This is a genomic window from Pseudomonas abietaniphila, from assembly GCF_039697315.1.
Classification (GTDB): Bacteria; Pseudomonadota; Gammaproteobacteria; order Pseudomonadales; family Pseudomonadaceae; genus Aquipseudomonas; species Aquipseudomonas abietaniphila_B.
Map to the genome: position 1 here is coordinate 2,525,589 of NZ_CP155619.1, position 57,040 is coordinate 2,582,628.

Here is a 57,040-nt window from a genome sequence, read left to right on the forward strand (position 1 = left end):
GCGTTCAGATCTACGATGATTGCTTTCAGTGCTGCACGCTTGGTGGCGTACTTGGCAACGGTGAGCTGACGCTTCAGCTCACGGTTTTTCATGCTCTTCTTGGCCATTTTCCTACTCCAATCAGTTGCGGAACGGGAATTTGAAAGCACGCAGCAGAGCGCGGCCTTCGTCATCGTTCTTGGCAGTGGTGGTCAGGGTAATGTCCAGACCGCGGAGAGCATCGATCTTGTCGTAGTCGATTTCCGGGAAAATGATCTGCTCTTTCACGCCCATGCTGTAGTTGCCACGACCATCGAAGGACTTGGCATTCAGGCCGCGGAAGTCGCGAACCCGAGGCAGGGAGATCGACAGCAGACGATCCAGGAACTCATACATACGATCGCGGCGCAGAGTCACTTTGACGCCGATCGGCCAACCTTCACGGACTTTAAAGCCAGCGATGGATTTCCGAGCGTAAGTCACAACGACTTTTTGACCGGTGATCTTTTCCAGGTCAGCAACAGCGTGCTCGATGACTTTTTTGTCGCCGATCGCTTCGCCCAGACCCATGTTCAGGGTGATCTTTGTTACGCGTGGAACTTCCATCACGTTCGCCAGCTTAAGTTCTTCCTTAAGCTTGGGTGCGATTTCCTTCCAGTAAATCTCTTTCAGTCGTGCCATGGTCTTCTACCTAGCAGTGTTCAAGCATCAACCGCTTTTTGGGTCGACTTGAAGACACGAATTTTTTTGCCGTCTTCAACTTTGAAACCAACGCGGTCAGCCTTGTTGGTTGCGCCGTTGAAAATGGCGACGTTGGAAGCGTGCAGTGGCGCTTCTTTCTCGACGATACCGCCCTGTACGCCCGACATCGGGTTAGGCTTGGTATGACGCTTCACCAGGTTGATCCCACCAACGACCAGACGGTCGTCAGCGAGAACCTTGAGCACCTTACCGCGCTTACCTTTGTCTTTGCCGGCGATCACGATGATCTCGTCGTCACGACGAATCTTTTGCATGTCGGATCTCCTTACAGCACTTCTGGGGCGAGCGAGACGATCTTCATGAACTTCTCAGTACGAAGCTCACGGGTCACTGGCCCAAAGATACGGGTGCCAATCGGCTCTTGCTTGTTGTTCAACAGAACAGCAGCGTTGCCATCGAAGCGGATGATGGAGCCGTCTGCACGACGAACACCGTGGCGGGTGCGGACTACAACAGCAGTCATCACTTGGCCTTTTTTCACCTTGCCGCGAGGAATTGCTTCCTTGACGGTTACTTTGATGATGTCACCGATACCAGCGTAACGACGATGAGAGCCACCAAGCACCTTGATGCACATAACGCGGCGAGCGCCGCTGTTATCGGCCACATCGAGCATGGATTGAGTCTGAATCATATAATTTCTCCGACCCCTAGCCCTTAGACTTCCACAGCGCGTTCGAGAACATCAACCAGGGCCCAAGATTTGGTCTTGGCCATCGGACGAGTTTCACGAATAGTGACCTTGTCGCCGATGTGGCATTGGTTGGTTTCGTCGTGCGCGTGCAGCTTAGTCGAACGCTTAACGTATTTACCGTAGATCGGGTGCTTTACGCGACGCTCGATCAGAACGGTGATGGTCTTGTCCATCTTGTCGCTGACAACACGGCCAGTCAGCGTACGGACGGTTTTTTCGGCTTCAGCCATGATTACTTACCTGCCTGCTGGTTGAGCACAGTCTTCACGCGAGCGATGTCACGCTTAACTTGCGAGAGCAGGTGAGACTGCCCCAACTGGCCAGTTGCTTTCTGCATACGCAGATTGAACTGGTCGCGCAGCAAGCCGAGCAGTTGCTCGTTCAGTTGCTGTGCTGATTTTTCACGAAGTTCATTCGCTTTCATCACATCACCGTCCGCTTAACAAAGGAGGTGGCGAGCGGCAGCTTTGCAGCAGCCAGGGCGAAAGCCTCACGCGCCAACTCTTCGGAAACACCCTCGATTTCATACAGGACTTTGCCTGGCTGAATCTGGGCAACCCAGTACTCCACGTTACCCTTACCTTTACCCATACGAACTTCGAGGGGCTTTTTGGAGATAGGCTTGTCCGGGAATACACGGATCCAGATCTTGCCGCCACGTTTTACGTGACGGGTCAGTGCACGACGCGCTGACTCGATCTGACGAGCGGTGAGACGACCACGAGCAACAGACTTCAGCGCATATTCGCCGAAGCTGACTTTGCTACCGCGCAGTGCCAGACCACGGTTGTGGCCGGTCATCTGCTTGCGGAACTTCGTACGCTTTGGTTGCAACATTTGGCGTACCCCTTACTTAGCAGCTTTTTTACGAGGCGCTGGTGCTTGTGGCTTCAGCTCTTCTTGGCGACCACCAATTACTTCGCCTTTGAAGATCCAAACCTTTACACCGATCACACCGTAAGTGGTGTGAGCTTCGTAGTTGGCATAGTCGATGTCGGCACGCAGGGTGTGCAGTGGCACACGACCTTCGCGATACCATTCAGTACGTGCGATTTCAGCACCGCCGAGACGACCGCTCACTTGGATTTTGATGCCTTTGGCACCAATGCGCATGGCGTTCTGTACTGCGCGCTTCATAGCGCGACGGAACATTACGCGACGCTCCAGCTGCTGAGCTACGCTCTGCGCAACCAGCATACCGTCGAGCTCCGGCTTGCGGATCTCTTCGATATTGATGTGCACAGGCACACCCATTTGCTTGGTCAGGTCCTGACGCAGTTTCTCAACATCTTCACCTTTCTTGCCGATCACGATGCCGGGACGAGCGGTGTGGATGGTGATACGTGCAGTTTGAGCCGGACGATGGATATCGATACGGCTTACGGACGCGCTTTTTAGTTTGTCTTGGAGATACTCACGCACCTTCAGATCAGCGAACAAGTAGTCCGCATAAGTCCGACCGTCTGCGTACCAGACGGAGGTGTGCTCCTTGACGATTCCCAGGCGAATGCCAATGGGATGTACTTTCTGACCCATCTCTTCGACTCCGTTACTTGTCAGCAACCTTGACAGTGATATGGCAAGACCGCTTGACGATGCGATCAGCACGGCCTTTGGCACGTGGCATGATGCGCTTCAGCGAACGCCCTTCGTTGACGAAAACGGTGGAGACCTTCAGGTCATCAACGTCTGCGCCTTCGTTATGCTCGGCGTTGGCTACGGCCGACTCCAGCACTTTTTTCATGATCTCGGCGGCTTTCTTACTGCTGAAAGCCAACAGGTTGAGCGCTTCGCCCACCTTCTTCCCGCGGATCTGGTCGGCGACCAAGCGGGCTTTCTGGGCGGAGATTCGAGCGCCCGACAACTTAGCGGCTACTTCCATCGTTCCTTACCCCTTAACGCTTGGCTTTCTTGTCTGCCACGTGCCCACGATAAGTGCGGGTACCGGCAAACTCGCCCAGTTTGTGGCCGACCATGTCTTCGTTCACGAGAACAGGAACATGCTGACGACCGTTATGCACAGCAATGGTCAAACCGACCATTTGTGGCAGGATCATCGAACGACGCGACCAGGTTTTAACTGGTTTGCGATCGTTCTTTTCCGCCGCCACTTCGATCTTCTTCAGTAGGTGAAGATCAATAAAAGGACCTTTTTTCAGAGAACGTGGCACTGTCGTATCCCTCTATTTACTTGCGACGACGGACGATCATTTTGTCGGTACGCTTATTACCACGAGTCTTCGCGCCCTTAGTCGGGAAGCCCCACGGCGATACCGGATGACGACCACCAGAGGTACGACCTTCACCACCACCATGTGGGTGGTCAACCGGGTTCATGGCAACACCACGAACGGTTGGGCGAACGCCACGCCAGCGCTTGGCACCAGCTTTACCCAGCGAACGCAGGCTGTGCTCGGAGTTCGAAACTTCACCCAGAGTTGCACGGCATTCGGACAGGACTTTACGCATTTCACCGGAGCGAAGACGCAGAGTCACGTAGACACCTTCACGAGCGATCAGCTGAGCCGAAGCACCAGCGGAACGAGCGATCTGAGCACCTTTACCAGGCTTGAGCTCGATACCGTGAACGGTAGAACCGACTGGGATGTTGCGCAGTTGCAGAGCGTTGCCTGGCTTGATTGGAGCCAGAGCGCCTGCGATCAGCTGGTCGCCAGCACTCACACCCTTAGGTGCGATGATGTAACGACGCTCGCCGTCTGCGTACAGCAGCAGTGCGATGTGAGCAGTACGGTTTGGATCGTATTCGATACGCTCGACAGTGGCAGCGATGCCATCTTTGTCGTTGCGACGGAAATCGACCAGACGATAATGCTGCTTATGACCACCACCAATGTGACGAGTGGTAATACGGCCATTGTTGTTACGACCACCAGACTTCGATTTTTTCTCGAGCAGCGGTGCGTGAGGAGCGCCTTTATGCAGCTCCTGGTTGACCACCTTGACCACAAAACGGCGGCCAGGGGAAGTCGGTTTGCATTTAACGATTGCCATGATGCACCCCTTCCTTACTCAGCACTGCTGCTGAAATCGAGATCTTGGCCTGGCTGAAGGGAGATTACTGCCTTCTTCCAGTCATTACGCTTGCCCAGGCCGCGAGCAGTACGCTTGGTCTTACCCAGAACATTCAGGGTAGTCACGCGCTCTACTTTCACGCTGAACAGGCTTTCGACGGCCTTCTTGATTTCCAGCTTGGTTGCATCAGTAGCAACCTTGAAAACGAACTGACCTTTTTTGTCTGCCAGAACCGTAGCCTTCTCGGAAACGTGCGGGCCAAGCAGAACTTTAAATACGCGTTCCTGGTTCATCCCAGCAGCTCCTCGAATTTCTTCACGGCCGACACAGTGATCAACACTTTGTCGTATGCGATCAGACTAACTGGATCGGAACCTTGAACGTCACGTACATCTACGTGCGGCAGGTTGCGAGCAGCCAGGTACAGATTCTGGTCAACAGCGTCAGACACGATCAGGACGTCAGTCAGGCCCATGCCGTTCAGCTTGTTCAGCAGATCTTTGGTTTTCGGTGCTTCAACAGCGAAGTCCTGAACCACGACCAGACGATCAGTACGAACCAGCTCAGCCAAGATGGAGCGCAGTGCTGCGCGATACATCTTCTTGTTGAGCTTCTGAGAGTGGTCCTGTGGACGTGCTGCGAAAGTGGTACCACCGCCACGCCAGATTGGGCTACGGATAGTACCGGCACGAGCACGGCCAGTACCCTTCTGACGCCATGGGCGCTTACCGCCACCGGAAACGTCGGAACGGGTCTTCTGCTGCTTGCTACCTTGACGGCCGCCAGCCATGTAGGCCACGACTGCTTGGTGAACCAGCGTCTCGTTGAATTCGCCGCCAAATGTCAGTTCGGAAACTTCGATCGCTTGAGCGTCATTTACATTTAATTGCATGTCAGCTTCCCCTTAACCGCGAGCCTTGGCTGCTGGACGTACAACCACGTTGCCGCCAGTAGCGCCAGGAACAGCACCCTTGACCAACAACAGATTGCGTTCAGCGTCCACGCGCACTACTTCCAGGGACTGCACGGTCACGCGCTCAGCGCCCATATGACCGGACATTTTTTTGCCCTTGAATACACGACCAGGAGTCTGGCACTGGCCGATAGAGCCTGGGACGCGGTGGGAGACGGAGTTACCGTGGGTGTTGTCCTGACCGCGGAAATTCCAACGCTTGATGGTACCGGCGAAGCCTTTACCTTTCGACTGACCGGTAACATCTACCAGTTGGCCAGCTGCGAAGATTTCTGCATTGATCAGATCGCCAGCCTTGTATTCGCCTTCTTCAAGGCGGAATTCCAAGACGGTACGACCAGCGGCAACGTTCGCTTTAGCGAAGTGGCCTGCCTGAGCGGCAGTCACACGCGAAGCACGACGCTCACCGACAGTGACTTGCACTGCACGATAGCCATCGCTTTCTTCGGTTTTGAACTGGGTGACGCGATTCGGTTCGATCTCAATGACCGTGACCGGAATGGAGACACCTTCTTCGGTGAAAATACGGGTCATACCGCATTTACGACCGACTACACCAATAGTCATGTTGTAAACCTCATGAGTGTACGGGGCTTTCACCCGCTATGGCCGCCCATTTCAGAGCGTTACACGACTAAGACCCAAGTCTTAGCCGAGGCTGATCTGCACTTCCACACCTGCCGCAAGATCAAGCTTCATAAGTGCATCAACGGTTTTATCCGTTGGCTGGACGATGTCCAGAACGCGCTTATGAGTACGGATCTCGTACTGGTCGCGCGCGTCTTTGTTGACGTGCGGAGAGACCAGAACGGTGAACCGCTCTTTACGGGTAGGCAGTGGAATTGGACCACGCACTTGAGCACCAGTACGTTTCGCGGTTTCCACGATTTCCTGGGTGGATTGGTCGATCAGGCGATGGTCAAAAGCCTTCAACCTGATACGGATTTGCTGATTTTGCATTGGATTTCAGACTCCAGGCTACTTCCCACCGAGCGCAATACGCCCGTTAAAAGGAGGCGCAATTCTATAGACGAGCTAACAGAGTGTCAACCCAATAAAAAAGCCCCCGCAAGCGGGGGCTTTTTCTCAAATCAACGCTTAAGCGATGATTTTGGCTACGACGCCAGCGCCGACGGTACGACCGCCTTCACGGATAGCGAAACGCAGACCGTCTTCCATTGCGATTGGCTTGATCAGAGTGACGGAAACTTTAACGTTGTCACCTGGCATAACCATTTCGGTGCCTTCCGGCAGTTCGCAGCTACCAGTTACGTCGGTAGTACGGAAGTAGAACTGTGGACGGTAGCCTTTGAAGAACGGAGTGTGACGGCCGCCTTCTTCTTTGCTCAGAACGTAGATTTCAGCTTCGAACTGAGTGTGTGGCTTAACGGTACCTGGCTTAACCAGAACCTGACCACGCTCAACGTCGTCACGCTTGGTGCCACGCAGCAGAACGCCGCAGTTCTCGCCAGCACGACCTTCGTCCAGCAGCTTGCGGAACATCTCAACGCCAGTGCAAGTAGTCTTGGTGGTGTCACGCAGACCCACGATCTCGACTTCTTCCTGGATCTTGATGATGCCACGCTCAACACGGCCAGTTACAACAGTACCGCGGCCCGAGATCGAGAACACGTCTTCGATTGGCATCAGGAACGGCTTGTCGATAGCACGAACTGGTTCTGGGATGTAGCTGTCCAGAGTCTCAACCAGTTTCTTAACGGCAGAGGTGCCCATCTCGTTGTCGTCTTGGCCGTTCAGAGCCATCAGAGCCGAACCGATGATGATCGGAGTGTCGTCGCCTGGGAACTCGTAAGTGCTCAGCAGGTCACGAACTTCCATCTCAACCAGTTCCAGCAGCTCAGCGTCGTCAACCATGTCAGCCTTGTTCAGGAAGACAACGATGTACGGAACGCCAACCTGACGGGACAGCAGGATGTGCTCACGGGTTTGTGGCATCGGACCATCAGCGGCCGAGCAAACCAGGATAGCGCCGTCCATCTGAGCAGCACCGGTGATCATGTTTTTTACGTAGTCGGCGTGACCTGGGCAGTCAACGTGCGCGTAGTGGCGAACGGCCGAATCGTATTCAACGTGAGCGGTGTTGATGGTGATACCACGAGCTTTTTCTTCTGGCGCGCTGTCGATTTTGTCGAAGTCGACTTTAGCCGAACCGAAAACTTCGGAGCAGACGCGAGTCAGAGCAGCGGTCAGAGTGGTTTTACCGTGGTCAACGTGACCGATAGTGCCAACGTTGACGTGCGGTTTGTTACGTTCAAATTTTTCTTTAGCCACGACAAATAACTCCTAGCCTAAAGGCGCTGAATCAGCCTTGTTTTTTGGTTACAGTTTCGACGATGTGCGACGGCGCTGTATTGTATTTTTTGAATTCCATAGAGTAGCTTGCGCGACCTTGGGACATGGAGCGGACATCGGTCGCATAACCGAACATCTCACCCAGCGGAACCTCGGCGCGAATTACCTTGCCGGAAACCGTGTCTTCCATACCCAGGATCATGCCGCGACGACGATTGAGGTCGCCCATCACGTCACCCATATAGTCTTCAGGCGTAACAACCTCTACCGCCATGATCGGCTCAAGCAACTCACCACCGCCCTTCTGGGCCAGTTGCTTGGTCGCCATGGAGGCAGCCACCTTAAACGCCATCTCGTTCGAGTCGACGTCGTGGTAAGAACCATCAAACACGGTAGCCTTCAGGCCGATCAGCGGATAGCCGGCAACTACGCCGTTCTTCATCTGCTCTTCGATACCTTTCTGGATAGCCGGGATGTATTCCTTAGGAACCACACCACCCACTACTTCGTTCAGGAATTGCAGACCTTCCTGACCTTCGTCAGCAGGTGCAAAACGAATCCAGCAGTGGCCGAACTGACCACGACCACCGGACTGACGAACGAACTTGCCTTCGATTTCACAGTTTTTCGTGATGCGCTCACGATACGAAACCTGAGGCTTACCGATGTTGGCTTCGACGTTGAACTCACGGCGCATCCGGTCAACCAGGATGTCCAGGTGCAATTCGCCCATGCCGGAGATGATCGTTTGACCAGTCTCTTCATCAGTCTTGACGCGGAAAGAAGGGTCTTCCTGAGCAAGTTTGCCCAGTGCGATACCCATTTTTTCCTGGTCATCCTTGGTTTTTGGCTCAACCGCAACCGAAATAACCGGCTCCGGGAAATCCATCCGCACGAGGATGATTGGCTTGTCGGCGTTGCACAGGGTTTCACCAGTGGTGACGTCCTTCATGCCGATCAGGGCCGCGATGTCGCCAGCGCGAACTTCCTTGATCTCTTCACGGGCGTTAGCGTGCATTTGCACCATACGACCCACGCGCTCTTTCTTGCCCTTGACCGAGTTGATCACGCCGTCGCCGGATGCCAACACGCCCGAGTAAACGCGGACGAAGGTCAAAGTACCCACGAATGGGTCGGTAGCGATCTTGAACGCCAGAGCCGAGAACGGCTCGTTGTCGTCTGCATGACGCTCCATCTCTTCTTCCTCGTTATCAGGGTTGGAACCCTTGATAGCAGGAATGTCGGTTGGAGCAGGCAGGTAGTCGATAACGGCGTCGAGAACCAGAGGCACGCCCTTGTTCTTGAACGAGGAACCGCAAACTGCCAGAACAATCTCACCGGCAATAGTACGCTGACGCAGAGCCGCCTTGATTTCCTCGATGGAGAGCTCTTCACCCTCGAGGTATTTGTTCATCAGTTCTTCGCTGGCTTCGGCCGCAGCCTCAACCATGTTGCTGCGCCACTCTTCGGCCAATTCTTGCAACTCGGCAGGAATTGGCTCACGGCGTGGAGCCATGCCTTTGTCAGCGTCGTTCCAGTAAACCGCTTCCATGGTCATCAGATCGATCTGACCCTGGAAGTTATCTTCGGAACCGATAGCCAGCTGAATCGGCACTGGGGTGTGACCCAGACGCTGCTTGATCTGAGCGATCACGCGCAGGAAGTTAGCGCCAGCACGGTCCATCTTGTTCACGTAAACGATACGCGGAACACCGTATTTGTTGGCTTGACGCCATACGGTTTCGGACTGCGGCTCTACACCGGAAGTACCACAGAACACCACGACCGCGCCGTCGAGCACACGCAGGGAACGCTCAACCTCAATGGTGAAGTCTACGTGACCCGGGGTATCGATGACGTTGAAACGGTACTGGTCCTTGTGCTGCTTCTGAGAACCCTGCCAGAAGGCGGTAATAGCAGCAGAAGTGATGGTAATACCACGCTCCTGCTCCTGAACCATCCAGTCTGTGGTCGCGGCGCCGTCATGCACCTCGCCCATCTTGTGACTTTTGCCAGTGTAAAAAAGGACGCGCTCGGTGGTGGTGGTTTTACCAGCATCCACGTGAGCAACGATACCGATGTTACGGTAGCGGTTAATCGGAGTAGTACGAGCCATAAAGCCCTCGCAAAAATAGTGACGCTGAGATTAGAAGCGGTAGTGCGAGAAAGCCTTGTTGGCCTCAGCCATACGGTGCACGTCTTCACGCTTCTTGACCGCAGCACCTTTGCCTTCAGCGGCATCCAGCAGTTCGCCAGCCAAACGCAGAGCCATAGACTTCTCACCGCGCTTGCGCGCGAAGTCTACCAGCCAACGCATTGCCAGAGCATTGCGACGGGACGGACGAACTTCGACCGGAACCTGGTAAGTAGCACCGCCTACACGGCGCGACTTTACTTCGACCAGCGGAGCGATGGCGTCGAGAGCTTTCTCGAAGATTTCCAGGGGGTCGCTGTTCTTGCGTTCTTTAACCTTTTCCAGCGCGCCATAAACGATACGCTCGGCAACGGCTTTCTTGCCGCTTTCCATCACGTGGTTCATGAACTTCGCCAGGATCTGGCTTCCGTATTTTGGATCGTCAAGCACTTCGCGCTTGGCTGCTACGCGTCTTCTTGGCATGGATAAGCCCTCAAACGGTCTTCAGGTTCGCTCGGAATCGGTGCCCTTACGGGACGCCTCCGACCTTACTCTTATCGACTCAGAAAAATAGATGATTCAGTTTTACAAAAAGCCGCTACTACTTAGGCTTCTTGGTACCGTACTTCGAACGACCCTGGTTACGGCCTTTAACGCCGGATGTATCCAAGGAGCCGCGAACGGTGTGGTAACGAACACCTGGCAAGTCTTTTACACGGCCGCCACGGATCAGGACGACGCTGTGCTCTTGCAGGTTGTGGCCTTCACCGCCGATGTACGAGGAAACCTCGAAACCGTTGGTCAGACGCACACGGCATACTTTACGCAGTGCCGAGTTAGGTTTTTTCGGCGTAGTGGTGTACACGCGAGTGCACACGCCACGACGTTGCGGGCAGTTCTGCAGCGCAGGCACGTCGGATTTCTCGACGATACGCTTACGCGGCTGACGTACCAGCTGGTTGATAGTTGCCATCTACTAGCTCCACTGTTGTCTTGCGACGCTATTGTCTTACAAGAAAAGCAAAATGGCAGGACACACGTCCCGCCAAATTTAGGGGTACAAGAGTCTAAAGAGGATCCTGTCCCCAGTCAAGGCAAAGCCCCGACCTTATGCCACCCTCTCACAGCAAATTGCCTGCGGTCTGGATGACATGAAAATCAGGGCCTTACTCTCAATTACTGCTTGAGTTCAACGCTTCGGTCAGTGCTGCTTCAACTTCGCTCGCACTCACACGGGTCGGTTTGTCCATTTCACGACGACGCTTACGCTCGCTGTGATAAGCCAGACCGGTACCGGCCGGGATCAAACGACCCACGACCACGTTTTCTTTCAGGCCGCGCAGGTAGTCGCGCTTGCCGGTTACAGCCGCTTCGGTCAGTACGCGAGTGGTCTCCTGGAAGGAGGCCGCCGAGATGAACGATTCGGTGGACAACGATGCCTTGGTGATACCGAGCAGCACGCGAGTGAACTTCGAGATGAATTTCTCATCCGCCGCCAGACGCTCGTTCTCAACCAGTACATGCGTCAACTCCATCTGGTCGCCCTTGATGAAGCTCGAATCACCCGACTCGGAGATCTCGACCTTACGCAGCATCTGACGAAGAATCGTTTCGATGTGCTTGTCGTTGATCTTCACGCCTTGCAGGCGGTAAACGTCTTGAATCTCGTTGACGATGTATTTCGCCAGAGCGCTGACACCCAGCAGACGCAGGATGTCATGCGGATCGCTAGGACCGTCGGAGATCACTTCACCGCGGTTCACTTGCTCACCTTCGAAGACGTTCAGGTGACGCCACTTAGGAATCAGCTCTTCATACGGATCGCTACCGTCGTTCGGTGTAATCACCAGACGACGCTTGCCTTTGGTCTCTTTACCGAACGCGATCGTACCGCTGACTTCTGCCAGGATCGACGCTTCTTTCGGACGACGCGCTTCGAACAAGTCAGCAACGCGCGGCAGACCACCAGTGATGTCACGGGTCTTGGAAGTCTCTTGTGGAATACGGGCGATAACATCACCCACACCCACTTGAGCGCCGTCCGCAACACCGACCAGGGCGTTCGCAGGCAGGAAGTACTGAGCCGGTACGTCAGTACCCGGAAGCAGCAGATCTTTGCCATCGATACCGACCATCTTCACCGCAGGACGGATGTCCTTGCCGGCTGCAGGGCGGTCTTTGGCGTCGAGTACTTCGATGTTGGTCAGACCGGTCAGTTCGTCGGTCTGGCGCTTGATCGTAATACCTTCTTCCATGCCCACGTAGGTCACGGTACCTTTCATTTCGGTAACGATCGGGTGAGTATGCGGATCCCACTTGGCTACGATAGAGCCAGCGTCGACCTTGTCGCCTTCCTTCACCGAGATCACTGCACCGTAGGGCAGCTTGTAACGCTCACGCTCACGACCGAACTCGTCGGCGATCGCCAGCTCACCGGAACGCGATACCGCGACCAGGTTGCCGTCAAGACGCTCGACGTGCTTCAGGTTGTGCAGACGGACGATACCGCCGTTTTTCACCTGAACGCTGTCGGCAGCGGAAGTACGGCTTGCCGCACCACCGATGTGGAACGTACGCATGGTCAGCTGGGTACCTGGCTCACCGATCGACTGGGCGGCGATAACACCGACAGCTTCACCGATGTTCACCTGGTGACCACGGGCCAGATCGCGACCGTAGCACTTGGCGCAGATGCCGTAGCGGGTTTCGCAGCTGATTGGCGAGCGTACGATCACTTCGTCGATGCTGTTCAGCTCGATGAATTCGACCCACTTCTCGTCCACCAGAGTACCGGCCGGAACGATGACGTCCTCGGTGCCAGGCTTGAACACGTCACGGGCAATAACACGACCCAGTACACGTTCGCCCAAAGGCTCTACCACGTCGCCGCCTTCAATGTGCGGCGTCATGACCAGGCCTTGCTCGGTGCCGCAGTCCACTTCGGTCACAACCAGGTCTTGTGCCACGTCAACCAGACGACGGGTCAGGTAACCGGAGTTCGCGGTTTTCAACGCGGTATCCGCCAGACCTTTACGAGCACCGTGAGTCGAGATGAAGTACTGAAGTACGCTCAAACCTTCACGGAAGTTCGCGGTGATCGGCGTCTCGATGATCGAGCCGTCCGGCTTGGCCATCAGGCCACGCATACCGGCCAGCTGACGAATCTGTGCTGCGGAACCCCGCGCACCCGAGTCAGCCATCATGTACATCGAGTTGAACGACTCTTGGTCCACGGTTTCGCCGTGACGGTCGACAACCTTCTCTTTCGAGAGGTTGGACATCATCGCCTTGGAAACTTCGTCGTTCGCCTTGGACCAGAGGTCGATTACCTTGTTGTACTTCTCGCCCTGAGTTACCAGGCCAGAGGCGTACTGACTTTCGATCTCTTTAACTTCTTCGGTCGCCGCGTCGATGATGCGTGCTTTCTCATCCGGGATAACGAAGTCGTTAACACCAATGGAAACGCCCGAGATCGTCGAGTAGGCAAAACCGGTGTACATCAGCTGGTCAGCGAAGATGACAGTCTCTTTCAAACCAACCACGCGGTAGCACTGGTTGATCAGCTTGGAGATCGCCTTTTTCTTCATTGGCTGGTTGACCACGTCGTACGACAGGCCAGCCGGAACCACCTGGAACAGCAACGCACGGCCGACAGTCGTGTCGACGATGCGGGTATTGGTCACGCTGCCGCCATCACGATCGTTAACGGTTTCGTTGATACGAACCTTGATCTTGGCGTGCAGAGCAGCTTCGCCGGCGCGGAATACGCGGTCGACTTCCTGCAGATCCGCGAACACGCGACCTTCGCCTTTGGCGTTGATCGCTTCACGGGTCATGTAGTACAGACCCAGTACAACGTCCTGCGAAGGAACGATGATTGGCTCACCGTTAGCTGGCGACAGAATGTTGTTGGTCGACATCATCAGCGCGCGCGCTTCCAGCTGGGCTTCCAGCGTCAGCGGCACGTGAACGGCCATTTGGTCACCGTCGAAGTCGGCGTTGTAGGCCGCGCAGACCAGAGGGTGCAGCTGGATAGCCTTACCTTCGATCAGAACCGGTTCAAACGCCTGGATGCCCAGACGGTGAAGGGTTGGTGCACGGTTAAGCAACACTGGGTGTTCGCGGATAACTTCGGCGAGAACGTCCCAAACTTCCGGCAGCTCGCGCTCGACCATCTTTTTCGCAGCCTTGATGGTGGTCGCCAGACCACGCATTTCCAGCTTGCCGAAAATGAACGGCTTGAACAGCTCAAGCGCCATCTTCTTGGGAAGACCGCACTGATGCAGACGCAGGGTCGGGCCTACGGTAATTACCGAACGACCGGAGTAGTCAACACGCTTACCGAGCAAGTTCTGACGGAAACGACCTTGCTTACCCTTGATCATGTCAGCCAGGGATTTCAGAGGACGCTTGTTGGAACCGGTGATGGCACGACCGCGGCGACCGTTATCGAGCAGCGCATCCACAGCTTCCTGCAGCATACGCTTTTCGTTGCGCACGATGATGTCAGGAGCGGACAGATCCAGCAGGCGCTTCAAACGGTTGTTACGGTTGATCACTCGACGATACAGATCGTTGAGGTCAGACGTCGCGAAGCGGCCGCCATCCAGTGGAACCAGTGGACGCAGATCTGGCGGCAGAACCGGCAGAACGGTCAACACCATCCACTCAGGCAGGTTGCCGGAACCCTGGAAGGCCTCCATCAACTTCAGGCGCTTGGACAGCTTCTTGATCTTGGTTTCGGAGTTGGTTTGCGGAATCTCTTCGCGCAGACGGCCAATCTCGTGCTCCAGATCGATTGCGTGCAGCAGCTCGCGGACAGCCTCGGCACCCATGCGGGCGTCGAAGTCATCACCGAACTCTTCGAGGGCTTCGAAGTACTGCTCGTCGTTCAGCAGCTGACCCTTTTCAAGGGTGGTCATGCCTGGATCGATAACGACATAGCTCTCGAAATAGAGAACGCGCTCGATATCACGCAGGGTCATGTCCATCAGCAGGCCGATACGGGACGGCAGCGATTTCAGGAACCAGATATGGGCAACCGGGGACGCCAGTTCGATGTGAGCCATACGCTCACGACGGACCTTGGCCAGTGCAACTTCAACGCCGCACTTTTCGCAGATCACGCCACGATGCTTCAAGCGCTTGTACTTACCGCACAGGCACTCGTAATCCTTTACCGGGCCAAAGATCTTGGCGCAGAACAGGCCGTCACGCTCAGGTTTGAACGTACGGTAGTTGATGGTTTCCGGCTTTTTAACTTCACCGAACGACCACGAACGGATCATCTCAGGCGATGCCAATCCAATACGGATGGCGTCGAACTCTTCGACTTGACCCTGGTTTTTCAGCAAATTCAGTAGGTCTTTCAAGGCCTTTCCTCCTGGCGGAGCAGAGAGTGGTCATACCGACCCACTCTCGATTCGCGTCACGTGTTATTCGGTTTCCAGATCGATATCGATACCGAGCGAACGGATTTCTTTGATCAACACGTTGAAGGACTCGGGCATGCCCGGCTCCATACGGTGATCGCCGTCCACGATGTTTTTGTACATCTTGGTACGACCGTTCACATCGTCCGACTTCACTGTGAGCATTTCTTGCAGAGTGTATGCCGCGCCGTACGCTTCCAGCGCCCAGACCTCCATCTCCCCGAAACGCTGACCACCGAACTGCGCCTTACCACCCAGCGGCTGCTGGGTAACCAGGCTGTAAGAACCAGTGGAACGCGCGTGCATCTTGTCGTCCACCAAGTGGTTCAGCTTCAGCATGTACATGTAGCCAACAGTTACCGGACGCTCGAATTTGTTACCGGTACGACCGTCGAACAGTTGCATCTGGCCACTGTCCGGCATGTCCGCCAGGCGCAGCATCGCCTTGATTTCGCTTTCCTTGGCACCGTCGAAAACCGGAGTTGCCATTGGAACGCCGCCACGCAGGTTCTTCGCCAGATCCAGAACTTCCTGATCAGACAGGTCGTCGAGGTTTTCCTGACGGCCGCCAATCTCGTTGTAGATCTCGTTCAGGAACTTGCGCAACTCAACGACTTTACGCTGCTCTTCGAGCATACGGTTGATCTTCTCGCCCAGACCTTTGGCCGCGAGGCCCAGGTGGGTTTCGAGAATCTGACCAACGTTCATACGCGAAGGTACACCCAACGGGTTGAGGACGATATCCACCGGCGTGCCATTGGCATCGTGCGGCATGTCTTCAACCGGCATGATCACGGAGACCACACCCTTGTTACCGTGGCGACCGGCCATTTTGTCGCCCGGCTGAATGCGGCGACGGATGGCAAGGTAGACCTTGACGATTTTCAGCACGCCTGGAGCCAGGTCATCGCCTTGCTGCAGTTTGCGCTTCTTGTCTTCGAACTTGTCGTCCAGCAGGCGGCGACGATCAACGATATAAGCCTGGGCTTTTTCGAGTTGTTCGTTCAGCGCGTCTTCAACCATGCGCAGCTTGAACCACTGGCCATGCTCGAGACCGTCGAGTACTTCGTCGGTGATTTCCTGACCTTTCTTCAGGCCAGCACCACCTTCAACCGTACGACCTACCAAAGCGGAACGCAGACGTTCGAAGGTTGCACCTTCAACGATACGGAACTCTTCGTTCAGATCCTTGCGGATCTCGTCCAGCTGGCTCTTCTCGATCGAGAGGGCACGAGCGTCACGCTCTACGCCGTCACGGGTAAAGACCTGTACGTCGATGACCGTACCCTTGGTGCCGGTTGGCACGCGCAGGGAGGTGTCTTTAACGTCACTGGCTTTCTCACCGAAGATCGCACGCAACAGCTTCTCTTCTGGTGTCAGCTGAGTCTCACCCTTAGGCGTGACCTTACCAACCAGAATGTCGCCAGCGCCTACTTCAGCACCTACATAAACGATACCGGCTTCGTCCAGCTTGTTCAGCGCTGCTTCACCCACGTTAGGGATGTCAGCGGTGATTTCTTCTGGGCCAAGCTTGGTATCACGAGCCACACAGGTCAGTTCCTGGATGTGGATCGTGGTGAAACGGTCTTCTTGAACAACACGCTCGGACAGGCAGATGGAGTCTTCGAAGTTGAAGCCGTTCCATGCCATGAACGCGATGCGCATGTTCTGACCAAGAGCCAGCTCACCCATGTCGGTGGACGGGCCATCAGCCATGATGTCGCTGCGCTGAACGCGATCACCCTTGCTCACCAGCGGACGCTGGTTGATGCAGGTGTTCTGGTTCGAGCGGGTGTACTTGGTCAGGTTGTAGATGTCGACACCGGCTTCGCCTGGCTCAACTTCGTCATCTGCAACGCGAACAACAATACGGCTGGCGTCGACGGAATCGATGACACCGCCGCGACGGGCAACGACGCAAACACCGGAGTCACGCGCAACGTTGCGCTCCATGCCGGTACCTACCAGCGGCTTGTCAGCACGCAGAGTCGGTACAGCCTGACGCTGCATGTTCGAACCCATCAACGCACGGTTGGCGTCGTCGTGCTCGAGGAACGGAATCAACGAAGCTGCAACCGAAACAACCTGCTTCGGAGAAACGTCCATCAGGGTGACGTCTTCCGGCGCCTTGACGGTGAATTCGTTCAGGTGACGAACAGCTACCAGCTCATCGATCAGATGACCTTTGTCGTTCATGGTCGCCGAAGCCTGGGCGATCACGTGATCGGCCTCCTCGATAGCGGACAGGAAGACGATTTCGTCGGTAACCAGACCTTCTTTCACCACGCGGTACGGGCTCTCAAGGAAGCCATACTGATTGGTGCGGGCATAGGCTGCCAACGAGTTGATCAGACCGATGTTCGGACCTTCCGGCGTCTCGATCGGGCAAACACGACCGTAGTGCGTCGGGTGTACGTCACGAACTTCGAAGCCCGCGCGCTCACGAGTCAGACCGCCAGGGCCCAGAGCGGAAACACGACGCTTGTGGGTGATCTCGGAAAGCGGGTTGTTCTGGTCCATGAACTGCGACAGTTGGCTGGAGCCGAAGAACTCTTTGACCGCAGCAGCGACTGGCTTGGCGTTGATCAGGTCCTGAGGCATCAGACCTTCGCTTTCTGCCATCGACAGACGCTCTTTGACCGCACGCTCAACACGCACCAGACCCACACGGAACTGGTTCTCGGCCATTTCACCTACGCAACGAACACGACGGTTACCGAGGTGGTCGATGTCGTCGACGATGCCTTTGCCGTTACGGATATCCACCAGGGTCTTGAGGACCGCAACAATATCTTCCTTGCAGAGAACACCCGAACCTTCGATCTCGGTGCGACCGATACGGCGGTTGAACTTCATCCGGCCAACAGCCGACAGATCATAACGCTCTGGGCTGAAGAACAGGTTATTGAACAGGGTCTCGGCAGCATCCTTGGTTGGCGGCTCGCCAGGACGCATCATGCGATAGATTTCGACCAGGGCTTCCAGCTGGTTGCCGGTCGAATCGATCTTCAGAGTGTCGGAGATGAACGGGCCGCAATCAATGTCGTTAGTGTACAGCGTTTCGATACGGACAACCTGAGCCTTGGCGATTTTCGCCAGGATCTCGGTGTTCAGCTCGGTGTTGCACTCGGCAATGATCTCACCGGTAGCCGGGTGTACGATCGCCTTGGCGGTCGTGCGGCCCAGTACGTAGTCCAGAGGAACTTCGAGCGCCTTGATGCCGGCTTTTTCGAGCTGGTTAATGTGGCGCGCAGTGATACGACGGCCTTGCTCGACGATGACCTTGCCTTTGTCATCCAGAATGTCCAGAACGGCAATTTCACCGCGCAGGCGCTGAGGCACCAACTCCAGGCTCAGGGATTCGCCATGAACGTGGAAAACGTTAGTGGTGTAGAACGCGTCCAGCACTTCTTCAGTGGTGTAGCCCAGTGCACGGAGCAGAACCGATGCAGGGAGCTTGCGGCGACGGTCGATACGGACGAATACACAGTCCTTGGGATCGAACTCGAAATCCAGCCACGAACCACGGTAAGGAATGATGCGAGCGGAGTACAGCAGCTTGCCCGAGCTGTGCGTCTTGCCGCGGTCGTGATCGAAGAACACGCCCGGGGAACGGTGCAGTTGGGAAACGATGACACGCTCGGTACCGTTGATAACGAAGGTACCGTTTTCAGTCATCAGGGGGATTTCACCCATGTAGACTTCTTGCTCTTTGATGTCCTTGATCGCTTTGTTCGACGATTCTTTGTCGAAAATGATCAGGCGCACTTTTACCCGCAAAGGTACGGCGTACGTCACACCGCGCAGCACGCATTCCTTGACATCAAACGCCGGTTCGCCCAGGCGATAACCAACGTACTCCAGAGCAGCATTGCCGGAGTAGCTGATGATCGGGAAAACGGATTTGAAGGCCGCATGCAGGCCCACGTCGCGGAACTGATCTTTAGTCGCTCCCGCTTGCAAGAATTCACGATACGAATCCAGCTGGATGGCCAGGAGGTAAGGCACATCCATGACGTCCGGCAACTTGCTAAAGTCCTTGCGGATACGTTTTTTCTCAGTATATGAGTAAGCCATCAGCGTTCCCCAGCTTGGTCACCTGCTTGTTTGGCCTCTCCCGACGGGAGTGACCAGAAAATCTTGCAAACCCCATGGTTTGCGCCACCGTTCGAGGTGGTTGAAGCACGTTAGTGACGCCGACCTGATCGGTCGCCAATAACGGAAAAAGGCCGGTGGCAGAAGCCACCAGCCATCAGCCTTTCGCTTAACGCTTGGGCTGGAGACGCAAGGTCGATGCTTACTTCAGCTCGACTTTAGCGCCTGCTTCTTCCAGAGCAGCTTTGGCTTTGTCAGCAGCGTCTTTTGCGACTGCTTCCAGAACCATTGCTGGAGCGCCGTCAACGACTGCCTTGGCTTCTTTCAGGCCCAGACCGGTCAGTTCACGAACTGCTTTAATGACGTTAACTTTCTTCTCGCCAGCTTCGGTCAGCATGACGTTGAATTCGGTTTGCTCTTCAACAACAGCGGCAGCAGCAGCTGGACCAGCCGAAGCAGCAGCAGCGCTAACGCCGAATTTTTCTTCGAAAGCTTTGATCAGCTCAACAACCTGCAGAACGGACATTTCAGCTACGGCGTTGAGGATATCGTCTTGAGAGATAGACATGACTCTAATTCCTGAATTGTGTGAGGGCCTATGCGGCCTTCGAAATAAACAAAAATACGCGAGAAGAGGTGTGCGGCCTTAGGCTGCAGCAGCTTCTTTCTGTTCGCGAACTGCCGCCAGAGTACGAGCCAATTTGCTGGTAGCGCCTTGAATCACGCTCATCAGCTGAGAAATTGCTTCGTCACGGGTCGGCAAGGTTGCCAGTACGTCGATCTGATTAGCTGCGAGGAACTTGCCCTCGAACGCAGCTGCCTTGATCTCGAACTTGTCCTGACCCTTAGCGAACTCTTTGAACAAACGGGCAGCAGCGCCTGGGTGTTCGTTGGAGAACGCGATCAAGGTCGGGCCGGTGAACGCATCGTTGAGGACACTGTATTCAGTGTCAGCAACAGCGCGCTTGAGCAGGGTGTTACGTACAACGCGTACGTAAACGCCAGCTTCACGAGCCTCTTTACGGAGTCCGGTCATCGCGCCTACTGTTACGCCACGGGCATCAGCCACGACAGCGGACAGAGCGACTTTGGCAGCCTCGTTGACTTCAGCGACGATGGCCTTCTTGTCTTCGAGTTTAATTGCCACGGGTTTAACTCCTGCTTGTTACCGTTTCATCTGGCCGAAGCCTGATGTCGTTTTGGTGTCTGATTCGGTAAGGAACCGGGAGCACCATCTGCGTAGGCTTGTGTTTTAAGACTTGCGCCGCCTACGGTCTTGGATAGCCCCCGCCAGGCAGGGACCCCAATATTTGCAAAGGTGCGGTTACCCACACCCTGCCGGTCTTACGCGTTCAACGAACCTTGGTCGATGACCAGGCCTGGACCCATGGTGGTGCTCAGGGTTACGCGCTTGACATAGATACCTTTCGAGGAAGCTGGCTTGATACGCTTCAGATCAGCGATCAAGGCTTCAACGTTCTCACGCAGCTTGTCAGCATCGAAGCCAACTTTGCCTACGGAAGTGTGGATGATGCCGTTTTTGTCGGTGCGATAACGAACCTGACCTGCTTTCGCGTTCTTGACCGCGTTAGCTACGTCTGGAGTAACGGTACCGACTTTCGGGTTTGGCATCAGACCACGTGGACCGAGGATCTGACCCAACTGACCTACAACACGCATTGCGTCCGGGGAGGCAATAACGACGTCATAGTTCAGGTCGCCGCCTTTCATTTCGGCAGCCAGGTCGTCCATACCAACGCGATCAGCGCCGGCAGCCAGAGCAGCTTCAGCAGCTGGACCCTGGGTGAAGACAGCAACGCGAACGGTCTTGCCAGTGCCGTGTGGCAGCACAGTAGCGCTACGAACAACCTGGTCAGATTTACGCGGGTCAACACCGAGGTTCACAGCAACGTCTACGGACTCGCTGAATTTAACGGTCGACAGCTCGGTCAGCAGAGCTGCCGCATCGTTGAAGCTATAAGACTTGCCAGCTTCAACTTTGGAAGCGATTGCCTTTTGGCGTTTGGTCAGCTTAGCCATTACACACCCTCCACGTTAAGGCCCATGCTACGAGCAGAACCGGCGATGGTACGCACGGCAGCTTCCATGTCAGCAGCAGTCAGATCAGCGTTTTTAATCTTCGCGATATCTTCCAGCTGAGCACGGGTAACGGTGCCAACTTTGACGGTGTTCGGACGAGCCGAGCCGCTGGTCAGGCCAGCTGCTTTCTTCAACAGAACCGAAGCAGGGGTACTTTTGGTTTCAAAAGTGAAGCTACGGTCGCTGTAGACAGTGATGATCACTGGAGTCGGCAGACCTGGCTCAAGACCCTGAGTACGGGCGTTGAAGGCCTTGCAGAATTCCATGATGTTCACGCCGTGCTGACCCAGAGCAGGACCAACAGGTGGGCTTGGGTTAGCCTGAGCGGCTTTCACTTGAAGCTTGATGTAAGCGGTAATCTTCTTGGCCATGAGGCACTCCAATTACGGGTTCAAACGCCTCGAAAGGCTCCCCGGTTACTTGCGCGTTTATCCCAGTGACGACAAAACCCCACAGCCCAAGGCTGCGGGGTATGGGATTTCTAGCTCAGTTATGCCTTTACGACCTGACTGAACTCGAGCTCCACCGGAGTAGAGCGTCCGAAAATAAGCACAGCCACTTGGATCCGGCTTTTTTCGTAGTTAACTTCTTCAACCGTACCGTTGAAGTCCGCGAAAGGACCATCGGTAACGCGAACCACTTCGCCCGGCTCGAACAGCGTCTTCGGCTTTGGCTTGTCGCTGCCATCAGCAACGCGACGGAGAATTGCCTCAGCTTCCTTATCAGTGATCGGAGCAGGTTTGTCTGCCGTCCCACCAATGAAGCCCATGACACGAGGAGTGTCCTTGACCAAGTGCCAAGTACCTTCATTCATGTCCATCTGGACAAGCACATAACCAGGGAAGAATTTACGCTCGCTTTTGCGTTTCTGGCCGTTACGCATCTCTACCACTTCTTCGGTAGGGACCAGAATTTCGCCGAAACCATCTTCCATGCCTGCCAGCTTTACACGCTCGATCAGAGAGCGCATAACATGCTTCTCGTAACCCGAGTAGGCATGCACTACGTACCAACGCTTAGCCACGGGACACCCTTAGCCGACGATCAAGGAAACAAGCCAGCCGAGCAGGGAATCTAGACCCCACAGCAGCAGCGCCATAACCAGAACCACAGCTACCACGATGAGGGTAGTCTGGGTGGTTTCTTGACGAGTAGGCCATACGACTTTACGAATCTCGGCGCGAGCTTCCTTGGCCAACACGAAGAAAGCCTTGCCCTTGCCAGTCTGCAACCCTACATAGGCTGCGACAGCGGCGATCACGAGCAAAGCAAGTACGCGATACAGGATTGGCTGCGCCGAGTAGTATTGATTTCCAACAACACCCACAACGACCAAGAGGACTACGACGAGCCACTTAACCAGATCAAAACGAGAGTCTTGGGCTTCAGCCTTTGGATTCATCTACTAAAATCCTGTGAAAAGAAAGCCAGACACGTTACGCGAATCTGGCAGGTCAGGAGGGAATCGAACCCCCAACCTACGGTTTTGGAGACCGTCGCTCTGCCAATTGAGCTACTGACCTAAAAGCAAAATCAGGCCGACCATTATGCTGACCTGACAGGAAGATTTCAACAGCTATTCGACAAGCCTGACCTTCCGACACCATCGAACACTGCTAGCGACCAACCAGATCCAGGCTTCAAGCCGAAACACCGAACCTGACGAACCACCTAAAACAAAGGCAGATACTTTCATATCTGCCTTAGTAATGGAGCTCTTGAGCGGATTTGAACCGCTGACCTCACCCTTACCAAGGGTGTGCTCTACCAACTGAGCTACAAGAGCAAAACACATTGCACAACCAACAAAACTTGGAGCGGGTAGCGGGAATCGAACCCGCATCATCAGCTTGGAAGGCTGAGGTTCTACCACTAAACTATACCCGCCGAGCATGTTGCTTACGCTCGAAATTTGGTGGAGGGGGAAGGATTCGAACCTTCGAAGTCGTAGACGTCAGATTTACAGTCTGATCCCTTTGGCCGCTCGGGAACCCCTCCTAAGCGAGGCGACATTCTATATCATGCCACCCTTCTGTCAACCTTTTTCTCAATAAAAACTTGAGGTTACAAACGTTGACTCTTGCTTCACGTGCATTTCAATTTGTCCTGCACTGCGAAGCGGGCGCCATTCTATGCAAACTAATCCGCGGTTGCAATGCCTTCACATGACATTATTTTACTTTTTAACTGAGGGAAGTCCTGCTTCAATCCGCTTAATAGACCATCATCCATAAGACGACGACTATCAGGCTCGACTTTTAACCAATAAATTGCCCCCAGGTCATCCAGCCGTCTGCCAAATTGAGTTCGAATATCCAGGCTCGTGAGGCGCTGCTCGATTGTCTTCGCTTCGCCTTGCGCAATCCCACCGCCGAGATAAAGGCATTGATTGTCAGCTTGGCGCGAAGGGAAATCGGAGGATGGCGCACCGCCAGACTCGCTCAAGAGGCGGATATCCTGCTGAGCGCCCTTGAACAGTGACAAGGGTGCTACCTCCTTAGGCCTCAAAGGAGCTTCTTGCTGGTGCCATACGTAGTAAAAGCCATTCAACATCACCAGCAGCAAAAAAAACCAGCGCATAACGACCTCATCACGACCCAAACAACAGCGCTACGGCGTTCAAGGCTGCCACAACGCCTCTCCACTCTTTTATGAAACCAGCTTACGCCTCAGGGGCAGCACGCAACCTCAGACTCAGTTCTCCGCCACTGAAGCTTTGCACCTGATCACCAACTCTCAGTCGCAACGCGCCGACCGCATCAATCCCGACGACTACACCCTCCACCGCGCTAGAACCTGCAAGCAGTGTCACAGGCCGGCCCTGCCAAAGATGATTGGCTTCCCACTCCGCTTGAAAGGCACCAAACCCCGTCTCGCGATGCGCGGACAAATAAGCACCTAGCTCTTTATTCAAGCGCGCCACGACCTGGTTGCGATCTATAACGCCACCAGACTCAAGCAGCATGGACGTCCAAGATTGATCAACCTCGTCAGAGGCGCGCATATTGACGTTGATGCCAATGCCTATCACGACATGACAGACATCGGCCGGATCCCCGGTCAGCTCGAGCAAGACCCCAGCCAGCTTTCGCCCCCCCACAAGTATGTCATTAGGCCACTTCAATCCCGCTCCATTTATTCCCATTTCTCGCAGCATTTTGACTACGGCGAGACCTACAAGGAGGCTCAAACCCTCCAACCGACGCATCCCCCCGTCAACACGCATTGCCAGGCTGTAATAGAGATTCTCGGCAAACGGACTCACCCACTTGCGACCTCGCCGGCCTCTGCCCGCCGTCTGCCGCTCAGCAAGAACAAGAAGAGGCAACGACTCCCCATCATCAATCAAGCGCATGGCCTGGGCGTTGGTAGAGTCGATACTGTCGTAAACACGAACGGCCCAATCCGAGCCAGCCTGCTCGATCCATTGCGCATCCAACAGGAAAAGAGGGTCAGCGAGCCGATAGCCGCGACCGCGCACTTTGTGGATTTCCAGTCCCGTCTCAGCCTCAAGCTGCTGTAACTTTTTCCAGACAGCACTGCGACTCACCCCCATGACAGCTCCTAGGTCTTCGCCGGAGTGAAACGCCCCATCTTTCAGAAGCTTCAGTAACGTCTGCATTCTTATTTCGCCTGTTGAGAGGCATGCATGATAGCTACCCATGCAGTAGGCGCCTAGGACTCAGAGAAAGCCGCTTTAAAGGGTGCTTGCAACAGCAAGAGAGGTTCGATGAGTCGCGGTGTGAAATGCCGGCAAACCTGATTCTCGACTATGAAGTGGAGCCAGAACGAGGGGTTGCGGCCGGCTCAAGCGCAGCTTGAGAGAGAAATAACTGGAGAAATGTTTTTCACGCGCAAAAACAAAACCCCATCTGCTTTCGCAGATGGGGTTTCGGAATTTAATCTTGACGATGACCTACTCTCACATGGGGAAACCCCACACTACCATCGGCGATGCATCGTTTCACTGCTGAGTTCGGGATGGGATCAGGTGGTTCCAACGCTCTATGGTCGTCAAGAAATTCGGGTACTGACTCGTGACCGTATGGCCTCGCTTCAGTAAATCGGGTATGTGATCAGGTTTTGCCTGTGTGCTGCAAACTTTCGGTGCGTGTCGTCTTCACAGTCACCGCAATCTGTGCTCATCGAGTCGCAGATTGCTTGGGTGTTATATGGTCAAGCCTCACGGGCAATTAGTATTGGTTAGCTCAACGCCTCACAGCGCTTACACACCCAACCTATCAACGTCGTAGTCTTCGACGGCCCTTCAGGGAACTCAAGGTTCCAGTGAGATCTCATCTTGAGGCAAGTTTCCCGCTTAGATGCTTTCAGCGGTTATCTTTTCCGAACATAGCTACCCGGCAATGCCACTGGCGTGACAACCGGAACACCAGAGGTTCGTCCACTCCGGTCCTCTCGTACTAGGAGCAGCCCCTCTCAAATCTCAAACGTCCACGGCAGATAGGGACCGAACTGTCTCACGACGTTCTAAACCCAGCTCGCGTACCACTTTAAATGGCGAACAGCCATACCCTTGGGACCGGCTTCAGCCCCAGGATGTGATGAGCCGACATCGAGGTGCCAAACACCGCCGTCGATATGAACTCTTGGGCGGTATCAGCCTGTTATCCCCGGAGTACCTTTTATCCGTTGAGCGATGGCCCTTCCATACAGAACCACCGGATCACTAAGACCTACTTTCGTACCTGCTCGACGTGTCTGTCTCGCAGTCAAGCGCGCTTTTGCCTTTATACTCTACGACCGATTTCCGACCGGTCTGAGCGCACCTTCGTACTCCTCCGTTACTCTTTAGGAGGAGACCGCCCCAGTCAAACTACCCACCATACACTGTCCTCGATCCGGATAACGGACCTGAGTTAGAACCTCAAAGTTGCCAGGGTGGTATTTCAAGGATGGCTCCACGCGAACTGGCGTCCACGCTTCAAAGCCTCCCACCTATCCTACACAAGCAAATTCAAAGTCCAGTGCAAAGCTATAGTAAAGGTTCACGGGGTCTTTCCGTCTAGCCGCGGATACACTGCATCTTCACAGCGATTTCAATTTCACTGAGTCTCGGGTGGAGACAGCGCCGCCATCGTTACGCCATTCGTGCAGGTCGGAACTTACCCGACAAGGAATTTCGCTACCTTAGGACCGTTATAGTTACGGCCGCCGTTTACCGGGGCTTCGATCAAGAGCTTCGCGTTAGCTAACCCCATCAATTAACCTTCCGGCACCGGGCAGGCGTCACACCCTATACGTCCACTTTCGTGTTTGCAGAGTGCTGTGTTTTTAATAAACAGTCGCAGCGGCCTGGTATCTTCGACCGGCATGAGCTTACGGAGCAAGTCCTTCACCCTCACCGGCGCACCTTCTCCCGAAGTTACGGTGCCATTTTGCCTAGTTCCTTCACCCGAGTTCTCTCAAGCGCCTTGGTATTCTCTACCCAACCACCTGTGTCGGTTTGGGGTACGGTTCCTGGTTACCTGAAGCTTAGAAGCTTTTCTTGGAAGCATGGCATCAACCACTTCGTGTTCCAAAGAACACTCGTCATCAGCTCTCGGCCTTAAGATCCCGGATTTACCTAAGATCTCAGCCTACCACCTTAAACCTGGACAACCAACGCCAGGCTGGCCTAGCCTTCTCCGTCCCTCCATCGCAATAACCAGAAGTACAGGAATATTAACCTGTTTTCCATCGACTACGCTTTTCAGCCTCGCCTTAGGGACCGACTAACCCTGCGTCGATTAACGTTGCGCAGGAAACCTTGGTCTTTCGGCGTGGGTGTTTTTCACACCCATTGTCGTTACTCATGTCAGCATTCGCACTTCTGATACCTCCAGCAAGCTTCTCAACTCACCTTCACAGGCTTACAGAACGCTCCTCTACCGCATCATCAAAAGATGATACCCGTAGCTTCGGTGCATGGTTTGAGCCCCGTTACATCTTCCGCGCAGGCCGACTCGACTAGTGAGCTATTACGCTTTCTTTAAAGGGTGGCTGCTTCTAAGCCAACCTCCTAGCTGTCTAAGCCTTCCCACATCGTTTCCCACTTAACCATGACTTTGGGACCTTAGCTGACGGTCTGGGTTGTTTCCCTTTTCACGACGGACGTTAGCACCCGCCGTGTGTCTCCCATGCTCGGCACTTGTAGGTATTCGGAGTTTGCATCGGTTTGGTAAGTCGGGATGACCCCCTAGCCGAAACAGTGCTCTACCCCCTACAGTGATACATGAGGCGCTACCTAAATAGCTTTCGAGGAGAACCAGCTATCTCCGAGCTTGATTAGCCTTTCACTCCGATCCACAGGTCATCCGCTAACTTTTCAACGGTAGTCGGTTCGGTCCTCCAGTCAGTGTTACCTAACCTTCAACCTGCCCATGGATAGATCGCCCGGTTTCGGGTCTATTCCCAGCGACTAGACGCCCTATTAAGACTCGCTTTCGCTACGCCTCCCCTATTCGGTTAAGCTCGCCACTGAAAATAAGTCGCTGACCCATTATACAAAAGGTACGCAGTCACCCAACAAAGTGGGCTCCCACTGCTTGTACGCATACGGTTTCAGGATCTATTTCACTCCGCTCTCCGCGGTTCTTTTCGCCTTTCCCTCACGGTACTGGTTCACTATCGGTCAGTCAGTAGTATTTAGCCTTGGAGGATGGTCCCCCCATGTTCAGACAAGGTTTCTCGTGCCCCGTCCTACTCGATTTCATTGACAAGAGATTTTCGCGTACAGGGCTATCACCCACTATGGCCGCACTTTCCAGAGCGTTCCGCTAATCTCAAATCAACTTAAGGGCTGGTCCCCGTTCGCTCGCCACTACTAAGGGAATCTCGGTTGATTTCTTTTCCTCAGGGTACTTAGATGTTTCAGTTCCCCTGGTTCGCCTCTTACGCCTATGTATTCAGCGTAAGATAACTGTCTTATGACAGCTGGGTTCCCCCATTCAGACATCTCCGGATCACAGTCTGTTTGCCGACTCCCCGAAGCTTTTCGCAGGCTACCACGTCTTTCATCGCCTCTGACTGCCAAGGCATCCACCGTATGCGCTTCTTCACTTGACCATATAACCCCAAGCAATCTGGTTATACTGTGAAGACGACATTCGCCGAAAGTTTGCATTTCACAAACTTTACCTTAGCCTGAATGAACACCAGTGAAAGTGCCATCCAGTCTATCTTTCTATCACATACCCAAATTTTTAAAGAACGATTCTGACAAAGATCAGAAATCAACATTCAGCCTTCATGCGAAGGAAATGCTCATTTCTAAGCTTTAGCGGACAACTGTCTGTACCCAACTACCTCGGTAATGGTGGAGCCAAGCGGGATCGAACCGCTGACCTCCTGCGTGCAAGGCAGGCGCTCTCCCAGCTGAGCTATGGCCCCGTATCGCTACAGGGTGCACCGGTAATTGGTGGGTCTGGGCAGATTCGAACTGCCGACCTCACCCTTATCAGGGGTGCGCTCTAACCAACTGAGCTACAGACCCAATCGTCTTCTTCAATGAATCAAGCAATTCGTGTGGGAACTTGCGAAGAAGCTGAGTCTTCGATTAAGGAGGTGATCCAGCCGCAGGTTCCCCTACGGCTACCTTGTTACGACTTCACCCCAGTCATGAATCACACCGTGGTAACCGTCCCCCCGAAGGTTAGACTAGCTACTTCTGGTGCAACCCACTCCCATGGTGTGACGGGCGGTGTGTACAAGGCCCGGGAACGTATTCACCGCGACATTCTGATTCGCGATTACTAGCGATTCCGACTTCACGCAGTCGAGTTGCAGACTGCGATCCGGACTACGATCGGTTTTGTGGGATTAGCTCCACCTCGCGGCTTGGCAACCCTCTGTACCGACCATTGTAGCACGTGTGTAGCCCAGGCCGTAAGGGCCATGATGACTTGACGTCATCCCCACCTTCCTCCGGTTTGTCACCGGCAGTCTCCTTAGAGTGCCCACCATAACGTGCTGGTAACTAAGGACAAGGGTTGCGCTCGTTACGGGACTTAACCCAACATCTCACGACACGAGCTGACGACAGCCATGCAGCACCTGTCTCAATGTTCCCGAAGGCACCAATCCATCTCTGGAAAGTTCATTGGATGTCAAGGCCTGGTAAGGTTCTTCGCGTTGCTTCGAATTAAACCACATGCTCCACCGCTTGTGCGGGCCCCCGTCAATTCATTTGAGTTTTAACCTTGCGGCCGTACTCCCCAGGCGGTCAACTTAATGCGTTAGCTGCGCCACTAAGAGTTCAAGACTCCCAACGGCTAGTTGACATCGTTTACGGCGTGGACTACCAGGGTATCTAATCCTGTTTGCTCCCCACGCTTTCGCACCTCAGTGTCAGTATGAGCCCAGGTGGTCGCCTTCGCCACTGGTGTTCCTTCCTATATCTACGCATTTCACCGCTACACAGGAAATTCCACCACCCTCTGCCCTACTCTAGCTTGCCAGTTTTGGATGCAGTTCCCAGGTTGAGCCCGGGGATTTCACATCCAACTTAACAAACCACCTACGCGCGCTTTACGCCCAGTAATTCCGATTAACGCTTGCACCCTCTGTATTACCGCGGCTGCTGGCACAGAGTTAGCCGGTGCTTATTCTGTCGGTAACGTCAAAACACTAACGTATTAGGTTAATGCCCTTCCTCCCAACTTAAAGTGCTTTACAATCCGAAGACCTTCTTCACACACGCGGCATGGCTGGATCAGGCTTTCGCCCATTGTCCAATATTCCCCACTGCTGCCTCCCGTAGGAGTCTGGACCGTGTCTCAGTTCCAGTGTGACTGATCATCCTCTCAGACCAGTTACGGATCGTCGCCTTGGTGAGCCATTACCTCACCAACTAGCTAATCCGACCTAGGCTCATCTGATAGCGTGAGGTCCGAAGATCCCCCACTTTCTCCCGTAGGACGTATGCGGTATTAGCGTCCCTTTCGAGACGTTGTCCCCCACTACCAGGCAGATTCCTAGGCATTACTCACCCGTCCGCCGCTGAATCAGGGAGCAAGCTCCCTTCATCCGCTCGACTTGCATGTGTTAGGCCTGCCGCCAGCGTTCAATCTGAGCCATGATCAAACTCTTCAGTTCAATACTGCAATCGGGTTTTGAGAAAACCCTATAAACTTGGCTCAGCAATCGTTGGTTAAACCATGATTTCTCGTGGAGCAACTTGCGATGCTGATAATCAGTTGACTTCAGTCTTACAGCGCAAGCACCCACACGAATTGCTTGATTCAGTTGTTAAAGAGCGGTTGGTTAAGAGCTTTTCGTCTCAACCGAGGCGCGAATTCTACAGCGTCCTCTGTATCTGTCAAGCGGTTATTTTAAGAAGTTTTCAAAGTTTCCTTTGCAACTTCAACCACTTGCGCTTCGTTCGACTTGGCGTCTCACGTCAGCGGGAGGCGAATTCTACAGCGTTACAATCTGCTGTCAACTCCCTTTTTCACCGCTGTCGATTCAAGCATCTGAACCGAAGCCCGTCCTCGCTGCTTACTTCGTCCAACTCGTTGATTCTCAAGGAGTTTTCCGTTTCGTCTGCGCCGGAAGTGGGGCGAATTATAGAGAGATTCAGAGGGGCGTCAAGCACTTATTTAAACTTTATTCCAAATTCAGCGTAACGCGCCCAAAAGCCTTCTTGCCCGCCTGACAGACATGCGTAGCACCCAGCTTGAAGATAAAGCTGCGATCAACAACCTCTCCATCGATACGCACGCCACCGGAGGCCAACAGATCGCGAGCCACTGCCGAGTTCTTCACAAGGCCTGCCTTATTAAGGATGGCAGCGATCGGCATGTCCTCACCACCCGACACAGCGATCTCCGGCAGATCCTCCGGCAGCTCGCCATCCTTCATACGGTTGCCCGCAGAACGGTGGGCCGACGCAGCAGCTTCTTCACAATGGAAACGGGCAACGATCTCTTCTGCCAGCTTGATCTTGATGTCGCGAGGATTCGCACCCGCCTCACAGTCAGCCTTGAAGCCATCGATCTCTTCCATGCTGCGGAAGCTCAACAACTCAAAATAGCGCCACATCAGCGCATCAGGGATCGATACCAGCTTGCTGTACATAATGCCCGGCGCTTCCTGGATGCCCACGTAGTTACCCAGTGACTTGGACATCTTCTTCACGCCGTCCAGACCTTCAAGCAAAGGCATGGTCAGCACGCACTGCGCTTCCTGACCATACGCACGCTGAAGCTCACGACCCATCAGAAGGTTGAACTTCTGATCGGTGCCGCCCAGTTCGACATCGGCACGCAATGCAACCGAGTCGTAACCTTGCACCAGCGGATACAGGAACTCATGGATGGCGATCGACTGGTTCGACTTGTAACGCTTGTCGAAGTCATCACGCTCAAGCATGCGAGCCACGGTGTATTGGGAGGACAAACGAATGAAGTCGGCAGGGCTCAGCTGATCCATCCAGGTGGAGTTGAACGCCACCTCGGTCTTGGCGGGATCAAGAATCTTGAAGACCTGGGCCTTATAGGTTTCCGCATAGTCGAGCACTTGCTCGCGCGTCAGTGGAGGGCGCGTTGCACTCTTGCCGCTCGGGTCGCCGATCATGCCGGTGAAGTCGCCAATCAGGAAGATGACCTGATGGCCCAACTCCTGGAACTGACGCAGCTTATTAATAAGCACCGTGTGACCCAGGTGCAGATCGGGCGCCGTAGGGTCAAAACCGGCCTTGATGCGCAGTGACTGACCACGCTTAAGCTTCGCGACCAGTTCGGACTCGACCAGGAGTTCATCCGCGCCACGCTTGATCAGCGCTAGCTGCTCTTCAACCGACTTCATAACAGCCCCGTAATGCCTTATTTCAAAGGGAAACAACCATACAAGATCACCGCCCAAATACAAGTTCTCACCGAAGAAGGTCGACGAATCGAGAAGCGATCCGTACACGCGCTTGCCTCAGGGAGGATTTGGTTATATTTTATACAGTTATTTCATCTTCATCATGTCATTCATCTTTTCCATTTCATCTTTTTTCAAAGTCAAAATTACCTATGAACGACACTCCGCCTAAAGCGCCCCCGCTTTATCCGAAGAGCCACCTGCTAGCTGCCAGCGGTATCGCCGCGTTGCTGAGCCTGGCTCTTCTGGTTTTTCCATCCAGCGATGTCGAAGCCAAGAAAACCAATCTCACCCTCGAACTGGACACGCCGGTCGAGCAGTTCAAGCAAGAACAAGACGCTCAAGATCAGAACAAAGCCACAGAAGACACGTCAGCTTCTCCTTTTGCTCAGATCGACAATGCTGCCGACGAACCTGAAGACACGGCCGCAACCAAACCGGAAACCAAGCCCGCCGCGCCGGAAGTCGCTGCAGCGGCCGCTCCGAAGAGCCCAAGCCATAAGGAAGTTGTCGTCTCTAAGGGCGATACGCTTTCTACGCTGTTCGAAAAGGTAGGCCTTCCTGCCGCCGCCGTTCATGAAGTGATTGCCAGCGACAAGCAAGCCAAGCAGTTCAGCCAGCTTAAAAACGGTCAGGTATTGCAGTTCGAGCTGACGCCGGACGGCAAACTCAAACAGCTGCACAGCAAACTCAGCGATCTGGAAAGCATCAGCCTCTCGAGAACCGACAAGGGCTATACCTTTACCCGCGACGTCAGCAAACCCAACGTGCGCACCGCTTATGTCCACGGCGTGATCAGCAACTCGCTGTCGCAGTCGGCACAACGTGCAGGCCTGAGTCACAGCATGACCATGGACATGGCCAACATCTTTGGATACGACGTCGACTTCGCTCAAGACATCCGCAAAGGCGACGAATTTGACGTGATCTACGAGCAGAAGGTCGCCAACGGCAAGACGGTCGGCACGGGCAACATCCTGTCTGCACGCTTCACCAACCGCGGCAAGACCTACACCGCTGTGCGTTACACCAACAAGCAAGGCAACACCAATTACTACACCGCCGACGGCAACAGCATGCGCAAGGCATTCATCCGCACGCCGGTCGAGTTCGCCCGCATCAGCTCCATGTTCTCCATGGGTCGCAAACACCCAATTCTGAACAAGATCCGCGCCCACAAAGGCATCGACTATGCTGCACCACGCGGTACGCCGATCAAGGCGACGGGCGATGGCAAGGTTATTCTGGCCGGTCGTCGCGGCGGTTACGGCAATACCGTGATCATCCAGCATGGCGAAACCTACCGCACGCTCTACGGCCATATGCAGGGTTTCGCAAAAGGCATCCAGAATGGCAGCAGCGTCAAGCAGGGCCAGGTCATCGGCTATATTGGAACAACAGGCCTTTCGACAGGTCCGCATGTACATTACGAATTCCAGGTAAACGGCGTTCACGTTGACCCGCTGGGTCAGAAGCTGCCTATGGCAGACCCGATCGCCAAGTCCGAAAAACAGCGGTTCATGCAGGAAAGCCAACCTCTGATGGCGCGCATGGACCAGGAAAAGGCCACCATGCTGGCCTCGAGTAAGCGCTGACCCATGACTTTATATGTAGGTGTAATGTCCGGAAGCAGTCTTGATGGACTGGACTTCGCGCTCGTAGAACAGGATGACCGACCACGCTTGCTCGGCACCTACTACATCCCGATGCCTGACGACTTGCGCGCCGAGCTGCTTGGGCTTTGCTCAAGCGGTCCGGACGAGCTCGCGCGCGCGGGGATTGCCGAGCAGAAGTGGGTCCGTTTGGCCGCGCAAGGCGTGCTCGCGCTGCTGGACCAGCAGAAGGTCCTGGCGGGTGAGATTCGCGCTATCGGCAGCCATGGCCAGACGATTCGTCATGAGCCCGCACGAGGCTTTACAGTCCAGATCGGTAACCCTGCGCTGCTCGCAGAGCTGACCGGTATCACCGTTGTCAGTGATTTTCGCAAGCGCGACATCGCAGCAGGTGGCCAAGGCGCCCCGCTGGTTCCTGCATTCCATGAGGCACTCTTTGACGACAACAAGGACTATCGCGCTGTCCTGAACGTCGGCGGTTTTAGCAACCTCAGCCTGATCGAGATCGATAAGCCCGTGTCCGGCTTCGATTCCGGCCCGGGTAACGTGTTGCTGGACGCCTGGATTCAGGCCCAACGTGGATTGAGTTACGACAAAGACGGCGCGTGGAGCGAGAGCGGGACGGTTAACGCCGATTTGCTGAAATCCATGCTGAGCGACCAGTTCTTCCAGACCAAAGGCCCAAAGAGTACCGGGCGTGAGGTATTCAACCTGGGCTGGGTTCACCATCACATGTTTCAGCTGCCAACGCTGAAGCCTGAAGACGTGCAGGCCACGTTGCTCGAAGTCACCGCGCTGAGCATCACCGAGTCGTTGCAATCGGCTCAGGCACAGACCAAAGAACTGCTGGTCTGTGGCGGTGGCGCTCACAATAAGGCGCTGATGAAACGATTGGCTGCGCTGCTGCCCAACACCAAGGTTTCGAGCACGGCCGAGTTTGGTGTCGACCCTGACTGGGTTGAGGCGATGGCGTTCGCATGGCTGGCCCACTGTGCGCTGGAAAGCGTCCCGGCCAACCGCCCAAGCGTCACAGGCGCTAAAGGCCTTCGCGTTCTGGGTGCTATCTACCCGGCGTAATGTGCTCAGCCCCAACGCAAAACGCCGCGCATATGCGCGGCGTTTTCGTTTACAGCCCGTGAATCAGATCGAGAAAGACGAACCGCAACCACAGGTCGTGGCAGCGTTCGGGTTCTTGATCACGAAACGAGAACCCTCGAGACCTTCCTGATAGTCCACCTCTGCGCCAGCCAGATACTGGAAGCTCATCGGATCGACAACCAGGCTTACGCCCTCGCGCTCAACGATGGTGTCATCGTCTGCCACGTCTTCGTCGAATGTAAAACCATACTGGAAACCGGAACAGCCACCGCCCGTGACGAACACCCGCAACTTCAGGCGATCATTGCCCTCTTCGTCGACCAGGGTTTTCACTTTGTGCGCTGCACCTTGCGTGAATTCCAGAGCCGTAGGAGTGAAGGATTCAACGCTCATGCTCGATATCTCCCGGCGCTAAGCCGTCATAATGCGTAATGCGCGCATTATCCGCTTGTCCTAGAAAATTGGTCAACTATTCTGACGGCGGCGACACGCTTCAAGCGATAAGCTGCAAGCTAAAAGCATCATGCGCGCTTCCAACTTGCAGCTTGAAGCTCGCCGCTCGAAGCTGCTTTCAGGGCAACAATGCGGCGTGAGACAGCCCCATGCGCTCGTCCAGCTCGAACATGATGTTCATGTTCTGCACCGCCTGGCCCGATGCGCCTTTGACGAGGTTGTCGATGACCGACAACACCACCACCAGGTCGCCATCCTGAGGACGGTGCACCGCGATGCGGCAGACATTGGCGCCGCGTACGCTGCGTGTTTCAGGATGGCTGCCCGCCGGCATCACATCGACGAACGGTTCATCGGCGTAGCGCTTTTCAAACAAAGCCTGAAGGTCAACCGACCTGTCGACGACGGTCGAGTACAGCGTCGCGTGAATACCGCGGATCATCGGCGTCAGGTGCGGCACGAAGGTCAATCCGATGTCACCGCCCGCCGCACGGCGCAGGCCTTGGCTGATTTCCGGCAAATGGCGATGCCCTTTTACGGCGTACGCCTTGAAGCTCTCGCTGGTTTCGGCATACAGCGAGCCGACGCTAGCCCCGCGACCTGCACCGCTGATGCCGGATTTGCAGTCGGCAATCAGGCGAGTCGGATCGGCCAGACCCGCTTCCAGCAATGGCAGAAAGCCCAACTGAGTGGCGGTCGGGTAGCACCCCGGCACAGCGATCAGGCGAGCGCCTTTGATTTTCTCGCGGTTGACCTCAGGCAGGCCGTAAACCGCCTCGTCGAGCAGCTCCGGCGCACCATGCGGCTGGTTGTACCACTTGGACCACTCAACCGGATCCTGCAGGCGGAAGTCAGCCGACAGGTCGATGACCTTGGTGCCTGCTGCCAGCAATTCACCGGCCAGCGCGTGGGCGACACCATGCGGGGTGGCGAAGAACACGACATCGCAAGCGCCGAGAACCTTCACGTCCGGCACGCTGAACGCCAGACCGTCATAGTGGCCTCGCAGGTTCGGGTACATGTCGGCAACGGGCAAACCTGCCTCGGAGCGCGAGGTGATCGCCACCACTTCAGCCTGTGGATGCTGTGCAAGAAGACGCAGCAACTCGACGCCGGTGTAACCCGTGCCACCGACGATACCGACCTTGACCATAACCTGCCCCTCAACGAAACCACTGGAAAGCCGCTGATAATAGGAGTCCAGCGCGTTCGGGACAACCGTGAACGTGACGTACGGGCACGCAAGCCACTACTATTTGCGCCACCGTGCCCCTGGAAAAACCAAAATGCTCTATCTATGGATCAAAGCGCTGCACATTGTTTCGATGGTCTGCTGGTTCGCCGGCTTGTTTTATCTCCCCCGCCTGTTTGTCTACCACGCCATGAGCGAAGACACCGTTAGCCGCGAGCGTTTCTGCACCATGGAGCGCAAGCTCTATCGCGGCATCATGGGACCGGCGATGATCGCCACACTGGTGTTTGGTATCTGGCTAATTACACTCAGCCCAGGGTTCCTTCAACAAGGCTGGCTGCACGCCAAGCTGACGCTGGTCGTGCTGTTGATCGGTTATCACCACATGTGTGGCGCGCAGGTCAAACGCTTCGCCCGAGGCGAAAAGGGCCGCAGCCATGTTTTTTATCGCTGGTTTAACGAAGTCCCGGTACTGATCCTGCTCGCTGTTGTCATCCTGGTGGTGGTGAAGCCGTTTTGATCACCCCGTGGTGACGCATCCAACCCAAGACAAGGAAGCCAAGCATGGCGGAACACTTCAAGATTGTTTTCGAAGGGCAACTGCGAACGGGTGTCGATCTGGAAACGGCACGCCTGAACCTGGCTCAGTTGTTCAAAAGCGACGTATCCAGCATGGATCGGCTGTTCACCGGCAAGCCTGTGACCGTGAAACGCGGCCTGACGCAAGATGACGCGCAGCGCTATATGAAAGCCTTGAACGATGCAGGCGTTGAAGCCCGGATCGAACCCGAGCAGCCTGTCACCTGGACGCTTGAAGAAATTTCCGCCCCCGAACCGCAGAAACCCGCTTTCGAACCTGCCGCCTCCCCTTATGCGCCTCCGCGCGCATCGATGGCCCAGGACTGGCCTGCTGTCGGAGAACTCAAGGTCTTTACGATCCAGGGTCGAATTGGTCGTCTGCGCTACCTGGCCTGGAGCATGGTGATGGTTTTCGCGCTGATGGCCGCCTTTATGCTGTGCCTTCAGGTGATGGCGATCTCGTTGACGGCTGGCGGTTTGCTCGCGGCGGTGCTTTTTGTCGCCTTCCTCGTGGTCAGCATTCAGATTGGAGCCCAGCGACTGCATGACGCTGGATGGTCCGCCTGGCTGCTTCTGTTGAATCTGGTGCCCGTAGTCGGAGGCTTCTTCCCTTTCTTGATGATGGCGGTTCCAGGCAACAGCGGGCCGAATCGATATGGCCCACCACAACCGCCGAACACTCGATCGGTCAAAGTGCTCGCCACCTTGTGGGTTGTCTTCCTCGCGCTGGTGTTCGCTGGCGGGATGATGGGTGGTTTGCAGAAGATTCAAGACCAGGTCGAGGCCACTACCGGAGACTATGAGCAGACGTTACCCAACGACGACGATTCGGACGACGCCACGCAACCTGTTGTCCCTGTCGACCCTGCCGACCCTGCCGACCCTGCCGATGCTGGTGACTCTTCCGACAGCGAAGACGACCAATAACTGTCTGGCAGCAAGGAGGCTGTCTCAACATCTGCTACACGTTCACGGGAGAACCGCATGACCCGTTACGCCCTGGTCACTGGCGCATCCAGCGGCATCGGCCTGGCCATGGCTGAAGCCTTGGCCCGCCGTGGCCGCAATCTGATTCTGGTCTCGCGCCATCGGGACATGCTTGAAAGCATCGCGCTCGAATTCACTCAGCGCTTTGGCGTCGAGGTGCTGTTTCGCGCCTGCGACTTAGGCGAACCCTTACGTCTCTCGGGTTTTCTGCTCGAGCTGGAAGAAGGCGAACGGCAGATTGATCTATTGGTCAACTGCGCGGGCATCGGCAACAGCGGGCCGTTCCTCGCCCAGGAATGGGCGCAGGAACAAGACTTGCTGGACCTCAACGTACTGGCCCTGACTCGCCTTTGCCATACGGTGGGCAACCTGATGGCAGTGCAAGGCGGCGGACAGATCCTCAACGTCGCCTCGATCATGGGCTTTCAGCCAGGACCGTGGATGAGCACGTACGCCGCCAGCAAGGCCTACGTACTGCACTTTTCCGAAGGCCTGCGCGAGGAACTGAAAAAAACCGGTGTGAAGATTTCGGTGCTGTGTCCGGGCCCGACGCGGACATCGTTTTTCCGCACGGCACAACTCAACGCAGACAAGTTCACCGACGACAAGACGATGACAGCCGAGGAGATTGCGCTGTACACCGTTCGCGCCCTCGACAAGAACCGCGCGATCATCATTCCAGGAAGGCGTAACCGCTTCCTGGCCAAGCTACCGCGCCTGACAGGTCGCTGGATGGCGCGGAAAATCTGGGGATCGATGCTGAAGTCGCGCACTTCGGTCTGAATCGCTCGACAGCGAGAAACGGCTGGGCGTGCGCGGATACGCTCAGTACACTCGGTCCACTCCCCACAAGAAACGGAGAGACAAGGCTGTGGAAACTCTGTTCACCAAGATCATCAATCGGGAAATACCGGCGAAGATCATCTATGAAGATGACCTAGTGCTGGCTTTTCATGACATTGCCCCACAGGCACCAGTGCATTTTCTGGTTATCCCGAAAAAGCCGATTCGTACGCTCAATGACGTGACCGAAGAAGACAAAGGCTTGCTAGGCCACATTCTCTTCACCGCGCAACGCCTGGCGAAGGAGCAAGGTTGCGAGGACGGTTTCCGGGTGGTCATGAACACCAATGAGAAAGGCGGGCAAACCGTCTATCACATTCATATGCATGTACTGGGCAAGCGCCAGATGACCTGGCCTCCGGGCTGAGTCGGGAATTCAACGACTTACACCTGCCGAGCGTCTAACACGCGTCTCGGCGGGCTGACGCAGAACAAGCCTCGTCACATCGATTGAGGTAGACTGGCCGCCGTGGATTTATCCGGAGGTGCCCATGGCTACCGAACGTCACTACTCCCCTATCGACCGTTTCCTTCTGCAAGCCGATGCTGCGATGAAAACGCTGCTGCCTGCCAGCGCGCACGCTCACCGCCCCTCGCCTGCGATCGTTCAACCCGACATCAAGATGAGCGAAGTCGACACGAAACATGTCGCTGGCCTCATGCGCATCAACCATACAGGCGAAGTCTGTGCCCAGGCGCTGTATCAGGGACAAGCCCTGACCGCCAAGCTGCCGCACGTGCGCAAGGCGATGGAGCACGCCGCCGAAGAGGAAATCGACCATCTGGTGTGGTGTGAACAACGCATCCGCCAATTGGGCAGCCACACCAGCGTGCTCAACCCTTTGTTCTACGGCATGTCGTTCGGTATTGGCGCGGTTGCCGGTTTGATCAGCGACAAAGTCAGCCTGGGGTTCGTTGCCGCCACGGAAGATCAGGTCTGCAAACATCTGAACGAGCACCTGGAGCAATTGCCGATCGAGGACGAAAAGTCCCGCGCCATTCTGGAACAGATGCGCACTGACGAAGAACAACACGCCGAAGGTGCTATCGATGCCGGCGGATTTCGTTTCCCGCGGCCGGTAAAGTTCGGCATGAGCCTGCTGGCCAAGGTGATGACCAAGAGTACGTACCGGATCTGATGCCCCTGCGTTGACAACAACGGCCTCTCGCGGATGAAGTCGCGCCCACAGTCGACGCGGTGCATCCTGTGGGATGCGAATTCATTCGCGAAGAGGCTATCCCAGACGCAGATGTCTTGTGGGTAAACAAAAAAGGCGCCTCGATAGGCGCCTTTCTTGTTCATGCGGGAAACATCATCAGTTCGGCATATTGCGGCCGTAGAAGATTTCCAGCATTTCGTGCTTCACACGGCCTGTGACCTGCTCGCGCTGTTCTGGCGAGAGGTTGCTGGTCGCGTCGCCGAACAGGTAGTTGTCCAGTTCGAACTGCTTGAGCAGCATTTTGGTGTGGAACAGGTTTTCCTGATACACGTTCACGTCAGTCATCTGGTAGCTGTCGCGAGTGTCTTCAGAGAGGTAGTTCTGGATCGAATTGATCTCGTGATCGATGAAGTGCTTCTTGCCTTCGACGTCACGGGTGAAACCGCGCACGCGATAGTCGACGGTCACGATGTCGGATTCAAACTTGTGAATCAGATAATTCAGAGCCTTCAGCGGGGAAATCACGCCGCAGGTCGACACGTCGATGTCCACGCGGAAGGTCGCGATACCGTCGACCGGGTGAATTTCCGGGTAGGTGTGGACCGTGATGTGGCTCTTGTCCAGATGAGCAAGAATGGTTTCCGGCAACGGGCCGGGCGATTCTTCGATCTGGCTGTCGGTTGGCGTCACCGGCTGCTCGGATATCAGGATCGTGACACTGGCACCTTGGGGATCGTAGTCCTGACGCGCTATGTTCAGGATGTTGGCACCAATGATATCGACAACATCGGTAAGAATCCGCGTCAGGCGTTCTGCGTCGTACACGCTGTTGATGTACTCGACGTAGGCCTGCTGGTCCTGCGGGGTTTCCGCATAGCAGATGTCATAGATGTTGAAGCTCAAGGTCTTTGTCAGGTTATTGAACCCGTGGAGCTTGAGTTTGCTTTTCACCGTTAAAAACTCTCTATATGGGTGCGGCCCAGGCCGCGTGATCAAGCATGCCCGTCAACTGAGCCCGGCTCAGTCGCGTAGGACGGTTAACACCTCTTCGCGTTGGCGATTTTGGTTGTCTGGTCGGAGGCGAGCCGGCAAGGTTCCGGCGGTCGCGCCCTGAAAAAGGGGCGCATTATGCAGACCTCGGAAGTCGCATGCCATAGCCTGCGCCTCATTTATGAAAATTGGGCGTTGAATCAACCCAATTCGATGATTTCGTAATCGTGGGTGATTTCAACGCCAGCGTTACCCAACATGATAGACGCCGAGCAATACTTCTCGGCGGAAAGCTCGATGGCACGTTTGACTTGAGTCTCTTTCAGACCACGGCCTTTCACCACGAAATGCAGGTGAATCTTGGTGAATACCTTGGGGTCTTCGGTGGCGCGTTCGGCCTCCAGAAACGCCTCGCAGCTTTCGACCGGCTGGCGGGCTTTTTTCAGAATGCTGACCACGTCGAAGTTGCTGCAGCCACCCAGGCCAATCAGCACCATTTCCATCGGGCGCACACCCAGGTTGCGACCGCCGCTCTCGGGCGGGCCATCCATCACGACCACGTGACCGCTGCCCGACTCGCCGAGGAACATGGCCTCACCCGCCCATTGAATACGCGCTTTCATCCCCAGGTCTCCAATGCTAGAAAAAAGGCGGCCAGCTTAGCACAGGGCCACGATGTCGCTGAGTGGACCGGAAATGTCGATAAGCGACAGAAATGTAGGAAATTTCCGAAAAAATGGCGAAATGCCGCTGCTGAACTGTGACAAATCGGAAATACTGCCGATACCTATAAGAATGCCTCAGGGCGCAGTTTTTTACGGGATACAGCCATGGTCGCCATGACCCCTCCGAACAAAGTGAAGCTGGTCGACAAACTTCTTCCTCACGCGCAACGAAGGCGCTGCGCCGCCAAGAGCAACATCATCTGCGCGGGCGAACAGTCAGAATCGCTGTACCTGATCATCAAAGGGTCGGTCACGATTCTGATCGAGGACAACGAAGGCCGGGAGATGATTGTCGCCTACCTGAATAGCGGTGATTTCTTCGGCGAGCTCGGCCTGTTCCAGCAAGCGGCGACCGGCCCCCAGCGCAGCGCCTGGGTCCGAGCCAAGAGTGAGTGTGAAGTCGCCGAAATCAGCTATACGAAATTCCGCGAGTTGAGCCAGCACGACCCCGAGCTGATGTACGCGATCGGCGGACAAATGGCGGAGCGTCTGCGCAACACCACACGCAAAGTCGGCGACCTGGCATTTCTCGATGTCACCGGACGCGTCGCACGCAGTCTGCTCGATCTGTGCAAACAGCCAGATGCCATGACGCACCCCGACGGCATGCAGATCAAGATCACGCGTCAGGAAATCGGTCGTATCGTGGGCTGTTCACGCGAGATGGTGGGCCGTGTTCTCAAGTCTCTGGAAGAACAGAAACTGGTACATGTGCGTGGCAAAACGATGGTGGTCTTCGGCACTCGCTGAAAGCGCGACCGTGACTACAAGCGGGCGAACATGTCCGCGTAGCGCTCGCCCAACCGGTCCAGAAAGTCCGGCGCAGCGAATAGCTCGTGCAGGGCAATGTGGCTCTGCGCACGACAGCGCTGCTCCAGCTCGCACATCTGATTGAAGCGGTTGACGGCATTGACCATGTCGACGCGCTCGTTATCCAGCAGCATCGCGCCATGGGCCAGCACCACCGGCCGTCGTCCACCCTGACTCTGACGCCATCGCTGGGCTGTCCCGACCATCTTGCGATCATCCAGATTGACGTTGAAACGACCGTCGCAAAACGCGCCGTCAACCTCACCCAAAGACGCGACGCCACCGAGATCGGTCAACACATCGAGCATGGGCTGGCACAGGCGCATGTAGGCGTTTTCGATACGATCCCTGTCCAGATCGGATTTGGGCTGAACGTATACCAGCGCGACGTTCACGGTCGCAGGTGACTGCGGGACCGGTTCGCCGCCGCTTTCACGCAGCAGAACCGGCCAACCGATATCGGCCAGGGTCTCGCTGGCTTCGGTGAAACCACCCAGACGGCTCAAGCGTCGCGGCATCACCAGGGCGTGATCATTGGGTCGCCAGAACAACAGACCATAATCGGCATCGCCCGCGCAGACCGAGGCCAACAGGTCCTGTTCAGCCTTGAGGCCAGCTTCAACGCAGATGTCGATTACCTGGGTGGTCATGATCACGCCTCGTGCCGACGAACCTGTGGCCGTCTCAATCCAGGTTACTGGACTTGATCGCCGTACCTTTTTCCGGGAAGAACAGACGCTGCAGCTCCACACCCGGCTTCTCGGCGCGCATGAATGCTTCGCCGACCAGGAAGGAGTACACGTCGTTGATTTCCATCAACTCGACGTCGGCACGATTGAGAATGCCGCTTTCGGTGATCACCAGTCGGTCGCGCGGGATGCGCGGCAACAGGTCCAGTGTGGTTTCCAGGCTGACATCGAACGTGTGCAGGTTACGGTTGTTGATGCCGACCAGCGGTGTATCGAGGGTTTTCAGTGCACGCTCCAGCTCATCGCCGTCGTGCACTTCGACCAGTACGTCCAGTTTGTTGGCTTTGGCGACCGCAGCCAGCTCGGCCATCTGAACGTCGTCCAGCGCAGAAACAATCAGCAGGATGCAGTCTGCGCCCAACGCACGGGCTTCTACGACCTGATACGGGTCGATCATGAAATCCTTGCGGATCACCGGGAGTTTGCAGGCACCACGGGCTTCTTTCAGATACGCATCAGCACCCTGGAAGAAGTCGATATCGGTCAGCACAGACAGGCAAGTGGCGCCGCCCGCCTCGTAGCTTTTGGCGATTTCAGCGGGCTGAAAATGCTCGCGAATCACGCCCTTGCTCGGCGAAGCCTTCTTGATCTCAGCGATGACGGCCGGCTGCTTGCGCTTCGCCTGCTCGATCAATGCCTTGGCGAAGCCACGGGGAGCATCGGCGGTAGACACCAGGGTTTCCAGTTCGGACAGGCTGACGCTGGCGCGCCGCGCCGCGACTTCCTCGGCCTTACGGGCGAGAATCTTTTCCAGTACCGTCGGCACGCTCATCCTTCATTCTCCTGTTTGAATACCGCGGTAAAGGCACCCAGCTCTTCAAGCTTCTCGCGTGCAAGCCCGGTGTGCAGCGCATCGTGTGCCAACGCCACGCCTTCCTTGAGGGAGGTGGCATGATCGGCAGCGTAGAGCGCGGCGCCCGCGTTGAGCACAATCATTTCAGCCGCTTTCTGGCCGTTCTCGGTTTTGCGTCGACCCAGCGCATCCCTGATCAATTCCAGAGACTGCGCGGGACTGTCGACCACCAGGCCGAACAGGCTCTGGCTCTTCATGCCAAGGTCTTCCGGCTGCACCCAGTACTCGGTGACTTCGCCGTTCTTGAGTTCAGCGACATAGGTCGGCGCCGCAAGGCTGAATTCATCCAGGCCGTCCTGCGAGTGAACCACCAGCACGTGCTTGCTGCCCATACGCGACAGCACTTCAGCAAGCGGGCGGCAGAGCGCCTGGCTGAACACGCCGACAACCTGATGCTTGACGCCCGCAGGGTTGGTCAGTGGACCCAGCATGTTGAACAGCGTGCGCAGGCCCAACTCTTTACGCGGACCGGCGGCATGTTTCATTGCCCCGTGATGGGTTTGCGCGAACATGAAGCCGATCCCGACGCTGTCAATGCAGCGCGCCACCTGAACCGGCGTCAGGTTCAGATAGACACCCGCTGCTTCCAGCAGATCGGCACTGCCGCTTTTGCCGGAGACAGCACGGTTGCCGTGTTTGGCGACCGTGCAGCCCGCCGCTGCGATGACGAACGACGCGGCCGTCGAGACGTTGAAGATATTCGCGCCGTCGCCGCCGGTGCCGACAATGTCGACCACGCCGTCGAGGGTCTTGAGTTCGACCTTGTCGGCCAGCTCACGCATGACCGAGACCGCGCCGACGATCTCGTCGATGCTCTCGCTCTTCATGCGCATGCCCATCAGAAAGGCACCGATCTGCGCCTGAGTGCACTGGCCGGTCATGATTTCGCGCATGACATCGCGCATTTCGTCGGTGCTCAGGTCCAGCTGCGTCACAACCCGGCCCAGCGCCGTCTTGATATCCATTGCCATATCGAAGTGTCCTTAACCCTGACGAGTGCCGCCGGTCTGCTTGAGGAAGTTGGCGAACAGCTCGTGACCCTGCTCGGAAAGAATCGACTCAGGGTGGAATTGCACACCCTCGACATTCAGCGTCTTGTGACGCAAGCCCATGATCTCATCGACGGAGCCGTCTTCGAGCTGGGTCCATGCGGTCATTTCCAGGCAGTCGGGCAATGTCTCGCGCTTGACCACAAGCGAGTGATAGCGGGTGACCGTCAGCGGGTGTTTCAACCCTTCGAACACGCCCTTGTCTTCGTGGATCAGATCGCTGGTTTTACCGTGCATCACCTGACGTGCGCGCACGACGTCGCCGCCAAACGCCTGGCCGATGGACTGATGGCCCAGGCAGACGCCCAGCACCGGGAGTTTACCGGCGAAGTGCTTGATCACGTCGATGGACACGCCCGCTTCATTCGGGGTGCAAGGGCCAGGGGAAACGACGATGCGCTCGGGGTTCAACGCCTCGATTTCAGCGACGGTCATTTCGTCGTTACGGATCACTTTAACGTCGGCGCCCAACTCGCCAAGGTACTGCACGACGTTATAGGTAAAGGAGTCGTAGTTATCGATCATCAGCAGCATGGTGTGCTCAACCTCTTGGAATCACTGACCTTTATTCAAACCTTTCAGAGTCCGTGTTCGTTTTGCGCCCGTTTGTGCAGTCGGTGCATAGCTCGACTGGGGCAGACGTCACGGTTCGAAGGCAGGGTGTTACAGGGCCGGGAGAGCCGGCAGGGAAAAGAGTCAGGCGCGCCAACGCCAGCGGGCGTGAGCCTTGATAACGCGCATCAAGAGTTTGCTGACAGTCGTCACGGAAGGGGTCTCATCTAAACGTTTTGGGACATTAGCGTACCGAACCAAGCGGCGCAACCGCATTGTACGATAGAAAAATTTGAGTGGATGCAGTCAGAACGGCCTGTATATCGCGGATCAGCCTGTCTCGGTGTTTCCACCCGTCAAACAGGGCCCGTTTCACCGAGCAGTCGGGACATCCTGGCCCTTAGCCGAGGCGCGACGAAATCCAGAAACGCGCGCAGTTTCAACGGCAGCGGCGCCTGACCGGTGTGCACGAGACTGACGGGCAAGGGCGCCGACTCATACGACGCCAACACCACACGAAGCGCGTCATGACGCACAGCCTCCGCCACTTGATAAGACAGAACGCGAATCAAGCCGACACCCAGTGCCGATGCATCGATGGCAGCCTCGGCGGTGTTTACCGTGAGCCGTGACTGAACAGGCACCGACACCTGAGAGCGGCCAGCGCCGAATACCCAGGCGCGCTTGGACTCCAGTACCTCAAAGGTGATGCAGTCATGCCCGGCCAGATCAGCCGGGTGCATGGGCTCGCCGCGCTGACTCAAGTAGGCGGGACTCGCACACACGACGCGCCGCACCGTTCCCACGCGGGTCGCCATGAGTGAACTGTCGGGCAGCTCACCTATGCGCACGGCGATATCACCGTGCTCTTCCATTAAATGCACCACGCGATCGGTCAGCATGAGGTTGACGGTGATCAGCGGGTAATGCGCCAGAAACTCAGCAATCACGGGGACCACGTGCAAGCGGCCGAATACCACGGGCGCCGTGACCGTCAGCTCGCCTTTCGGCGCCGAATACTCCCCCGTCGCCGCCCGCTCCGCCTCACCGATGTCTTCAAGAATGCGCCTGCACGCGACCAGGTAAGCACTTCCGGCTTCGGTCAGTGAAAGCTGACGCGTGGTGCGGTGCAGCAAGCGTGTTTTCAGGTGCGTTTCCAGCTCCGCGACTTTGCGACTGACCGTCGCCAGCGGCATACCGAGTCGGCGCGCGGCGGCTGACAAGCTGCCAGCGTCCGCAACGGTGACAAAGATGAACATCGAGTCAAGGCGGTTCAACGGCAAGCCTCTCGGAATCTGGAAGAATGATTCCCGATCTTAGGGAATTATCTTCACCAATGCGAGGGCGTAGGGTTCGAGGCTCACCACCGGTACACGACAGATTGGCTGCAAGTGCCGGAGCCACGTATCCACAGGAGGGTGCCATGAGCGCTTCCGAAACTCCCGCCGCCCCCACAACAGCATCACGCGGCAAAATCATCATGATGGCGATCATTGCCGGAGCGGTGATCACTAATCTGTACTGCGTACAGCCCATCCTGCCGTTGATCGCCTCAAGTCTTGACGTTGACCAAACGACCGTGGACCTCGTGGCCGGCGCAGCCCTGCTGGGGTTTGCCTTTGGACTCGCACTGCTGTTGCCGTTGGGCGACCGTTTTGATCGTCGCAAACTGGTCCTCGGACAAATCGCGGTCGCCTTCATTTTCGGTATCGCCGCCGCAGCAGCGCCGAGCATCTGGACGTTGATTGCCGCGGCGTTCGGTCTGGGTGTGGTCAGCTGCGTCCCACAGCAACTGGTGCCTTTCGCCGCTGTGATGTCGCAACCCAGTGAACGCGGACGTAACGTGGGAACCGTGGTCAGCGGCATCATGGTCGGCATTCTGCTGGGCCGAACCATCAGCGGCGTGGTGGGTGACACCTACGGTTGGCGCGCGGTGTTCGGCGTAGAAGCAGCCTTCATGATCCCGGTCTTCATCGCCGCCGCAACGCTGCTGCCAAAGGGCGTGCCCAGCACCCAACTTTCCTACGGTCGTCTGCTGGCTTCACTGTGGCCGTTGATGCGCGACAACCGCCCGATTCGCGAATCGATGATCGTCCAAGCGCTGCTGTGGGCGTGCTTCAACGCCTTCTGGGTGAACCTGGCCGCGCTGCTCGCGGATGGCCCCATGCATCTGGGCAGTGCCTGGGCGGGTGGATTCGGCATCATCGGTGCGGCCGGCGCACTTGCCGCTTCGCTGGGCGGTCGTGCCTCGGACACCCTCGGCGCGCGCAAGGTAATTGGCGCCAGCATCGCCATTGTGACGTTGTCCTTCCTGCTCCTCGCCGGGGCCGAGTCCTCTCTGATCTTCCTTGTGATCGGGGTCATCGTGCTCGACATCGGCGTACAGGCGGGCCTTGTGTCCAACCAGACCCGTGCCTTTGCGGTCGACCCGAAAGCTCAAGGCCGCATCAACAGCCTTTATATGACCGCCACGTTCTTCGGTGGCGCGGTCGGCACCATCATCAGCGGCTGGCTGATGGCGCGACTCGACTGGCAAGGGATCGTCGCCTTTGGAATCCTGCTGGGTCTGATCGCGATGGCCATCCACTGGATCGGCTCGGCCCGCCTCCCGCAAAAACAAGTGAGCCCGGGCGCCTGAAAGCCCGTCGCTCATAAGCTCCGAAACAGACGACAAAAGCCTAAGCCAAACGTCTCCTCTTGACCCACTCTTTAGGGCTCCAGTGTCCACTGTTCAGGTGGACACTTTTTTATTCGCCACCCTGCGCTCTTACTTTATTAGGCAGCTAACTTTCGATTCTATGAAATGTGTCCGACGCATAAAGACGCGCTCAACGTTATAGGATATATTTCTGCGCGTATTGATAATGGCCGCTACGAAGTCACTGTAGGCTACTGCGTCACGTGAGTCACGGTTTTATCTACACGCCCCTATCTTATGATTGCCCCGGCAAAGGCCGGCGGATGTAGAGTCCATAAAACCATGTCGCCGAAAAAATACTGGGCCGCGTTTGCCATCGTACTCGTCACTGCAACTTCCGCTGCGTACAGCCTGCATCAAAGGCCTGAGTCGAAACACCGGCTCAAGGTGTGCCTGCCCCCTACGCCGAGCATGTCAAATATCCAGCGTCAGGAACCGACCAGCAGCATTACGGTGAGTGATCGAACCCTGCCGTTGGCACACACCTTATCGGAGATGCAGGTCACCGAAATCGCACCGACACCAGCCTCTGACACGTTGACGGTGTTCTACTCCGGCGACGGCGGCTGGCGGGATCTGGACAAGGAAATCTCTGAAATAATGGGTGGCGAGGGATATCCGGTAGTGGGTGTCGATACGCTACGTTATTACTGGAAATATAAGTCCCCTGAAGAAAGTGCTGCCGACCTGACTGCACTCATGGACAACTACCGTGCTCGATGGGGAATAAAACATTTCGTACTGGCGGGGTATTCATTCGGCGCCGATGTACTTCCCGCTATTTATAATCGAATGCAAGAAAAAGACAAGGATGCCATAGACAGTATTCTGTTACTGGCATTCGCACGTAAAGGCAGTTTCGAGATTCATCTAGATGGCTGGATTAAAGAAAGCAGCAACGGGATAGAAACCGGATCTGAGATGGCCAAGCTCCCGGCCCGCAAGGTGCTGTGCGTATATGGCGTAAAAGAAAAGAAAAAAAGCGGCTGCACGGACTCAACTATCGTTGGAGAAGTGCTTCAACTACCCGGTAAACATCACTTTGACCGCGATTACAATTCGCTGACATTAAAACTTATCGATGCTATTAAACGCCGAAGCGCCACGACGACGCTTTGACGGATCCGCGGGCTACACAGGCGTCCCTGAAACGGACGCCCTTACTTGGTTCCATCACCCACCAAAGTGATGGCCAATAGCCTGTTCCGCCCGAATATTATCCTGCTTGTTACACAGCGCCTGACGATTGATACAAGACATGGCGATATGCTTCGGGGCTGCTACCTTCTCGTACAGCAATAAAAACAAGAAGGAATATCTCGATGTTAAAAGCAACCCTGCGCCGACCATTCGCGGCGTGCCTGCTCTCGCTCACCTGCACCTCGGCCATTGCATCCTCCCCCTACTCCACGATGATCGTCTTCGGCGACAGCCTGGCCGACGCTGGCCAGTTTCCCGATGCGGGCGGACCACCGGGCGCGACACTGCGTTTCACCAATCGCGTTGGCCCTACCTACCTGAACGGTAGCGGCGAAGTGTTTGGCTTGAACTCATCGACCTTGTTGGGCGGGATGCTGGGGGTGGCACCGGGCGACCTACAGTCATCAACGTCGCCGGTCCGAGCAGCCCAGGGGCTGGATGACGGCAACAACTGGGCGGTGGGTGGCGATCGTACTGATCAGATTCTTCAGGCGATCACCACTCAGTCGCAGGTCGCCAATACCGACACGACGACCGGCGTGACGACCGTTTTCCGGACGCGACCGGGTTATCTGGCGGAAACCGGCTTCCGTGCCGACCCGAATGCGCTGTATTACCTGACGGGCGGTGGTAACGACTTTCTGCAGGGGCGGGTGCTTAGCCCAGGGCAAGCGGTCAGTGCCGCGAATAATCTGGCTGACAGCGCGCAGGTGCTGTCGCAGGCCGGTGCGCGTTACATCATGGTCTGGCTGCTGCCCGATATCGGCCAGACGCCCGCTGTTTTCGGCACGCCGTTGCAAGTCCCGTCGACGTTGCTCAGCGGCGTGTTCAACCAACAGTTGGTGAATCGTCTTGGGCAAATCAATGCCGAGGTGATTCCGCTGAACGTTCCGGGCCTGGTCCGCGAGACGCTGGCCAATCCCGCGCAATTTGGACTGGCGGCCGATCAGAATCTAGTGGGCACCTGTTTCAGCGGCAACGGCTGCACGGCCAACAGCGTGTATGGCATCGGCGGCACCACGCCCGACCCGACCAAATTGCTGTTCAACGATGGCGTGCACCCCACCGTTGCGGGCCAGCGCCTCATCGCAGACTACGGCTATTCGATTCTGTCTGCGCCTTGGGAGATCACGCTGTTGCCGGAAATGGCCAATGGCACCTTGCGCGCTCAACAGGATGAGCTGCGCAGTCAATGGTTGGCCGATTGGGGCAGCTGGCAAAACGTCGGCGAATGGCGCGCCATCGTCGCCGGCGGCGGTCAGAAACTGGACTTCGATGCGCAGAGCAATTCCGCCAGCGGCGACGGCCATGGCTACAACCTGACCATCGGCGGCAGCTACCGGTTTGCCGAAGACTGGCGTGCTGGCCTGGTCGCGGGCGCCTACCGGCAGACGCTGGAAGCAGGACCACGGGATTCGGACTACAAACTCAACAGCTACATCGCGACAGCTTTTGTGCAATTTCAGGCGAATCACTGGTGGGCCGATCTCGCTGCATCGGGCGGCAAGCTCGATTACGACAATCTCAAGCGCAAGTTTGCGCTAGGCGTCAGCGAGGGTGCGGAGAAAGGCGACACCGATGGCAATCTTTGGGCGCTCAGTGGCCGAGTGGGATTCGATCTTGCCGAGCAGACCAGCGGCTGGCATTTCTCGCCCTTCATCAGCGCCGATTACTCGCATGTAGAGGTCGATGGCTATTCGGAAAACAGCACCCGCTCCACCGCGCTCAACTACGACGATCAGACCCGCCGTTCGAAACGTCTGGGCGCAGGTTTGCAGGGCAAGTTCGCTATCACGCCGCAGACTCAAGTGTTCGGTGAAGTCGCACACGAGCGAGAGTTCGACACTGATCAACAAGACGTGACCATTGCGCTGAACAGTGTGCCCGGCGTGGATTTCAATCTGCAGGGTTACGAGGCGCAGCGTAGTTTGAACCGCGCAAGTGTGGGACTTAGCCAGAAGCTAGCCCCGGATCTGACACTGCGTGCGGGTTACAACTGGCGAAAGAACGACGACGTCACGCAGCAAGGGGTGAATCTGGCGCTGAGCCTGGATTTTTAACGCCGCTCTCCTATCCCGCATCAAACGCGCTCCTACAGGGGATTTGCGCCGGCCATAAAAAACGGCGCCACTGGCGCCGTCCTTGTGAGGTGCAACTCAATCACGCCTCGGGCGTCTGCTCTGCCAACGCCACCGCGCGGAACATGGCGCGGCGTTTGTTCAGGGTTTCTTCCCACTCAAGCGCGGGCACCGAGTCGGCAACGATGCCGCCACCCGCCTGAACGTGCAGCTCGCCGTTTTTGATGACGGCGGTGCGGATAGCGATGGCGGTGTCCATGTTGCCGTTCCACGCCAGGTACCCGACCGCGCCACCGTAAACGCCACGCTTGACCGGCTCAAGCTCGTCGATGATTTCCATCGCGCGAATCTTCGGCGCACCCGACAACGTACCTGCCGGCAGAATCGCCCGCAGGGCGTCCATGGCCGTCAGGCCGGCTTTCAACTGGCCGGTCACGTTGGACACGATGTGCATGACGTTGGAGTAACGCTCGATGACCATTTTCTCGGTCAGTTTCACCGAGCCGATCTCCGAGACGCGGCCCGTGTCGTTACGACCCAGGTCGATGAGCATCAGGTGCTCGGCGATTTCCTTGTCGTCGGACAGCAGATCGACTTCGAGCGCGTGGTCCGCTTCTTCGGTCGCGCCGCGAGGGCGAGTACCGGCAATAGGACGCACGGTAATCAGGTTGTCTTCGACGCGCACCAGCACTTCCGGCGAACTGCCGACGACGTGGAAGTCACCAAAATTGAAGAAGTACATGTACGGCGTTGGGTTGAAGCAACGCAGCGCGCGGTACAGATCGATCGGCGCAGCCTTGAAGTCGATGGACATACGCTGCGACGGCACGACCTGCATGCAGTCGCCCGCCAGGATGTATTCCTTGATCGTATCGACGGCTTTTTCGTAGTCACCCTGCGTGAAACTGGAGCGGAACACCGGATCGGCCGCTTGCGGACGGGTCAGGTCCAGGCCGCGACGCGGGGTGATCGGCTGGCGCAGTTTGTCCATCAGCTGTTCCAGACGCGCCCGGCCACTTTCGTAAGCGTCTGGCTGAGCGGGGTCGACCAGCACGATCGCGTGCATCTTGCCCGCCAGGTTGTCGAACACCACCACGGCATCGGACACCATCAGCAGGATGTCTGGCACACCCAGTGGGTCCGGGTTCGGGCAAGCGCCCAGACGCGGCTCTACGTAACGCACGCAGTCGTAACCGAAATAACCCACCAGACCGCCGTTGAAGCGTGGCAGACCGGGAATGGTCGGCACGTTGTAACGCGCCTTGAACGTCTCGACGAACGCCAGCGGGTCTTCGGCTTCGAGACGTTCGATCTCGACACCGTCCTGGGCCACGCTGATGGTGTGCCCATGCACACGCATGACCGTGCGGCAGGGCAGCCCGATGATCGAATAACGCCCCCACTTTTCGCCGCCTTGCACCGACTCCAGCAGATAGGAGTTCGGCTCGTCGGCGAGCTTCAGGTAGATCGACAACGGTGTGTCGAAGTCGGCCAGGGTTTCGTGGGCAAGCGGAATGCGGTTGTAGCCGTCGGCGGCCAAACGCAGGAATTCTTCGCGGGTCATGATCAGCCTCGTGGTCTGAGGGTAAAACGGTCAGGTGTGCAAACGCGCCGGACGTCCGGCCAGATTCAAGTCAGGCGCGCCAACGCCAACGGGCCAGGGCCTTGATGACTTTCATCCAGAGTTTGCGAGTGACCACCACGATGGATTCTCTAAAGGAGGGAGCTTTAACGTCGGGCAACGTTATCTCAGCCCCAAGATCTAAGCAACCGGGAATCAGTTTGCGCAAATCGTCGATCACCAGCGCCGGAGATTCCTCGGCAATCGGGCGACCGTGGTTGTAGCCGTAGCTCAATGCCACACACGCAACACCGGCAGCTTTGGCGGCCAGCACGTCGTTGCGCGAGTCACCGACAAACAGCGATTGCGAGCCCGGCGCACCGGCCATTTTCATAACGAAGAACAGCGCCGCAGGATCGGGCTTCTGCTGCGGCAAAGTATCGCCGCCCACGATCCAGCGAAAGAACCGGCCCAGTTTCATGTCATCCAGCAACGGCGCGACGAACTGCTCGGGCTTGTTGGTGATGAGGGCCATTTCCACGCCATTTTTCTGCAGCCATTTCAGGGTTTCACGCACGCCGGGATAGACCTTGGTCAGCGAATGGTCCCCGCCGTAGGCCTCCATGAAAATCGCCAGCGCCGACTCAGTGGACGCTTCGTCCACGCCGGAATGATCCATGTCGTTCGCCAACGCCCGGCGTACCAGCACGCGCACGCCGTTGCCGATCCAGTCGCGCACGCGCTCGATACCCGCTGGCGCTCGTCCGAGCTGAATCAGGGTTTTGTCTACAGCTGCGGCCAGATCCGGCACCGAATCGACCAGGGTCCCATCCAGATCGAACATGATCAGTTTGGGCAGACGACCCGGAAACAGCTGTTCGAAGCCGCTCATCAACGCGCCAACGCCAGTTCTGCACGCATTTTCTCAATGACCTCTTGGTAGTCCGGCGCATTGAAGATAGCTGAACCTGCAACAAACGTATCGGCCCCCGCTGCGGCGATTTCACGGATGTTGTTCACGTTGACGCCACCGTCGATTTCCAGACGGATGTCACGGCCGGACGCGTCGATCAGCGCGCGTGCTTCGCGCAGCTTGTTGAGCGTGCCGGGAATGAACTTCTGTCCGCCAAAACCCGGGTTGACGCTCATGAGCAAGATCATGTCGACCTTGTCCATGACGTATTCGAGCAGGTTCAGCGGGGTCGCCGGGTTGAACACCAGGCCAGACTTGCAACCGCCTTCGCGGATCAGTTGCAGGGAGCGGTCGATGTGCTGGGTCGCTTCCGGGTGAAACGTGATGTAGGTCGCGCCGGCCTCGACGAAGTCGCCGATGATGCGGTCGACGGGGCTGACCATCAGGTGAACGTCGATCGGCGCGGTGATGCCGTACTTGCGCAGCGCCGAGCACACCATCGGACCGATGGTCAGGTTGGGGACGTAGTGGTTGTCCATGACGTCGAAGTGGACGATGTCGGCGCCAGCGGCCAGGACATTGTCGACTTCCTGACCCAGACGGGCGAAATCGGCGGACAGAATCGACGGAGCAATAGCGAAGGGCTGCATGACGCACCTTTTTTGAGCGAAATCACGGTGGCGCGCATTGTACTCCAAGAGTTTGAAACGTGTGTTGGGTGGCGGATGAATGCGGTTTCCAGTGAATCCCGCCACGATCCATTGTGGGAGCTGCCGGAGGTTAGGACGGTGGCGAAAGCGGTGTGTCAGACAACCAGCATTCGCCACCGTCGTAACCTCCGGCAGCTCCCACAGAACATCACTCTAAGCAGAATCAATCCACCAACGCTTCTTCCTTCACGCGTTCGGCCTTCGCGGCTGGCTTGGCGTCAACCGCTTTCAAATCCTTGCTGAACGTTCCGTCCACTTCGCCCTTGAAGAAGTTCTTGCCGTAGATCAGCAGGCACAGCACCACGCCGATGCCGAACGCCCAGCTCGCGCCTTTGATCGCCAGGACCGCGCCGATCACACCTGCAATCCCCAGGTCACGCTGGCTGCGCGCTTCAAGGATGCCCAGACGCACACTCACGTAGCCCTGAATCAGCAGGGTCAGCGACAGCGCCACACCGAGAATCGGCTGAACCAGAGTCACGACCGGCAACAGCAGCAAGCCGGTATTGGTGCCCCAACGGAACGAGCCAACGCCACCGATGATCGACTGCATGGCCTTCGGGCCACCTTTGAAACGCTCGATCACCACGACCAGCATCGCGGCCCATTTCGGTCCACACATCGCCACGTCCGGACCGAAGATGCTCATGAACGCGTTACGCGCCCCGAAGATCAAGTGAGCGCGATCCGGGTTGTAGTCCACGACTTCGTCGGTACGCACGGTTTCCGCTTCATCGAGCAGCGATTTCGCACTCAGTACGTCGCCAAAAACGATGATGTAAACCGCCAGCATGGTCGGCAGCGCGGAGATAAACATCGACAACGGCGGCATGCCCAGACCGAACACCGTGTAGTGCTCCCACAACCCGGCGAAGTCTGGCTTGCTGATGCCCCACTGAATGGTCGGCCACGGCGCCTCACCGAACAGCGGCGCAATCACCACCGCCAACAGGATGATCGGCAAGATGCCCAGCTTGGCGAAGTTCCACCAGAAGCGGTTGCGCTGTTTCAGCTCATTGAAGTGCTGGGAGAAGATCAGGTAGAACGCGATGCCGACTGCGATGGAAATGGTCCACGGCAGCACGTTGAACTTGCCACCCACCTGAAACACGGCGATCACCGCGCTCAATCCGGCGCCGACGATGATCCCGGACTTGATCGCGGACGGCACATATTCCACGACCTTCTTCGCCATCCCGGTGGCCCCGAGCGCAATCGAGAAGACCCCGAGCATCAGCTGGAAGGCAATCAAGGCATGGACACGCTCCGGGCCCATGGGGAATTGCGCGCAGTAAGCCATCAACAGCGGGACGGCAGGGGTGATCCAGCCCGGCACGGTCGGGTCGCCGAGCAGGTGGTGAGTGAGGTAAAGCAACCCGTTGAGCATCACCACGGCCAGGGCGACCTCGAAAGGCATGCCCAGCAGCTCGGTCATCAGCGGGATAGCGGCCAGGTCCACGGCGCACATCAACAGACCTTGCAGGTAGTCCGGCATCTCGAACGTGTAGTGAATGAACGGCAACCGCACCTTGAAAGGGCCGAGCGGGATGTACGGGCTTTCGCTCCGCTGTTGGGGAGTGTTGGACATTGTCTGCACCTGTTTTATTGGTCTTGTAATGGCTGACGCCCGAACGGGCCGGGCGTCGTGGCGTTTCGGGATCAGTAGGCTGCGCGGTAGATTTTTTCGATGTCGGCGGCGGTCAGCTTGCGCGGGTTGTTGCGCATCAAGCGGTCGATCTTGCTCGCCTCTTCGGCCATCGCAGGAATCGCATCCTCTGGCACGTTGAAGCTGCGCATGCCGGACGGGATGTCCACGGCGGCGCACAGATCCGCCATGGCTTTAACAGCC

55 protein-coding genes, 6 tRNA genes and 3 rRNA genes (2 of these 64 only partly in view) are annotated in these 57,040 nt (G+C 56.4%); 11 read left to right on the forward strand and 53 right to left on the reverse strand.

What is annotated here, in order from left to right; translation table 11 throughout:
• From rpsN to tyrS, 39 genes are all read right to left on the reverse strand, one after another.
• Window positions 1-107: the 5' portion of a 30S ribosomal protein S14 gene (gene rpsN / locus ABDX87_RS11160; protein WP_003228726.1), read on the reverse strand. The gene continues 199 nt to the left of window position 1, outside the view; only the first 107 of its 306 coding nucleotides appear in the window; it begins with the start codon at window positions 105-107; the stop codon falls past the left edge of the window.
• A 13-nt stretch (window positions 108-120) separates the two neighbouring features.
• Window positions 121-660, reverse strand: a complete 540-nt coding sequence (gene rplE, locus ABDX87_RS11165) for a 50S ribosomal protein L5 (protein WP_074758962.1) — start codon at window positions 658-660, stop codon at window positions 121-123.
• 20 nt (window positions 661-680) lie between these two features.
• Window positions 681-995 (reverse strand): 50S ribosomal protein L24, encoded by a 315-nt coding sequence (rplX, locus tag ABDX87_RS11170; protein WP_002555478.1) that lies wholly within the window; start codon window positions 993-995, stop codon window positions 681-683.
• A gap of 11 nt (window positions 996-1,006) precedes the next feature.
• A complete protein-coding gene (gene rplN, locus ABDX87_RS11175; protein WP_002555479.1) occupies window positions 1,007-1,375 on the reverse strand; it encodes a 50S ribosomal protein L14 in 369 nt (122 codons plus the stop codon).
• A 23-nt stretch (window positions 1,376-1,398) separates the two neighbouring features.
• Entirely contained in the window at window positions 1,399-1,665 is a 267-nt protein-coding gene (rpsQ, locus tag ABDX87_RS11180; protein ID WP_003194644.1) for a 30S ribosomal protein S17, read from the reverse strand.
• Window positions 1,666-1,667: 2 nt separating this feature from the next.
• Window positions 1,668-1,859 carry a 50S ribosomal protein L29 gene (gene rpmC, locus ABDX87_RS11185; RefSeq protein ID WP_002555481.1) on the reverse strand — a complete coding sequence of 64 codons (192 nt, stop codon included), beginning with the start codon at window positions 1,857-1,859 and terminating at the stop codon, window positions 1,668-1,670.
• Window positions 1,859-2,272, reverse strand: coding sequence for a 50S ribosomal protein L16 (gene rplP, locus ABDX87_RS11190; RefSeq protein ID WP_019409905.1), 414 nt, complete (start codon window positions 2,270-2,272; stop codon window positions 1,859-1,861). Before rplP ends, rpmC begins: the two co-directional genes overlap by 1 nt.
• Window positions 2,273-2,284: 12 nt before the next feature.
• Entirely contained in the window at window positions 2,285-2,971 is a 687-nt protein-coding gene (gene rpsC / locus ABDX87_RS11195) for a 30S ribosomal protein S3 (protein ID WP_003176422.1), read from the reverse strand.
• A gap of 13 nt (window positions 2,972-2,984) precedes the next feature.
• The gene (gene rplV, locus ABDX87_RS11200; protein ID WP_003103908.1) at window positions 2,985-3,317 is read right to left on the reverse strand and encodes a 50S ribosomal protein L22; all 333 of its coding nucleotides are present in this window, start codon (window positions 3,315-3,317) and stop codon (window positions 2,985-2,987) included.
• 13 nt (window positions 3,318-3,330) lie between these two features.
• Window positions 3,331-3,606, reverse strand: coding sequence for a 30S ribosomal protein S19 (rpsS, locus tag ABDX87_RS11205; protein WP_002555486.1), 276 nt, complete (start codon window positions 3,604-3,606; stop codon window positions 3,331-3,333).
• Between the two features lie 16 nt (window positions 3,607-3,622).
• On the reverse strand, window positions 3,623-4,447 hold the full coding sequence (gene rplB / locus ABDX87_RS11210; protein WP_003317104.1) for a 50S ribosomal protein L2: 825 nt from the start codon (window positions 4,445-4,447) through the stop codon (window positions 3,623-3,625).
• Window positions 4,448-4,461: 14 nt separating this feature from the next.
• The gene (gene rplW, locus ABDX87_RS11215; RefSeq protein WP_008374165.1) at window positions 4,462-4,761 is read right to left on the reverse strand and encodes a 50S ribosomal protein L23; all 300 of its coding nucleotides are present in this window, start codon (window positions 4,759-4,761) and stop codon (window positions 4,462-4,464) included.
• Window positions 4,758-5,360, reverse strand: coding sequence for a 50S ribosomal protein L4 (rplD, locus tag ABDX87_RS11220; protein ID WP_008374167.1), 603 nt, complete (start codon window positions 5,358-5,360; stop codon window positions 4,758-4,760). Before rplD ends, rplW begins: the two co-directional genes overlap by 4 nt.
• Before the next feature lie 12 nt (window positions 5,361-5,372).
• The gene (gene rplC / locus ABDX87_RS11225; RefSeq protein ID WP_062384476.1) at window positions 5,373-6,008 is read right to left on the reverse strand and encodes a 50S ribosomal protein L3; all 636 of its coding nucleotides are present in this window, start codon (window positions 6,006-6,008) and stop codon (window positions 5,373-5,375) included.
• A gap of 81 nt (window positions 6,009-6,089) precedes the next feature.
• A complete protein-coding gene (gene rpsJ / locus ABDX87_RS11230; RefSeq protein ID WP_003186070.1) occupies window positions 6,090-6,401 on the reverse strand; it encodes a 30S ribosomal protein S10 in 312 nt (103 codons plus the stop codon).
• A gap of 138 nt (window positions 6,402-6,539) precedes the next feature.
• Window positions 6,540-7,733: an elongation factor Tu gene (tuf, locus tag ABDX87_RS11235; protein ID WP_110948918.1), complete on the reverse strand. Its 1,194-nt coding sequence runs from the start codon at window positions 7,731-7,733 to the stop codon at window positions 6,540-6,542.
• Window positions 7,734-7,764: 31 nt separating this feature from the next.
• A complete protein-coding gene (gene fusA, locus ABDX87_RS11240; RefSeq protein WP_346832908.1) occupies window positions 7,765-9,870 on the reverse strand; it encodes an elongation factor G in 2,106 nt (701 codons plus the stop codon).
• A 30-nt stretch (window positions 9,871-9,900) separates the two neighbouring features.
• Window positions 9,901-10,371 carry a 30S ribosomal protein S7 gene (gene rpsG / locus ABDX87_RS11245; RefSeq protein ID WP_002555493.1) on the reverse strand — a complete coding sequence of 157 codons (471 nt, stop codon included), beginning with the start codon at window positions 10,369-10,371 and terminating at the stop codon, window positions 9,901-9,903.
• A gap of 118 nt (window positions 10,372-10,489) precedes the next feature.
• Entirely contained in the window at window positions 10,490-10,861 is a 372-nt protein-coding gene (rpsL, locus tag ABDX87_RS11250; protein WP_002555494.1) for a 30S ribosomal protein S12, read from the reverse strand.
• A gap of 199 nt (window positions 10,862-11,060) precedes the next feature.
• Window positions 11,061-15,260 (reverse strand): DNA-directed RNA polymerase subunit beta', encoded by a 4,200-nt coding sequence (rpoC, locus tag ABDX87_RS11255; protein WP_346832909.1) that lies wholly within the window; start codon window positions 15,258-15,260, stop codon window positions 11,061-11,063.
• Between the two features lie 63 nt (window positions 15,261-15,323).
• A complete protein-coding gene (gene rpoB, locus ABDX87_RS11260) occupies window positions 15,324-19,397 on the reverse strand; it encodes a DNA-directed RNA polymerase subunit beta (protein ID WP_346832910.1) in 4,074 nt (1,357 codons plus the stop codon).
• Between the two features lie 220 nt (window positions 19,398-19,617).
• Window positions 19,618-19,983, reverse strand: coding sequence for a 50S ribosomal protein L7/L12 (gene rplL, locus ABDX87_RS11265; protein WP_027617682.1), 366 nt, complete (start codon window positions 19,981-19,983; stop codon window positions 19,618-19,620).
• Window positions 19,984-20,061: 78 nt separating this feature from the next.
• On the reverse strand, window positions 20,062-20,562 hold the full coding sequence (rplJ, locus tag ABDX87_RS11270) for a 50S ribosomal protein L10 (RefSeq protein ID WP_062384462.1): 501 nt from the start codon (window positions 20,560-20,562) through the stop codon (window positions 20,062-20,064).
• A 197-nt stretch (window positions 20,563-20,759) separates the two neighbouring features.
• Window positions 20,760-21,455, reverse strand: a complete 696-nt coding sequence (gene rplA / locus ABDX87_RS11275) for a 50S ribosomal protein L1 (protein WP_062384458.1) — start codon at window positions 21,453-21,455, stop codon at window positions 20,760-20,762.
• Window positions 21,455-21,886, reverse strand: a complete 432-nt coding sequence (gene rplK, locus ABDX87_RS11280; protein ID WP_346832911.1) for a 50S ribosomal protein L11 — start codon at window positions 21,884-21,886, stop codon at window positions 21,455-21,457. Before rplK ends, rplA begins: the two co-directional genes overlap by 1 nt.
• 119 nt (window positions 21,887-22,005) lie before the next feature.
• On the reverse strand, window positions 22,006-22,539 hold the full coding sequence (nusG, locus tag ABDX87_RS11285; protein ID WP_346832912.1) for a transcription termination/antitermination protein NusG: 534 nt from the start codon (window positions 22,537-22,539) through the stop codon (window positions 22,006-22,008).
• A gap of 9 nt (window positions 22,540-22,548) precedes the next feature.
• Window positions 22,549-22,917 carry a preprotein translocase subunit SecE gene (gene secE / locus ABDX87_RS11290; protein ID WP_346832913.1) on the reverse strand — a complete coding sequence of 123 codons (369 nt, stop codon included), beginning with the start codon at window positions 22,915-22,917 and terminating at the stop codon, window positions 22,549-22,551.
• A gap of 45 nt (window positions 22,918-22,962) precedes the next feature.
• A tRNA-Trp gene (locus ABDX87_RS11295) sits at window positions 22,963-23,038 on the reverse strand.
• A 187-nt stretch (window positions 23,039-23,225) separates the two neighbouring features.
• A tRNA-Thr gene (locus tag ABDX87_RS11300) sits at window positions 23,226-23,301 on the reverse strand.
• 27 nt (window positions 23,302-23,328) lie between these two features.
• Window positions 23,329-23,402 (reverse strand) — tRNA-Gly (locus ABDX87_RS11305).
• A 26-nt stretch (window positions 23,403-23,428) separates the two neighbouring features.
• Window positions 23,429-23,513: transfer RNA gene (locus ABDX87_RS11310), tRNA-Tyr, on the reverse strand.
• A gap of 141 nt (window positions 23,514-23,654) precedes the next feature.
• Complete coding sequence (locus ABDX87_RS11315; protein ID WP_346832914.1) at window positions 23,655-24,095, reverse strand: hypothetical protein; 441 nt, start codon at window positions 24,093-24,095, stop codon at window positions 23,655-23,657.
• Between the two features lie 82 nt (window positions 24,096-24,177).
• Window positions 24,178-25,137 carry a bifunctional biotin--[acetyl-CoA-carboxylase] ligase/biotin operon repressor BirA gene (gene birA, locus ABDX87_RS11320; RefSeq protein WP_346832915.1) on the reverse strand — a complete coding sequence of 320 codons (960 nt, stop codon included), beginning with the start codon at window positions 25,135-25,137 and terminating at the stop codon, window positions 24,178-24,180.
• 281 nt (window positions 25,138-25,418) lie between these two features.
• Window positions 25,419-25,534, reverse strand: a 5S ribosomal RNA gene (gene rrf / locus ABDX87_RS11325).
• A 153-nt stretch (window positions 25,535-25,687) separates the two neighbouring features.
• Window positions 25,688-28,580, reverse strand: a 23S ribosomal RNA gene (locus ABDX87_RS11330).
• A gap of 248 nt (window positions 28,581-28,828) precedes the next feature.
• A tRNA-Ala gene (locus ABDX87_RS11335) sits at window positions 28,829-28,904 on the reverse strand.
• A gap of 26 nt (window positions 28,905-28,930) precedes the next feature.
• Window positions 28,931-29,007: transfer RNA gene (locus ABDX87_RS11340), tRNA-Ile, on the reverse strand.
• Window positions 29,008-29,071: 64 nt separating this feature from the next.
• A 16S ribosomal RNA gene (locus tag ABDX87_RS11345) occupies window positions 29,072-30,608 on the reverse strand.
• The 16S, 23S and 5S rRNA genes sit together here with 2 tRNA genes alongside, the layout of an rRNA operon.
• Before the next feature lie 510 nt (window positions 30,609-31,118).
• Window positions 31,119-32,318 carry a tyrosine--tRNA ligase gene (tyrS, locus tag ABDX87_RS11350; protein ID WP_346832916.1) on the reverse strand — a complete coding sequence of 400 codons (1,200 nt, stop codon included), beginning with the start codon at window positions 32,316-32,318 and terminating at the stop codon, window positions 31,119-31,121.
• 212 nt (window positions 32,319-32,530) lie between these two features.
• Here tyrS and ABDX87_RS11355 point away from each other — a divergent pair, with 212 nt between their 5' ends.
• Both ABDX87_RS11355 and ABDX87_RS11360 read left to right on the forward strand, forming a co-directional pair.
• Window positions 32,531-33,973, forward strand: coding sequence for a peptidoglycan DD-metalloendopeptidase family protein (locus ABDX87_RS11355; RefSeq protein WP_346832917.1), 1,443 nt, complete (start codon window positions 32,531-32,533; stop codon window positions 33,971-33,973).
• A 3-nt stretch (window positions 33,974-33,976) separates the two neighbouring features.
• Window positions 33,977-35,068, forward strand: a complete 1,092-nt coding sequence (locus ABDX87_RS11360; RefSeq protein ID WP_346832918.1) for an anhydro-N-acetylmuramic acid kinase — start codon at window positions 33,977-33,979, stop codon at window positions 35,066-35,068.
• Window positions 35,069-35,131: 63 nt separating this feature from the next.
• Here ABDX87_RS11360 and erpA read toward each other — a convergent pair whose 3' ends face one another.
• On the reverse strand, window positions 35,132-35,482 hold the full coding sequence (erpA, locus tag ABDX87_RS11365; protein WP_074752191.1) for an iron-sulfur cluster insertion protein ErpA: 351 nt from the start codon (window positions 35,480-35,482) through the stop codon (window positions 35,132-35,134).
• 178 nt (window positions 35,483-35,660) lie between these two features.
• The gene (gene argC / locus ABDX87_RS11370) at window positions 35,661-36,695 is read right to left on the reverse strand and encodes an N-acetyl-gamma-glutamyl-phosphate reductase (protein WP_346832919.1); all 1,035 of its coding nucleotides are present in this window, start codon (window positions 36,693-36,695) and stop codon (window positions 35,661-35,663) included.
• Between the two features lie 133 nt (window positions 36,696-36,828).
• Between argC and hemJ the strand changes: the two genes are divergently transcribed.
• From hemJ to coq7, 5 genes are all read left to right on the forward strand, one after another.
• Window positions 36,829-37,254 carry a protoporphyrinogen oxidase HemJ gene (gene hemJ / locus ABDX87_RS11375; protein WP_062385152.1) on the forward strand — a complete coding sequence of 142 codons (426 nt, stop codon included), beginning with the start codon at window positions 36,829-36,831 and terminating at the stop codon, window positions 37,252-37,254.
• A gap of 44 nt (window positions 37,255-37,298) precedes the next feature.
• Window positions 37,299-38,240, forward strand: coding sequence for a DUF805 domain-containing protein (locus ABDX87_RS11380; protein ID WP_346832920.1), 942 nt, complete (start codon window positions 37,299-37,301; stop codon window positions 38,238-38,240).
• Between the two features lie 57 nt (window positions 38,241-38,297).
• Window positions 38,298-39,083, forward strand: a complete 786-nt coding sequence (locus ABDX87_RS11385) for an SDR family NAD(P)-dependent oxidoreductase (RefSeq protein ID WP_346832921.1) — start codon at window positions 38,298-38,300, stop codon at window positions 39,081-39,083.
• Window positions 39,084-39,171: 88 nt separating this feature from the next.
• Window positions 39,172-39,510 (forward strand): histidine triad nucleotide-binding protein, encoded by a 339-nt coding sequence (locus tag ABDX87_RS11390; protein WP_346832922.1) that lies wholly within the window; start codon window positions 39,172-39,174, stop codon window positions 39,508-39,510.
• A 124-nt stretch (window positions 39,511-39,634) separates the two neighbouring features.
• The gene (gene coq7, locus ABDX87_RS11395; protein WP_346832923.1) at window positions 39,635-40,282 is read left to right on the forward strand and encodes a 2-polyprenyl-3-methyl-6-methoxy-1,4-benzoquinone monooxygenase; all 648 of its coding nucleotides are present in this window, start codon (window positions 39,635-39,637) and stop codon (window positions 40,280-40,282) included.
• Between the two features lie 177 nt (window positions 40,283-40,459).
• Here the strand turns inward: coq7 and speD are convergent, their stop codons facing one another.
• The gene (gene speD, locus ABDX87_RS11400) at window positions 40,460-41,254 is read right to left on the reverse strand and encodes an adenosylmethionine decarboxylase (RefSeq protein WP_346832924.1); all 795 of its coding nucleotides are present in this window, start codon (window positions 41,252-41,254) and stop codon (window positions 40,460-40,462) included.
• Between the two features lie 239 nt (window positions 41,255-41,493).
• The gene (locus tag ABDX87_RS11405; protein ID WP_062385162.1) at window positions 41,494-41,916 is read right to left on the reverse strand and encodes an OsmC family protein; all 423 of its coding nucleotides are present in this window, start codon (window positions 41,914-41,916) and stop codon (window positions 41,494-41,496) included.
• 207 nt (window positions 41,917-42,123) lie between these two features.
• Between ABDX87_RS11405 and crp the strand changes: the two genes are divergently transcribed.
• Window positions 42,124-42,768, forward strand: coding sequence for a cAMP-activated global transcriptional regulator CRP (gene crp / locus ABDX87_RS11410; protein WP_346832925.1), 645 nt, complete (start codon window positions 42,124-42,126; stop codon window positions 42,766-42,768).
• A 14-nt stretch (window positions 42,769-42,782) separates the two neighbouring features.
• Here crp and ABDX87_RS11415 read toward each other — a convergent pair whose 3' ends face one another.
• The 5 genes from ABDX87_RS11415 to ABDX87_RS11435 all read right to left on the reverse strand — a co-directional run bounded on the left by ABDX87_RS11415 (window position 42,783) and on the right by ABDX87_RS11435 (window position 47,308).
• Entirely contained in the window at window positions 42,783-43,478 is a 696-nt protein-coding gene (locus ABDX87_RS11415; RefSeq protein ID WP_346832926.1) for a lipoyl protein ligase domain-containing protein, read from the reverse strand.
• A 34-nt stretch (window positions 43,479-43,512) separates the two neighbouring features.
• Window positions 43,513-44,349, reverse strand: a complete 837-nt coding sequence (gene trpC / locus ABDX87_RS11420; protein ID WP_346832927.1) for an indole-3-glycerol phosphate synthase TrpC — start codon at window positions 44,347-44,349, stop codon at window positions 43,513-43,515.
• Window positions 44,346-45,395, reverse strand: a complete 1,050-nt coding sequence (gene trpD, locus ABDX87_RS11425) for an anthranilate phosphoribosyltransferase (RefSeq protein ID WP_346833493.1) — start codon at window positions 45,393-45,395, stop codon at window positions 44,346-44,348. The genes trpC and trpD overlap by 4 nt, the downstream gene beginning before the upstream one ends.
• An 18-nt stretch (window positions 45,396-45,413) precedes the next feature.
• Window positions 45,414-46,013: an aminodeoxychorismate/anthranilate synthase component II gene (locus tag ABDX87_RS11430; RefSeq protein WP_074752203.1), complete on the reverse strand. Its 600-nt coding sequence runs from the start codon at window positions 46,011-46,013 to the stop codon at window positions 45,414-45,416.
• Window positions 46,014-46,387: 374 nt separating this feature from the next.
• Window positions 46,388-47,308, reverse strand: a complete 921-nt coding sequence (locus tag ABDX87_RS11435) for a LysR family transcriptional regulator (protein WP_346832928.1) — start codon at window positions 47,306-47,308, stop codon at window positions 46,388-46,390.
• Between the two features lie 146 nt (window positions 47,309-47,454).
• Here ABDX87_RS11435 and ABDX87_RS11440 point away from each other — a divergent pair, with 146 nt between their 5' ends.
• The 3 genes from ABDX87_RS11440 (at window position 47,455) to estP (ending at window position 51,989) form a co-directional block, all read left to right on the forward strand.
• Window positions 47,455-48,669 carry an MFS transporter gene (locus tag ABDX87_RS11440; RefSeq protein WP_346832929.1) on the forward strand — a complete coding sequence of 405 codons (1,215 nt, stop codon included), beginning with the start codon at window positions 47,455-47,457 and terminating at the stop codon, window positions 48,667-48,669.
• 342 nt (window positions 48,670-49,011) lie between these two features.
• Window positions 49,012-49,848, forward strand: coding sequence for a virulence factor family protein (locus ABDX87_RS11445; RefSeq protein ID WP_431061227.1), 837 nt, complete (start codon window positions 49,012-49,014; stop codon window positions 49,846-49,848).
• Between the two features lie 203 nt (window positions 49,849-50,051).
• A complete protein-coding gene (estP, locus tag ABDX87_RS11450; RefSeq protein ID WP_346832930.1) occupies window positions 50,052-51,989 on the forward strand; it encodes an esterase EstP in 1,938 nt (645 codons plus the stop codon).
• A 100-nt stretch (window positions 51,990-52,089) separates the two neighbouring features.
• Here the strand turns inward: estP and trpE are convergent, their stop codons facing one another.
• The 5 genes from trpE to ABDX87_RS11475 all read right to left on the reverse strand — a co-directional run.
• On the reverse strand, window positions 52,090-53,571 hold the full coding sequence (trpE, locus tag ABDX87_RS11455) for an anthranilate synthase component I (protein WP_346832931.1): 1,482 nt from the start codon (window positions 53,569-53,571) through the stop codon (window positions 52,090-52,092).
• Between the two features lie 70 nt (window positions 53,572-53,641).
• A complete protein-coding gene (locus ABDX87_RS11460; protein WP_062385176.1) occupies window positions 53,642-54,460 on the reverse strand; it encodes a phosphoglycolate phosphatase in 819 nt (272 codons plus the stop codon).
• Window positions 54,460-55,131 carry a ribulose-phosphate 3-epimerase gene (rpe, locus tag ABDX87_RS11465; RefSeq protein WP_346832932.1) on the reverse strand — a complete coding sequence of 224 codons (672 nt, stop codon included), beginning with the start codon at window positions 55,129-55,131 and terminating at the stop codon, window positions 54,460-54,462. The genes ABDX87_RS11460 and rpe overlap by 1 nt, the downstream gene beginning before the upstream one ends.
• Window positions 55,132-55,354: 223 nt before the next feature.
• A complete protein-coding gene (locus ABDX87_RS11470; RefSeq protein WP_346832933.1) occupies window positions 55,355-56,779 on the reverse strand; it encodes a hypothetical protein in 1,425 nt (474 codons plus the stop codon).
• A 71-nt stretch (window positions 56,780-56,850) separates the two neighbouring features.
• Window positions 56,851-57,040, reverse strand: partial view of an iron-containing alcohol dehydrogenase gene (locus ABDX87_RS11475; RefSeq protein ID WP_346832934.1) — the 3' end only. 974 nt of this gene lie beyond the right edge of the window; only the last 190 of its 1,164 coding nucleotides appear in the window; its start codon lies off the right edge, out of view; it ends in the stop codon at window positions 56,851-56,853.

What these genes read in the sequence shown, in the direction of transcription:
- rplE (WP_074758962.1), bottom strand. Translation starts at nt 660, where the DNA reads ATGGCACGACTGAAAGAGATTTACTGGAAGGAAATCGCACCCAAGCTT.
- rplX (WP_002555478.1), bottom strand. Translation starts at nt 995, where the DNA reads ATGCAAAAGATTCGTCGTGACGACGAGATCATCGTGATCGCCGGCAAA.
- rplN (WP_002555479.1), bottom strand. Translation starts at nt 1,375, where the DNA reads ATGATTCAGACTCAATCCATGCTCGATGTGGCCGATAACAGCGGCGCT.
- rpsQ (WP_003194644.1), bottom strand. Translation starts at nt 1,665, where the DNA reads ATGGCTGAAGCCGAAAAAACCGTCCGTACGCTGACTGGCCGTGTTGTC.
- rpmC (WP_002555481.1), bottom strand. Translation starts at nt 1,859, where the DNA reads ATGAAAGCGAATGAACTTCGTGAAAAATCAGCACAGCAACTGAACGAG.
- rplP (WP_019409905.1), bottom strand. Translation starts at nt 2,272, where the DNA reads ATGTTGCAACCAAAGCGTACGAAGTTCCGCAAGCAGATGACCGGCCAC.
- rpsC (WP_003176422.1), bottom strand. Translation starts at nt 2,971, where the DNA reads ATGGGTCAGAAAGTACATCCCATTGGCATTCGCCTGGGAATCGTCAAG.
- rplV (WP_003103908.1), bottom strand. Translation starts at nt 3,317, where the DNA reads ATGGAAGTAGCCGCTAAGTTGTCGGGCGCTCGAATCTCCGCCCAGAAA.
- rplB (WP_003317104.1), bottom strand. Translation starts at nt 4,447, where the DNA reads ATGGCAATCGTTAAATGCAAACCGACTTCCCCTGGCCGCCGTTTTGTG.
- rplW (WP_008374165.1), bottom strand. Translation starts at nt 4,761, where the DNA reads ATGAACCAGGAACGCGTATTTAAAGTTCTGCTTGGCCCGCACGTTTCC.
- rplD (WP_008374167.1), bottom strand. Translation starts at nt 5,360, where the DNA reads ATGCAATTAAATGTAAATGACGCTCAAGCGATCGAAGTTTCCGAACTG.
- rplC (WP_062384476.1), bottom strand. Translation starts at nt 6,008, where the DNA reads ATGACTATTGGTGTAGTCGGTCGTAAATGCGGTATGACCCGTATTTTC.
- rpsJ (WP_003186070.1), bottom strand. Translation starts at nt 6,401, where the DNA reads ATGCAAAATCAGCAAATCCGTATCAGGTTGAAGGCTTTTGACCATCGC.
- fusA (WP_346832908.1), bottom strand. Translation starts at nt 9,870, where the DNA reads ATGGCTCGTACTACTCCGATTAACCGCTACCGTAACATCGGTATCGTT.
- rpsG (WP_002555493.1), bottom strand. Translation starts at nt 10,371, where the DNA reads ATGCCAAGAAGACGCGTAGCAGCCAAGCGCGAAGTGCTTGACGATCCA.
- rpsL (WP_002555494.1), bottom strand. Translation starts at nt 10,861, where the DNA reads ATGGCAACTATCAACCAGCTGGTACGTCAGCCGCGTAAGCGTATCGTC.
- rpoB (WP_346832910.1), bottom strand. Translation starts at nt 19,397, where the DNA reads ATGGCTTACTCATATACTGAGAAAAAACGTATCCGCAAGGACTTTAGC.
- rplL (WP_027617682.1), bottom strand. Translation starts at nt 19,983, where the DNA reads ATGTCTATCTCTCAAGACGATATCCTCAACGCCGTAGCTGAAATGTCC.
- rplA (WP_062384458.1), bottom strand. Translation starts at nt 21,455, where the DNA reads ATGGCTAAGCTGACCAAACGCCAAAAGGCAATCGCTTCCAAAGTTGAA.
- rplK (WP_346832911.1), bottom strand. Translation starts at nt 21,886, where the DNA reads ATGGCCAAGAAGATTACCGCTTACATCAAGCTTCAAGTGAAAGCCGCT.
- secE (WP_346832913.1), bottom strand. Translation starts at nt 22,917, where the DNA reads ATGAATCCAAAGGCTGAAGCCCAAGACTCTCGTTTTGATCTGGTTAAG.
- ABDX87_RS11315 (WP_346832914.1), bottom strand. Translation starts at nt 24,095, where the DNA reads ATGCGCTGGTTTTTTTTGCTGCTGGTGATGTTGAATGGCTTTTACTAC.
- birA (WP_346832915.1), bottom strand. Translation starts at nt 25,137, where the DNA reads ATGCAGACGTTACTGAAGCTTCTGAAAGATGGGGCGTTTCACTCCGGC.
- tyrS (WP_346832916.1), bottom strand. Translation starts at nt 32,318, where the DNA reads ATGAAGTCGGTTGAAGAGCAGCTAGCGCTGATCAAGCGTGGCGCGGAT.
- ABDX87_RS11355 (WP_346832917.1), top strand. Translation starts at nt 32,531, where the DNA reads ATGAACGACACTCCGCCTAAAGCGCCCCCGCTTTATCCGAAGAGCCAC.
- ABDX87_RS11360 (WP_346832918.1), top strand. Translation starts at nt 33,977, where the DNA reads ATGACTTTATATGTAGGTGTAATGTCCGGAAGCAGTCTTGATGGACTG.
- erpA (WP_074752191.1), bottom strand. Translation starts at nt 35,482, where the DNA reads ATGAGCGTTGAATCCTTCACTCCTACGGCTCTGGAATTCACGCAAGGT.
- argC (WP_346832919.1), bottom strand. Translation starts at nt 36,695, where the DNA reads ATGGTCAAGGTCGGTATCGTCGGTGGCACGGGTTACACCGGCGTCGAG.
- hemJ (WP_062385152.1), top strand. Translation starts at nt 36,829, where the DNA reads ATGCTCTATCTATGGATCAAAGCGCTGCACATTGTTTCGATGGTCTGC.
- ABDX87_RS11380 (WP_346832920.1), top strand. Translation starts at nt 37,299, where the DNA reads ATGGCGGAACACTTCAAGATTGTTTTCGAAGGGCAACTGCGAACGGGT.
- ABDX87_RS11385 (WP_346832921.1), top strand. Translation starts at nt 38,298, where the DNA reads ATGACCCGTTACGCCCTGGTCACTGGCGCATCCAGCGGCATCGGCCTG.
- coq7 (WP_346832923.1), top strand. Translation starts at nt 39,635, where the DNA reads ATGGCTACCGAACGTCACTACTCCCCTATCGACCGTTTCCTTCTGCAA.
- ABDX87_RS11405 (WP_062385162.1), bottom strand. Translation starts at nt 41,916, where the DNA reads ATGAAAGCGCGTATTCAATGGGCGGGTGAGGCCATGTTCCTCGGCGAG.
- crp (WP_346832925.1), top strand. Translation starts at nt 42,124, where the DNA reads ATGGTCGCCATGACCCCTCCGAACAAAGTGAAGCTGGTCGACAAACTT.
- ABDX87_RS11415 (WP_346832926.1), bottom strand. Translation starts at nt 43,478, where the DNA reads ATGACCACCCAGGTAATCGACATCTGCGTTGAAGCTGGCCTCAAGGCT.
- trpC (WP_346832927.1), bottom strand. Translation starts at nt 44,349, where the DNA reads ATGAGCGTGCCGACGGTACTGGAAAAGATTCTCGCCCGTAAGGCCGAG.
- trpD (WP_346833493.1), bottom strand. Translation starts at nt 45,395, where the DNA reads ATGGATATCAAGACGGCGCTGGGCCGGGTTGTGACGCAGCTGGACCTG.
- ABDX87_RS11430 (WP_074752203.1), bottom strand. Translation starts at nt 46,013, where the DNA reads ATGCTGCTGATGATCGATAACTACGACTCCTTTACCTATAACGTCGTG.
- ABDX87_RS11440 (WP_346832929.1), top strand. Translation starts at nt 47,455, where the DNA reads ATGAGCGCTTCCGAAACTCCCGCCGCCCCCACAACAGCATCACGCGGC.
- ABDX87_RS11445 (WP_431061227.1), top strand. Translation starts at nt 49,012, where the DNA reads ATGTCGCCGAAAAAATACTGGGCCGCGTTTGCCATCGTACTCGTCACT.
- estP (WP_346832930.1), top strand. Translation starts at nt 50,052, where the DNA reads ATGTTAAAAGCAACCCTGCGCCGACCATTCGCGGCGTGCCTGCTCTCG.
- trpE (WP_346832931.1), bottom strand. Translation starts at nt 53,571, where the DNA reads ATGACCCGCGAAGAATTCCTGCGTTTGGCCGCCGACGGCTACAACCGC.
- ABDX87_RS11460 (WP_062385176.1), bottom strand. Translation starts at nt 54,460, where the DNA reads ATGAGCGGCTTCGAACAGCTGTTTCCGGGTCGTCTGCCCAAACTGATC.
- rpe (WP_346832932.1), bottom strand. Translation starts at nt 55,131, where the DNA reads ATGCAGCCCTTCGCTATTGCTCCGTCGATTCTGTCCGCCGATTTCGCC.
- ABDX87_RS11470 (WP_346832933.1), bottom strand. Translation starts at nt 56,779, where the DNA reads ATGTCCAACACTCCCCAACAGCGGAGCGAAAGCCCGTACATCCCGCTC.